The following is a 56996-nucleotide window of genomic DNA, read 5'->3' as shown; positions in this document are numbered from 1 at the left end:
GATCTCGAGTAAGTATAGGGCTTGCATCTCCAGTTATAGGTTTTAACAGCACAGAAACAACTTTACTTTCTAAGAAAAAGGCTATCAATCTTGCCATTGGAAAAGGTACATTGATCAGTAGACACTTTCTGTTAGTCACATTCAGAATAAACTTTAATAAGCTTTTAAAAGAGTAAACTTTTGATCCACCTATATTATAAATTTTTTTATCTTGCTTATTAAAGCTGATAATACGGTATACCACTTCAGCTAAGTTTGTTACACATATCGGCTGAAACTTCGTTATTCCACTACCGATCAACGGCAAAAAAGGAAGAATTGTTGCTAATCTTGCAAATTTATTAAAGAAATTATCTTCTTTACCAAATACAAGACTGGGCTTAATTATCATTGCTCCTTGAAACGCCGAAGCTACAGCTTTCTCACCTTTCAATTTACTTTGGGCATATTTTGATAACTTATCATTTTCTATTCCCATGGCAGAAAAATGTATCATCATGGATACATTTTTTATTTGCGCAGCTTTTGCTATTCTTTCAGCTATTCCAACATGAACTGTATAGAAATCGTATTTTCTTTTTTCATATAATATTCCTACTAAGTTTATAACAACATCACACCCCTCCATACTTTCTAAAATTGATTTTTCATTAAAAAAATCTCCTTCAAGTATTGATATTTGCCCTAAGTTGCCACATAACTTTAGACAAGCAGCTTTTTCCTGATCACGAGTAAATATTCTTATTAAATACCCCGCCGCTGCCAAGCGTCTTACGATGTGTTTTCCTATAAATCCCGTTCCACCAAAAATAACTATACGTTTTATCACAGTTAAAACTTCCAATAACTTAACTTTAAATTAATACAATAGTTTTATTTAATATTCTATTGTGAATTCCTGCACTATAAGGTCCATTCTCATTCCATGAGAACCTTTAACTAAAATTACATCATTACCTTGAACAATATTAGCTAAATTACTTTTCAATTGGTTAGAATCATCGAAATGCATGCCTTTTATATTCTCCGGTAAAAGTTTATTCAATTCTAACATAAATTTACCAACTGTATGAACTTTATTCACATTTTGTTCTACTATAGAGTCAAGCAATTCTGTATGAAATACTATGCTTTCATTACCAAGTTCTAACATATCGCCGAGTAGTGCCACTTTTCTTAAATTAGAATATGTACCTAAAGTTCTTATTGCAGCCTTCATTGAAGTAGGGTTAGCATTATAGGAGTCGTTAATCAAATGTACTAATTTTCCATTGTATTTAGCTTGATGAACATTACCTCTACCTTCTGTTACAGTAAAATTCTCAAGTGCTAGTGGTAATTTCGATAAATCAAGTCCTAGACTTTGCACAACTGCTGTCACAACTAATGCAGAGTATGTAAAATGCTCACCCCGCAAACGTAAATTACAGTTTATAATTTGACCGTTGTGCGGTTTAATTTTTAAATTTATACCGCTATCGTTTCTTATTAGGTCTAACAAACGAACAGTAGCACTTTCATTCTTACCAAAGCTCACTACATTTCTGTCAGCATTTGATAAAAGATAATCATAATGTTTATTATCCTTGTTCAAAATCAAAGTACCATTATTTTTCATACCACATAGGACTTCTAACTTCGCTTGCGCAATATCAAGTAGAGATGAAAAATTTTCAACATGCGCAGGTTCGATGTTGGTAATAACTGCAATATCCGGATTGCTAATCTTCGATAGCTCTTTTATCTCACCAGCTCTATTCATTCCCATTTCAAGGATTAAGTACTGGCAGTTTTTTGGGACTTTTAGAATAGTAAAAGGTAATCCTATATTATTATTCAAGTTATCTTTGTTTGCATAAGACGCTCCATATTGCGATAGAACAGTGTGCAGCATGTCCTTTGTAGTCGTTTTCCCGACACTACCTGTAATTGTAATAACTTTAGCATTAACAAGAACATTTCTAATGTAATATGATGCCATATTATGCAAAGCTTTTAGAGTATCTTGCACAATAATTAGAGGAAAATTTCTATATTTATCTTCGCTTACTACCGCAGCAACAGCTCCTTTTAAAAATGCTTCATGTAGAAAATCATGCCCATCAAATTTCTTTCCCTTGAGAGCAATAAATAAATCGCCTTTTTTTATGCTTCTTGTATCCGTTGAAATATTTGAGCTATATACCGAATTACAAACACCCTCCCCTCTTCCGCCAGTAGCATCGATAATATTATTTGCGTTCCATTTTAACATAATTTATCTTTAAAGGTAATTTGAACAAGAAAAGCAGCAAAAATACTACATACTTTGGTAATGTACAAATAATGATTGCTATCTCTATAATTTCATCTTATAATAGATATACAAGCTTAAATATTTTCGTCTATAATTGGGTGTATTTTACTATCTGATTGTAGAAAGTGACTTGGAGGTATGTATGGCAAAAGATGAGTCAAATAAAAAGTCTATTTTGGCTAAGATAAAAGGCGTGTTTTTTCTTGTGCCTAAAGCACTTATTTATCCTATAAAGAAACCGTTTGCTTCAATTGATGAAATGAAGCATGATGCTAAAGTTTCATTAAAAAAGGCTGTGAGTGATGTACCTAAAGAAGAAGAGAAATATGACCCACCTATAAAAACCACAGAAGCTAGTAAGTACCTTGGCATACAAATAACAAAACAAGAAAAAGGTAAGGTAAGTTTTTTAGCGTCAAGAACTTTAACGGAGGATATACCTTACTTGAGTCCAGAGAAATTAGATAAAATAAGGAAAGATCTGCCAAATATAACTATTTTTAGAGAAGAAAACAAAATTGTAATTGAAGTTGATGTTGAGAAGATTATCCAAGAAATAAAAGATAAAAATCCAGGTATAGATGAAAAAGTAATGAAAAAGTACGCTCTTGAAGAAATTTATAATAAAATTGATTATGATCTCAAAAATTTGGCAAAAATTACTGGTGGAGAGTTTAAAGTTCACACAGACCGAAAGTTGCTGTATGATATTGCAGAAAAGTTGTATAGTGGATACGATAGTAAAAAGCAACAGTCACAAGAAGTTATAAGGTCTATAGGTAAAGAAAAGTCATCAGAGAAAATTTTAAATAATTGGCAAAAAGCTATTAAACAAGATTTTGAAAGTTGCGAAAGCATAAGAGGTAGGGGGAAATAAATTATGGAGAGTGTTATGAAAGAAGTTAAAATAGAGGAAAGGTATCATAGCCTAACTGTTCCTGGAGATATGTATCATTTACAACCAGAAGTTATTGCTGCAAGAAGGGCAAAAAGAATAGAAACGTTTTCAAAAAGACACCAAATGGACTATGGGTCAGTTTTGCGTGGACAAGATATACAACTAAAAGATGTTTCAAGTCTTGAAGATGCTTCTAGCGAAGCAGCAATAAGCCCACCTTCTACACCAAATCATAAGCAAAATAGAAGAGGACCAGGAATTTAATAAAGTATGGGTAGTACAGCTTATGATGACACTAATATTTTTGCTAAGATATTAAGAGGTGAGTTGTCTTATGAGGAAATACATAAAAATGAAAATGTGCTAGCTTTTCGTGATAAGTATCCTGATGCACCAGTTCATATTCTAGTTATACCAAAAGCTCAATACGTTTCATACGATGATTTTGTTCTGAAAGCTTCCGAAGAGGAAATAGTAAGTTTTTTTAAAACTGTTAGAGAAATAGCACATAAATATAACTTAGAAAAAACAGGATATAGATTAGTTACTAATCACGGTAAAGATGGAGAGCAAGTTATACCGCACTTTCACATACATATTTTAGGTGGTAAAAGATTAGGAAAGCATGTAAATTCATAGTGTTATATGTTTTTTAAATGAGTGAATATTTAACCATATTAATTTTTATCTGTGTATCAATTGTAGTATCCTTTACTTTAGGTGTATTACCTATGTTTCTTGCAGTCAGTAACCCAGATGGTGAAAAGCTTTCTACATATGAGTGTGGCTTTAATCCTTTATCAAGAGCCAGAAAAAGTTTCGACATAAAATTTTACTTAGTTGCAATATTGTTCATAATATTCGATTTAGAAATTGCTTTTCTTTTCCCTTGGGCCGTTTCTTTATCTAAAATAAGCTATTGCGGATTTTGGTCTATGATGATATTCCTTGCAATACTTACTATAGGCTTTATTTATGAGTGGTGTAAAGGTGCGTTGGAATGGGAATAAATTTATCTAATGGCGACTGGAATCGTTACAAAAAAGAAGGTTTTCTTATCACTAAATTTGGCGGTTTAATAGATTATATAATGAACTGGGCAAGGTCTGGTTCATTGTGGCCAATGACATTTGGTCTTGCATGTTGCGCAGTAGAGATGATGCACACTGCATCCAGTCGTTATGATCTTGATAGATATGGCATAATCTTTCGTGCAAGCCCAAGGCAAGCAGATGTTATGATTGTTGCTGGCACGTTAACTAATAAAATGGCAGCAGCATTGCGTAAAGTTTATGATCAAATGGCAGATCCCAAATACGTCGTCTCTATGGGAAGTTGTGCAAATGGCGGTGGCTATTATCATTATTCTTACTCAGTAGTCCGTGGTTGCGATAGAATTGTGCCAGTTGATGTGTATGTTCCTGGATGCCCTCCAACTGCTGAGGCGTTGCTATATGGAATGCTATGTCTACAAAATAAAATAAAACGAACTAAAAATATATAGCATGGATAAAACTGCAAAATACATACAAAAAAAGACTAAATGTGAATGTATTCAGAAAAATGATGGCACTATTGTAATATATTCAGCTTTGAATGACATTGAAAATCACTTACTCTTTCTACGTGATGATGAAAAGTGTAGGCTTGAATTATTAGTTGACGTTTTTGGAGTTGATTACCCAGATAGAGAAAAACGTTTCGAGCTAATATACAATTTGCTCAGCGTTGTACACAATATCAGAGTGCACATAAAGCTTCAGTTATGTGAAGGTGATATACCTCTAAGTGTAGCAAAGATATTTAACGCAGCTTCGTGGTTTGAGCGTGAAGTATTTGATATGTATGGAATAGAGTTTTCTGATCACCCAGATTTACGTAGGATTTTAACGGATTATGGATTCAAAGGTCATCCAATGTTAAAAGATTTTCCTCTCACTGGCTACGAGGAAGTAAGATACGATATAGAGGCAAAAAAGGTTGTATATAATCCTATAGACTTACCACAAGATTTTCGTATGTTTGACAGCTTATCCCCTTGGGAAGGTAGTAAAGCCACAAAAGTAAATATAAAGGAGTAGAAAATGACAGCACAAAGAAAAAAAATATCTTTGATTGGTGCAGGAAATATCGGTGGGACTCTTGCCCATATGATTGCACTAAGAGAGCTAGGAGATGTTATTTTGCTTGATGTAAGCGATGGAATACCACAAGGTAAAGCGCTTGACATTACAGAATCATCTCCTATTGATCGATCTAATGTCAATATTACTGGTACAAATAGGTATGAAGATATAAAAAACTCTGACGCAATTATAATAACTGCTGGCATTGCCAGAAAACCTGGAATGAGCAGAGATGACCTTCTGCAAACTAATGCTGCAGTAATGAAAGAGGTTGGGGAAAATATTAAAAAACATTCTCCAAACGCATTTGTAATAGTGGTTACCAATCCTTTAGATGCTATGGTTTCAGTAGTATACAAATCTTCAAGTCTGCCAACTAATATGATTGTTGGTATGGCAGGAGTGCTTGACTCTGCTCGTTTTCGTTATTTTCTTGCAAGTGAGTTAAATATTTCTGTCGAAGATGTATCTGCTTTTGTGCTTGGAGGACATGGTGACACTATGGTACCACTAATCAATTATGCTTCAATTGCTGGCATTCCACTTACCCAAATCATTGAGATGGGTTTGATTACGCGAGGAAAAGTTGATGAAATAGTTGAGCGCACTCGTAATGGTGGAAAAGAAATAGTTGATCTACTTAAATCTGGATCTGCATACTATGCTCCTGCATCTTCAGCCATAAGTATGCTAGAATCATACTTAAAAGATAAAAGGCGTATATTACCATGCGCTGCTTATCTTAATGGTGAATATGGTGTGAAAGACTTATTCATTGGTGTTCCTACTATTATTGGCAAAAATGGAGTTGAGAAAGTTCTAGAAGTTAAAATGAACGATAGTGAACAAGAGATGTTTTATAAATCTGTAAGTGCAGTAAAAGAGCTCTGTCAGCTAAATTAATTGCCCTATAGAATTTCTTTGAGCTCAAGCTTCGAAAACAGTCTAAAAAAATTATTTGTAGTTATTTTTGCTACTTGTTCCGGCGATTCATTCCATAATTCTGCTAAACAATTCACAACATATTTCACCATTGCCGGTTCATTTTTTCTTCCTCTGTAAGGCTCAGGAGATAGATAAGGTGCATCAGTTTCAACTAAAACACGCTCAAGTGGCACATTTTGTGCAATTTCTCTTAGTAAGTTCGCATTTTTAAAAGTAATAATTCCAGAAAATGAAATGTATAATCCCAAGTCCATAGCCTTATAAGCAAGCTCTTTAGAAGAAGCAAAGCAATGCATTACTCCACTAAAAGCGTCCTTCTTCATTTCTGAATTTAAAATATCAATCATCTCACTATCAGCATTTCTAGTGTGAATAACTAAAGGTAATCCTGTTACTTTTGCCGCTTCTATATGTGATGCAAAACTTTTTTTTTGATTGCTTTTATTATCAGATTTATAAAAATCTAATCCGGTTTCACCGATACTAATTACCTTTTTGCCCTTAGTAAATTCAATCAATTCATCAGCATTTATACATTCACCTTTTTCCACATTAGTATCAAGCGGATGTATACCAACGGAGCAGTAGACTTGATCATAGGATGAAGAGATTTTTAATAATTTAGGGATATCATTAATGCTTATACATATGTTATGCAAAATTCTCACACCATTTTGCTCTGCTCTTGAAATTACCTTTGGTATTTCATCATAAGAAAAATAAATTAGATGACAATGAGAATCAACTATCATAAATAGATCCTTTTATGATAGAAGAAAACTCTTCTATCACTTTTTTATAAACTTCTTTTTTGAACGGTATGGCACTGGCTACCAAATCATCCACATTTTGCCAACGCCACTCTTTGAACTCTGGATGATCAGTATGGTTAATATTAATATCCTTATCCTTCCCACAAAATTTCATTAAGAACCACCTTTGCTTTTGGCCAGAATATCTCCCATTCCAGCATGTTGGTATAACTTCCTCAGGTAAGTTATAGTGTATCCACTCTTTATTTTTAGCCACAATTTCTGCTTTATCAGTACCAACTTCTTCCAATAGCTCACGTAGCGCTGCCTGCTCTAGCTCTTCACCTTCATCAACTCCTCCTTGTGGCATCTGCCAATAAGAGTCACTATCAAAACGTTTTCCAATAAAAATATTTCCCTGTTTGTTAAATAACATTATGCCAACACAAGGGCGATACTCTTTCTCCTCACTAATCACAAATACTCTCTGTTGCTAAATTATCTATCATAGAAGTTCCAACTACTTTTTTACTATTCATTTTTTCAACAATTTTTTTTGCAACTTCTTTTGCGCTTAAGTTTGAGTTATCAATTTCAAGTGAACCTTGAGGCACAAATAGTTTCTTTCCTTTAATTCTTCTCATAGCAAAATCTGAATCAGTAATTTTTCTCTCCTGCTCTCTTTCCTTTAATTGAACGCGCTTTACTAGTTCTCCACTATTACAATATAACACCACAGGGAGAATCTCCACGTTCATTTTTTTACTTAAATTCACCACTGAGTTATATACTTTTTGATCATAGGAATCACCTTTTATCAATTCGTTTGTAAATATATAATGCTTTGATTCTATATGGTATTTTTCCAATATTGCTAACATATTCTCTCTAATCACAAAAATTTTTTCCCATATTTCACTTGTAACCTCAGCGTTTCTGAAATCAATCATATCAAATATAATATTATTAAACAGGTTATTGTCTACTATCACCCCATCAATAATATTACACAGCTCTTTTGCAATCGTAAGTTTGCCACTACCCGGAAATCCGATTAAGTAAATGACCATACCATCAGAAAACTATCATATATTACAAATATATGTATTATAAACGTTACACTAGAAACATATCAAAAATAGTTCATATTCAGAAATTTTGAGTGTATCATTACAGATAAATTATATAATTTAGAATAATGAATGGTGATACAGAATCAATAAAAAGTAAGATTGTAGATATAATAGATCAAAACAAAGGTCAAGATATAGTTACTTTTGATGTGCAGAATAAAACTGTCATTGCAAAATATATGATCATTGCATCCGGTGATTCGAGCCGCCATGTAAAAGCATTAGCTGAGCACGTGATGAAAAATCTCAAGCAATATGATAAAATAGATGTAGAAGGTATGGATGAAGGTAACTGGGTGATTGTGAATTTTCAAGGTATAATGGTTCACCTATTCAGGCCAGAAGTAAGAGAATATTATAAGATAGAAGAGTTATGGAATTGATTATCCAGGTAGCTGGTATACACTTGCTCAAATGTTGTAATTTTGAAGGCAACCCTTATGAAGTTGGTGGTGTCATTCCAGTGCTTGACACTGGAATCTAGAAAACTTAATCATAAACGAGCACACTATACAACATTTTTGATGAAATTTCATAATAAACTGGATTCCAGCGTCAAGCACTGGAATGACGCCATCGTTAACAACACCGTTTACACACAAAATAACATATTATGAAACATAAATCCGAGTTTTTAAACTTCATTCAAGAAAGAGGATACCTATATCAATGTACAAACATTGATAGGTTAGACCAGCTATTATCACAAGATAATTATATAATTGCATACATTGGGTTTGATTGTACGGCACCAAGTTTGCATATTGGCAGTCTCATTCAAATCATGATGCTCCGTCACCTACAAAAATTCGGTTATAAGCCAATAATTCTACTTGGAGGTGGCACAACAAAAATTGGTGACCCATCTGGTAAAGACAAAGCAAGAAGCGTCTTGCCGATAGAAGATATCAATCAAAATATACTTGGTATAAAGAAAACCCTCGAGAAGATGATATCTTTCGATTATGGAAAAACTGGTGCAATCATAGTAAACAACGCAGATTGGTTAGATAACATAAAATATATAGATTTTTTGCGTGATATAGGGACACATTTTTCTGTAAATCGCATGTTAGGCTTTGATAGTGTGAAAATTAGGCTAGATAGGGAGCAAAATCTAAGCTTTCTCGAGTTTAATTACATGTTGTTACAAGCCTATGATTTTGTCGAGTTGAATAAAAAGTATGGCTGTCGTCTCCAGATTGGAGGGTCAGACCAATGGGGAAATATAGTAAACGGAATTGAACTTGGCAAAAAGTTAAATTTACCTGAGCTGTTTGGTCTTACCACACCTCTTTTATTAAACGCGCAAGGAAAAAAGATGGGCAAAACTGAAAGTGGAGCTATATGGCTCGATGGCAGCATGCTCAAGCCTTATGACTACTGGCAATATTTTCGCAATGTTGATGATCAAGATGTTGGTCGTTTTTTGAGGCTTTTCACCGATTTATCAATTGATGAAATTAAAAAACTAGAATCCTTGAAGGATCAAGAAATAAATGAAGCAAAAAAGGTCTTGGCAACAGAAGCGACAAAAATATGTCATGGTTGCAAAGAAGCGAAACTTGCACGATCTGCTGCAATCTCTGCTTTTGAAAATGAAGACAGTTCATTGCTTTCTGGTTACACTATCACAAGAGAACAAGTTGCAAATGGCATACTCCTGATAGACTTGCTTCATGACACCGGTTTTGAACCTTCAAAAGGTGCGGCAAAGCGTTTAATACAGGGAAATGGATGTAAAGTTAATGATAATACTATAAACGATGTTAACTATACAATAAACTCTGAAAACTTTGAAGGTCAGCCATTTATCAAATTATCTGCAGGAAAGAAACGCCATATTAAAATTTTAGTGAGTGAAGTAAGAAAGTGAATTTGTATCTGTTCAGCAGAGTGGTAAAATAAGGTAGCCAAGAAAAGATAATTATAGGAACAAATGGATATCATTGAAGCAGCTGACACTGTGGCAGAATCGCTAGGCAATCCTACTATCGCTAGCAGTTTCTTGCTGTCGATTTGCTAAGATTGGTTTATCAACTTGAGTATCAGGCTTTGACAATTTATATATAGCATTGCCAACTATTAGTGCTGTTGCTGTAATTGCAACTACTGCTATAACTATAGGTATTAACTCAGCTGTAATTGCTCCGGCTGTAAAAAGTGCTATAGATATAGCAGTACCTAATAATGCAGTTACTCCAACGGGGCTTTGTTGCATCACTATCTATGAAAGGCTAACTATACAAGCAGCTTATTGAAAATCTTATTTTTTGCAATCAATCTGATCAAATTTAAGAATAGTAATTTATTGTTTGTACTAGTAAATTTAATTCTACTTAAAATAGCTAAAGCATTGAAATGCTTGAATTCTAGCTAGATTAGTGAATGATAGTAAAACTTCTTTTACTTAAATTTAGATATTTACTGACTGTCCTTACTATAAATGCTAGAATAATAAGCTATTGATATTCTACATTTTATCTTTTATTCATCGTAGATAGCGATGCAACAAAACCCAATAGCGTCAACTTAAGGAAAGATGTTAAGGAGTAAAATACTGTGAAAAATAGGACCTTTGGTTTCTATTTTATTTCAATAAAGAAGATATCAGTAAAGCTTATCTATTAAGGTGTCACATAGAGGAGTGCTATAAACGACTCAAAGTAGAAGGAGAATTAGAGAATTTTTCTGGGATAAATTTAGAAACAAGAATTTTGTGCAAACTTGGTCATGTGCAATACTTCATATGTGTGATGCACAAGAGCCTTGGAACCCAGATCAAATTGCTGAGTATCGTTTAAATTTTTCAGTTTTATTTGGTGTAATGAGACAGAAACTTTATCAGGTGCTTATTAGCACCAAAAAACTTTCAAGCCCTTTTTAAAATACGCACTAAAGTTAACGTGAAGATTGTATAGCCGCAATAAAGTAGATAAGCCTAAACGCCATAATGTCTTTAGGAGAGCTTGCTAATTTATTCTCTTAAGTTAACGTCATTGCCTGAACAGATACATAAAAAAGTAGTACTTGCAAGAAAGAGTTACTTAAGAAATTAATTAACTTTGCTATTTTCTCTAACATACCTAGAAGAAATAGATACATTATCTAATGCACTACTAATCCTAGTATTCCTTTCATTAATCGCTGCAGTTGGTTGAAAAGTGGCATAGATATATTGTGGTATGTCATTAATTCGTACTATAATAGAATTAATACATTCAATATTACCTTTATGTATAGCAAAGGCAAATGGTTTAATGACATACGTCACGCCTGGAAGCTGCACAATATCTTTAGAAGTAAGGATATTTAGTAGTGTATCACTATTTTGAACTCGTATAAAAATAGAATTGATACACTTGTTATTGCCTTTATATATAGCAAAGTTAAGTGGCGTTAAAGTATACGCTATAATATTTAAATACTGTACAATATTTCTAGAAGCAAGGATATCTTGTAATATACCATTTTCCTGGGCTTTTGTTAAAATAACATCAACATATCTTTCCTTGTTGTAATGTATGGCAAAGCTAAGCGATGTTAAGTTGTACATCAAACCATCTTGATAATTTATAATATTTGGAGCAGTAAGAATATCTTGTAGTATACCATTGTTTTGAGCTTGTTCTAAATAGAATTAACACATTCATTATTGTCTCTATGTATAGCTAGGCTAAGCAGTATTAAAGTGCGTCCTCCATCTGTTGGAAATCGTGTAGTATATCCTATTGTAAGAACTTTTAGTAAATCATTCTCTGAGGCTACTTTCAAGATATTACTAATTCCCTCACCATTTGATATTACCTTTTTCAACTTAAAATGCAAATTTCGTTGTGCTTGTGTTAAGTTGTTATCATTTAGCATATTCTTGTAACCTCGTTTTAAAGTCAGTGCAGTTTAATTATTCTATGTTAGTATACACCAATAGAAAAAATTTCATCATATGTTCTGGAAAAAATTTACACAGGTTAATGAGGAAACCGTAAGAGAGAGCCTAAAAAAGGTTATAGAGAAGAAAAGTGGTAAGAATGTTGGTGTAGTATCCTCAATTATTATTAAAGGTAAAGATGTTGCTTTTGCTCTTGAAGTTACTGAGCCAAATGAAGAATTAAGAAAAAATTGTGAGCAAGCTGTTAAGGCGATACCGGGAGTAGGAAAGGTTACTGTAGTTGCTACTGGTCAAAAACAAGCTAGGCAACAAAAAGCTAAACTTCATATCGAAGGAGTGAAAAATATAATTGTCGTTGCTTCTGGTAAAGGAGGTGTGGGTAAGTCGACAGTTGCACTAAATCTAGCTCTTTCGTTAGCAGAATTAAAACATAAAGTTGCGCTAGTTGATGCAGATATATATGGTCCTTCGATTCCTAAAATGTTGGGCACTGAGAAATTAAAACCAGAAATACAGAGTGGTAAAGCAATGCCTATAGAGAAACATGGTCTCTATACTATTTCAATTGGCTATTTTATTGATAAGGACCGCGCAGTAATATGGCGTGGACCTATGATCACAAAAGCACTTTACAATTTGCTAATGGGAACAAGGTGGTCTGATATAGAATATTTAATCATTGATACACCGCCTGGCACTGGCGATGTACATTTAAGTCTGATGGAGAATTTTAGTTTAACTGGAGCAATAATAGTTTCAACTCCACAGGAGCTTGCTTTAATCGATGCACAAAAAATTTATGATATGTTCACAAAGCTCAGCGTGCCAATTATCGGCATTGTGGAAAATATGAGCTATTTTGTTCAAGATAATTCAAAAATACACATATTTGGAAAAGGTGGTGCAAAAAAAATGTCTGAAGAGCTGGGAGTCAAACTCTTGAGCAGAGTTCCTCTAGATCCGCAAATATGTAGTGCTTCTGATTGTGGAAATCCTTCAATACTAAGTGAGGATTTAGTAAGGATTTATGAAGGCATTGCTAAAGATGTTAGGTCTTTTGTATGCAGTCTATAAAGTTTTTTTAAACTACTTTTAAAATAGGTAGAATGTAATTTTAGGTGAATAAAATATTTCAAATGGCAGCAGCTACCTCGTATCTGAACAGACAATAGACTTCTTGGATAACTTAAGAAACAAGTAGTAGAAGCAATATTAGGGAAGGTATAAATTTTGAGCAGGTAAGTAAACTTGATGAAGAGAAGCTTCGAAGACTAAGAGGAGTAAAAAGAAAAACATTGGAAAAATAATAGAAATTTTAATAGAGGAAGAGGCCAAGAAAAAGGCAAGAGGAGGAAAACCAAATATATTTATTAATAGCACTCGAATATTTGTGTAAATACCGTACATATTTCCATATAGTGCAAAGCTATGGAATAAGTGAAAGTTCTTGCTAACGGCTGAATAGAAGATGCATTGATAAAACATCCAGATTTCAGGAAGATAAAGAGCTATTAAAGTTAAATAGGAGTATGCAAAAGTTTTATAAAAAGGGAATGTTTAACTCCCCCATAGAAGATCAAAAAATATCCTTAGGTTATCCAAGAAGTCTATTGTTGGTAAACATAAAAGGCTATTTGCCTTTTTATCTAGTTTATGCAGGAGGTCTATATTTATTGTTGAGTGTGATTTTAGGCATTTCTGCTAAAACGCAACTTTTAAATCGCCAAAATTTCTCCTTGCCTTTACTAATTCCGATTCTTGGAGTGCACACATAATCTGGTTTGAGGTGATATTCATAGAGACAAAATTCATGACTTATAGTAAGGTCTTGTTTATTATGTTCTTTTGTAATGTTTAATTTTTTGCACAGTATGCCTGGCCCGCCTAAATTTGCTTCAAGCGGTTCAGTGAGCTTTAATCCTCGTATTAACACTGCTGCTGGGAATCCTTCTGCTTCTGTTACAATATTTAGACAATAGTACATTCCATATATAAAATATACGTACGAAAACCCTGGCGTACCAAACATTACTGAGGTTCGATTAGTATAGCCTCTTGCTGCATGACAAGCTGGGTCATCCATTCCTATATACGCTTCAACTTCAGTTATTATTCCACTAAAATTAGAAAATTTCAGAATCTTCCCTAGCAGCTCCCCAGCTACGGTTAAAGTTGGCCGTTCATAGAAATTTCTTGGTAATATTGTGTTATTCATCATAGAAGTACAAGTTACTTACATTTGTAAGCAAGTTATACTATTTTTGCTTTTTCTTATTTATTTAGTCAAGAGCATCTCTGAGAAGTAGAAGTTGGTGTTGTTGTCACATTTGTTACATCTGTTGAAGGCTGCTGTAAAACCTTGACTGATTCAGAGCTCTTTTGTTGCAATTGCGGTACTAACGCTTCATATAAAGATTTTGGTTCACGTCTCTTACCTATTTTGACTTCTTTATTTGCACGCAACTGCTCTGCAGTAACACCGTTGCCTTCAAGGAGAGTTACACCATTATTACCATCAATGTTAACTTTAATTTTGCATTCTCTTCCATCAACATACCACTTTAAAGTCATTTCATATAACCCACTAATTATTTCATAAACTCTTTCCTCATTATCACTATCATTATTAATATAGCAACATGCCCCTCTCTTTTTTTCTTGATTAGGATGACAAAATGTAATTGTTCTTACACCATACTCTTTACATATACTACCGCCTAGAAGTTTAGCTATATCTACTCCTTCTTTATTAGCATGTAGCACAACTCTCACGGTAGGATAAACAATATTCTCTTCCCTTTTGCCTTCTTTTATCATTATGGACTCTATGGTATATACCTTCGATATCTCTGCCTTAATTTGGTCAGCAATCTTGCCTACAATCTCTTTACCATGATAGTGAGATTCTCCTTTCTTCGGAGAAAAAGGTTCTTTGTTTGTAGTATTAGTGTCTGGATCATTCTGTAACTCAAAGAATTTATCCCATTCTTCATCACTGTCTAATTTGATATATTCACGCTTGTTCTTGCCTGATACTGCATTCTGAATACTAGACGATCCTTCTGTTACAGTTGTACCAGAGCTATTGCCTTTACCTTTTAGAAGAACAAGATGCTCTTCTGACCTTTCTTCCTTACTCAACTTTGAAGCTGCATCACCAAAAGAAGGTTTCTCTACTATATGCGTGTAAGAACTTTTAACTCTACTCTCATTATCAGGTACTGTAGTAGCCCACAAAAGCTTTTTAATATAATCTAACATATGCCACCTCTTACCATTAACTAAATATCAGTATGCAAACTTTGCTATAACTAATCAATAACTAAATTTACTCCAAATAAAATGAGCTGATAAAAAGGTATAAATTGAGATTAGGTAAAGCTTTTGGTATAATATCTAGTTAATTTTGAATAGGCAGGTGATCTCAGCTACAAAGACGTTTTTTATCTCATTTATTTTTGGGTTTATTCTCTTTCCCTATTTTATAAAACTTCTAAAAAAGATAAGTAAAGATGGACAACCAATCAGATCATATGGACCAGAAAGTCATTTAATAACAAAAAAGAATATACCACCTATGGGTGGAATAATAATACTAACTTCTGCTTTATTACCAATCCTGCTTTGGACTCAATTAACACCAGAAATTTCATTGCTGGTATTTATAACTCTATTTTTTGCTCTACTTGGATTTATTGATGACTATTTAAAATTGAAGACAAATCACCACCGAGGTTTAAGTGCAAAAACCAAAATACTTATTCAGTTTGTCGTTACTCTGGTCTGTATGTTTATACTTAAGCTACAATCTGCTGAAGGTTTTACAAAAATTTCTCTATTTAGAGAAGTAGCAATCGACCTTGGCTATCTATATCTTCCGTTTGCTGCATTTGTAATTGTCGGCTCTTCTAATGCTGTGAATCTTACAGATGGCCTAGATGGCCTTGCTGCAACTCAAGCCATTACTTCCTTTGCTTTTTTGGGGCTAATTGCATACATCACTCAGACAGATGTAAACATTACTTTATTCTGCATTGCATTTATAGGAGCTATTTTAAGTTTCTTGTGGTTTAACACACATCCAGCAAAAATATTTATGGGTGATGTTGGAAGCCTATCAATCGGTGCAGCTTTAGGACTCACTAGTGTTCTAATTAAAAAAGAAATGCTTTTTGCCGTTATTGGAATAATCTTTGTAATAGAGACTTTATCTGTGATTATTCAGGTATCATATTTTAAATATACAAAATTTAGATATGGAGCAGGAAGAAGAATTTTCCTTATGACACCAATACATCATCACTTTGAAAAGAAAGGGTGGTCAGAAAATACAATAGTTATAAAATTTTGGATAATTTCTATTGCTTGTTCGATTTTTGCTTTAACTTTCTTATTATAGGAACTATGAAATATCCAGATTTCACATTAGAAGATACATTATCAGGAATTATAGCAGGAGTAGATGAAGTTGGAAGAGGTCCGCTTGCCGGTCCAGTGATATCTGCAGCTGTAATATTTACTGATAGAGATACGGTTATTGATGGAATAAACGACTCAAAAAAGCTAACCCCTAAGTGTAGGCAAGTTCTATACGAAAAAATAACGTCTGTTGCAAAATTTGGTATAGGAATGGCAAGCGTAGAAGAAATAAACTCATACAATATTTTGCAAGCAACAAAGCTTTCAATGAAACGTGCGTTGGCAAACTTGAATCTAGAACTAGATTATGTGCTAGTTGATGGTAATCAACCATCTGAAGTAAAATGGCAAGTAAAATCTATAGTGAATGGTGATAGCTTAAGTATATCAATCGCAGCTGCTTCAATCGTTGCAAAAGTTACAAGAGATCGGCTTATGGAAGAATTGCATAATAAACATCCTCAATATAATTGGTATAAAAATAAGGGATATGGAACAAAAGAACACCTCAGCGCTATTGGCCTTCATGGAATTACGAAGCACCATAGAAAGAATTTTGCACCTATAAGAATACTATAGCCTTTAATCACTTACCTTTTTTGAAAGGTATGTTTTCATTAAACAGGCAGACTGTGCTTGATCCGTTTCTTAAGGTAAATACCGAGCTTACTCTTTCAATTATCAGGTAGTCATCAACTGTACGAAAATTTATCAAGGATTCATATCCTGCAGAATCAACCATAAAAACTGCCGGGAAATCAGAGTTTATTTTATTAAATTGTAGATATGTAAATTTTCCGTCATCAAAAACCTTAATTGGTATTATTGATTGACTGCCTTTAACGTGCGAGATGGAATAGTTAAAATTCAAGCCTTTCTTTATAACCTCAATATCACTTATATCAGGGATAGTGGTATGACTAGCTTGCTCTAGAATATCACCGTTACTCGTTGAATAAATTTCATCACTGTTGAACAGTGGATAAAGAAACCTTACTTCATATGCTAACCTTGGATCATCTAGCCCGTTTGCTTCTTCAGCATGAAATTCGAAATAATAAACTCTTTTATTGGTAATTATAGTTGCATTAGTATCGGCAATATCATCTATAGGCTTAATAAATAATCTATTACCTTGAGGAAGGAGTTGCCAACCGGTTGCATCACCCATTGAAAGACTCTCTATTACCTCCCCTGGCTCAAACAATATGCTGGATTGATAACCATAAAAGCCCGTGTACTTATGTATAGCCTGTGGATTATAATTCATTACCTTTATGTGGTTATCACCAGCTATTGGTCTTGGTTCCTGTTTTGCAAGTGCATAACCACCACAAAAAAATAATAGTGCAACAAAGAGTACCCTAATCATAGTATCAAAATAAACTGATCTTTATTTTATCATTGATAGACATGTACTGCAACTATCAAACTATCCCAGTAGTAAGCGACAGAAAATGCAAGCTTCATAATAATTCATTATTGCAGGAAAAAGCAGGAAAAAATTCTTTAAACATTATTTTCATATATGTTAAAATGAGTTGTGAGGTAAATTAGGGAGTGTTAAATAAACCATACGCGTCAAGTTAAGGAAAAGTGGTATAAGGAAGAAAGGAAACGAAAAAAAACTATTTTATATATTAAGTAATAAAGTTATTAATTTATAGATTCTTCTGAAAAAATCATCTTCTTCTAGATAAGAACTCCCTAAAAAAATAAATGTAACAAATAAAATATCCATCTCAAATGTTGCTATATTTCACGATATTTCCTTAACTTGACGCGTATGGTTTATTTAACACTTCCTGCAAATTAACTACAGATTTTATGTCTAGGTTACTCCACAAAATTTTTCCTTTTCTTATCCAAGATTCAAATTTATAGTATCGATTCCTTTTTATGAAATATGAAGCCATCTCAAGTTATAGTTAAGCCTATATTCAGTGAATTACTTTCACAAGTGCAATTGATTTTAGTGTTATACTGTTCTAACAGTAAAGAAGTCATATAGATAATAATGTCTTTTGTATCCAAACGAATATCATTTTTTTTTGTTAATTTGCTCACTAATAATGTACTTATTGATTTATGTTCATTTACTACTTTTATAGTGAGTAGTGTTTTATCTTCTGTTTTAGTCAGTAAAATAGACACTAATTCAATTTGTGCCACTGCACTGATTATAGTTATCACCATATTGGAAATTATCTTATTTATTTTTTCAATTAAGTTTTCTGTAGGACATTCACTTACTCTCCACTGAAGCTTTACTTTTTTTTTAATAAATAATTTTCTATATTGGATTTAGTCTTAACAAAGCTGCAATTATCTGATGAATGAGAATACGCTTGCTTCATAACTTTATATTTATATATTAAATCATCGGAGCTTTCTTTAAGCAATGACAATGCTTCGTTTTGCATATTAGGGTTGTTTTCTTCAAGCTCTTCCAATCCACCCACTATCCCTTGCATAGAACTAGCAAAATCATGAAGAATTCGTCCTGATAGGCACTCTGTTATTAACATTATGTTTTTATTCATTGGATAAAAGTATAAATGATTTAAGTTAACCCTATATTGGTAGGCATGTAGTAGTCAATTTAAGAGAAAGTTTCGTTGCGCTTTTTGTGTCAAAGCATTAATGTAGTATTAATAATTATAAGATTTATGAAGGCGTTATGAATACTTATGCTAAATCTGGAATAGACCTTAAACTATATAATGAACTAATAAAAAAAGTTAAACCTATTATTGAAAAGACTAAAGGAGAAGAAGTAATTAGTGAAGTAGGATCATTTTCTGCATTGTTTGACTTTTCTTCGCTGAGTAAGAAATACGACCATCCAGTACTTGTTTCCTCAACTGATGGAGTGGGCACAAAACTATTAATAGCTCAAGAGGTGAATAAGCATGATACTATAGGTATAGACTTAGTTGCAATGTGTGTAAATGATTTACTTGCACAAGGAGCAACACCTTTATTTTTCCTTGATTACTTTGCAACAGGCGTTTTAAACAAAAACGTTTTATTGTCTGTAATCCAGGGCATTGCAGAAGGGTGCAAGGAATCTAAAATAGCATTAGTTGGTGGAGAAACTGCAGAAATGCCTGGAATGTATGGTAACAATCACTATGACCTTGCAGGGTTTGTGGTTGGTGTTGTTGATCGAAAGCAAATTCTTCCAAATTGTAGTATAATGAAAGCAGATGACTGTGTAGTTGGTTTAGAATCAAATGGAATTCACTCAAATGGATTTTCTTTGGTGCGCCATATTTTTAAAAGCTTAGGTATAAATTATAATGATATATCTCCATGGAATAATAAATCTTGGGGTGAAATATTACTTAAGCCAACAAAGATATATGTTGATTCTTTGTTGCCTATTATGCCAAAGGTAAAAGGCATTGCGCATATAACAGGTGGCGGGTTAATAGACAATATTCCAAGAATTCTCTCAGGAAATTTATTTGTAGACATAAATATTAATTCTTGGAAATGGCCAGATATATTTTTATGGCTGAAAGAAGAAGGCAAAATAGAAAAGAGAGAAATGTTAAAAACATTTAATTGCGGCATAGGTATAGTACTGATTGTAGATCCCGATAATATGAAGGATGTGGAAAGCCATTTCCAAAAGCGTGGAGAAAAAATTGAGATTATTGGAAAACTTGATGAGGCATGTAACCCTCCACTTGATAGAGTAGTATTTAGTTAGTCTAACTTTACTGACAGTCTTTTTGCAACTTCTGAGTATGCTTCCTTTAAGTTTCCTAGATTTAAACGGAAAACATCTTTGTCTAGCTTTTTATGCGTATTTTTATCCCATAGCCTACAATTATCAGGGCTGATTTCATCGGCTAAAATGATTTTAGTGCTGTTGTTTATCAATTTGCCAAATTCTAACTTGAGATCAACTAAATATATATTTGCATTTGAAAATAGGTCGACTAAGATTTTGTTGATCTTTAAAGTTGTAGTTTTAACTTCTTCCATTTCTTTATGGGATAACCAACCAAAATATAATATGTGATTTTCATTCACCATTGGGTCGGCTAGGTCATCATTTTTGTAAAAAAACTCGATTATAGGAGATGTAAGTGTCTCACCTTCTTTGATATTAAAACGTTTGCAAAAGCTGCCAGCTGCAATGTTTCTAACCACTATCTCAAGAGGTATTATCTTGAGTTTTTTGACTAGCTGTTCTCTTTCGTTTAGAGTGTTTATAAAGTGCGTGCTAATTCCTGCTTCTTCAAGCTTTTCCATGATAAAAGCACTAACATGATTATTAATTATTCCTTTGCCCTCAATAATTTCATATTTTTTCTTGTTGAACGCTGTAACATCATCTTTAAAGTACTGTATAACAGTTGATGAGTCTTCAGTTTCAATAATGACTTTGGCTTTACCTTCGTATATCGTTTTATTCAGTGACATATTTAATTTAACTATGTATCATATCAATTTACTGTTCTTAGAGTATAGCCCCAAATAACTTAAAATAAACCTTAATGGCGTTCAATGTTACAATATTAACCATATTTCCAGAAATGTTCCCCGGATTTTTGAACTATTCTCTTGCTGGAAGAGCGTTGGAAAAAAAAATATGGAATCTTGAAATAGTAAATATTCGTTCTTTTGCTAAAGATAAACATTCAACTATAGATGATGTTCCATATGGAGGTGGAGCAGGGATGGTTATGCGCCCAGATGTGATTGGTAATGCAGTTGATAATGTGCTTTCTGCTCATAAAAATACTAGATTTATTTATATGACTCCATCTGGTACAAAATTTAATCAGAGCATTGCAAAGGAGCTAACAGAAATTCCTCATGTAACAATATTGTGTGGTCGATTTGAAGGTGTTGACCAAAGAGTAATTGATGTGTATACTCCTTATGAGTTAAGTATTGGAGATTATATACTTTCGGGAGGTGAGCCAGCTGCAATGGTGGTTCTTGATGCATGTATTAGGCTTCTTCCAGGTGTAGTAAATAATTTCGATAGCGTTGCTGAAGAAAGTTTTAGTTATAGTGGTGGTATGCTTGAATATCCTCAATATACTAGGCCTGAGCAGTGGAGTAGGTACAAAGTTCCTAAGGTTCTGTTGTCTGGCAATCACAGAAAAATAAGTGATTGGAGAAGGGAACAGTCATATGTTAGAACAAAGGAACGTCGACCTGAATTGTTGAATGGAGATGATAAATGACAAACTTACTTGAAAAATTTAACGAACAACAAATACAAAGGTTAGCCAAAGAGATGCCAGCTTTTTGTCCTGGCGATGATTTGAAGGTCACTTTTAAGGTAGTTGATAGTACGGGTGAGCGTATACAGATATTTGAGGGCGTATGTATATCAAAAAGAAATCGTGGATTACACTCTTCTTTTTCAGTTAGAAAGGTAAGTCATGGAGAAAGTATAGTATCACAATTTTTTGTTTACTCTCCTGCATTAATTTCAGTACAAGTGATGAGAAAGGGAAAGGTCCGTAGAGCAAAATTATATTATCTGTGCAAGCTATTTGGGAAAGCTGCAAGGATCAAAGAACGTACTACTTATGTTAAAAAAAAATCTAAGTAGATACAATAGGGAGTGATGTCAATTGTATCATCTCAAAACTCTCTCTTATTATCCCAGTGTGTAGCGCACAACTGTACTTTGCCTCCTGCTGTGGTGTCATCCCAATGTTTGACACTGGGATCCAGATTCTCCTTTTGGTTTGTGCTTTCATGGAAAATATAAAAATTATTTGCAGGCAAAGCCTGTTAGATCTCAGTGTCAAGCACTGGAAAAAGGGGAAAGTCTTTTCAAATCCTCATGTAAAGAAAAGTAAATGGGTATAATAAAGAAAAACTTCCTTAAGTTACTTCAATCTAAGCGCGTACATGCTCGTGTAAAAAGAAAAAATAAAAAGAACAGCATTTTATGCTTTTGCTCTTTTACAGCACTGATTGTCTCAATTGGGTGTCCTATATGTATATTACTAAGTATATTAGTTAACTCTTACAGTGCTTTAACAGTAACGAAAATTTTATTGCCAGTTGAAATAAATGCTGATCTTATTTTAACTAATAATCCTGGTGATTTACGATATAAGTCCATTAGACTACTCAATAACTCTTTACATAAAGTGTTTGAAGGAATTGACTTTAAAGACAGTGACGAAATTTTAAGTCGTAATTCTTACAAAGAACTAGAGAAATTTTTTCGTAAGAAAGTAAAAGATAGTGGTGAATATGAGATTTGGTTTACCGCATCGAGTGTGATCAATTCACTATATAAAAATAAATGTTTGAATGATCATTATGCTAAATTACTTGATTGGTTAAAAGAGAAGGGAAGAGTAAGAAAATTTTTTAATAAGTCTCTGTTTCTTAAGTCTGATTCTCGTGAGCCTGAGAATGCAGGGATTTTAGGGGCATTTATCGGTTCATTAATGACAATTATAGTATGCTTAGCGTTGGCATTGCCAATAGGAATTATGTCAGGTATCTGTCTTTATGAATTTATGCCTAGAAATAGGCTAATAACCAGTATTGTAGAAATTAGCATGAATAACCTTGCTGCAGTGCCTTCGATAATATTTGGTGTGGTAGGACTGACTCTCTACTTTGGCATATTTGGTTTACCCCGTTCTTCACCGCTTGTTGGCGGGATGACTCTTTCATTTATGATGCTGCCTAATATTATTATTGCAACAAAAAATGCCTTTACAAACGTTCCTATTGCAATAAAAGATGCAGCGTTTGCGCTAGGTGCACCTCACATCAAGGTGATATTGGATCACTCTTTACCGATTGCGTTGCCACGGATAATACATGGTGCAGTGCTTGCAATTGCAAGGATTTTAGGCGAATCTTCCCCTTTACTTATGATAGGCATGGTAGCATTTATTGCTGATACACCTACATCCTTCTTCGATCCGGCAACTGTTTTACCTGTACAAATATACATATGGTCAAGTAGTCCTGAAATTGCATTTATTGAGCTTGCTGCCATTGCAATTATAGCTTTATTGTTAATGCTATTTGCTTTGAATTTAATAGCAAATTTTGTAAAAAGAAAGTTCGAGTTTTTTGATTCATGAAAATTACAATCCTATCTGGTTATGGCTTAAATTGCGAAAAAGAAACTGCATTTGCATTTATGGAATGCAGCAGAAAGCTTGGTATTAATAATATTGAAGTAAAAATCGTTCACATTAATGATATTATAGATAATCCAAGTGAACTGAAATTAAGCAATATACTTGCAATTCCAGGAGGTTTTTCCTATGGTGATGATACTGGTGCTGGTAATGCATTTGCTTTGCGTATAAAAAACAACTTGTTAGACGAATTTCAAAATTTCTTATCTCAGGATAAGCTTATTATAGGGATATGTAATGGTTGCCAGATATTAGTAAAATTAGTTCCAGAATTCTCTAATCTAGCTTTAACCTCTAATGATATAGGTAATTACCAATGTCGTTGGATTAGAGTGAGAGTTAATCCGCAGAGTAGTTCTGTTTGGCTACGGGGCCTGAGTGAGCTATATCTTCCTGTTGCTCATGGAGAAGGCAGGTTTTTTATGGATCAAGATATTTTAAATCAATTGATTGAAAATAATTCCGTTGCACTGCGTTACGTTGATGAAAATGGTGACTATGCAAATTTACAATTTCCTTACAATCCAAACGGATCTATATACGACCTGGCAGCTTTGTCAGACAAAAGTGGTAGAGTTTTAGCTTTAATGCCTCACCCAGAGAGAGGAATATTTTTTACTCAGCAGGACAACTGGCCTCTTGAAAAAGAAAAATGTAAACGTTCAGGAGTGGCTATGCCAAAATATGGTGATGGAATGCTCATATTTGAGAATGCACTAAAATATTTTGCGTAAGTATTACAATACGTTACATACAACAAGTTTTTAAACCATAAAAAGTTACTTGATCAGGTCCTGTTATGACAATAAATCCTTATTTTTGATCTGCAGAGTAGCTTTCTCTAACGTTAGGGATATAATTGTTCCACTTTCCAATTGCTTTTCTCAACAAGAGTATATCTAAATCTAGTGTGTCTCCTATATTCACCTTCTTGCCAAAATTCAATTACCTTTGGGATTACGCAAAATCCCACCCAAAAGTCAGGACGAGAAACTTGTGTATTGTGAAATTCTTTCTCTTTCAATTCTATAGCCTGCTCAAAATCTTGCCAATTTTTCAGAACTCTTGATTGTTTTGAGCACCACGCGCTAATTTGACTATCACGTGCTCGAGAGGAGAAATATTCGTCAGCCTTTTTGCCGCTTAGAAGCCTAACTTCTCCTTCAATTCGTACTTGTCTAGAAAATTCTGTCCAATGAAATACGAGTGCAGCTTTGGGGTTCTCAGTCAATTCTTTTCCTTTTCTACTGTTTACGTTAGTAAAGAACACAAAACCTTCTTTACTATATTCCTTTAGTAATACCACTCTTGCAGATGGAATGCAGTCTTTGCTACACGTTGCTAGCGTCATTGCAGTTGACTCTTTACACGGAAAATTAAGTACTTCTTGATACCACTTTGAGAACAAATCAAAAGGATCTTTTTCAGGTAAGAGTGTCATATGCAAAAATAAAATTTAATTCTGACATGCATTGCAAAAATAAGTGCTACGACCATTTTGTCGTATAAGTGTTATGATATTGTTGCAGATTCTGCAAGGTTTTTGCACTTTACCATATACGTAAAAGTTATTTTGAAAGTATCCAGCAGATCCAGATGGTTGTGCATAATCTTTCAGTGTTGAACCACCAGCAGCAATTGCATCACTCAGAGTATTTTTTATTTCGATAGCAAGTTTTTCGCACTCTATATATGTTAAATCTTGTGCTAGCCTAAGTGGTGATATTCGAGCTCTAAATAAGCTCTCAGAAGCATATATGTTACCTACGCCAACTATTAGCTTATTATTCATTAATACTGATTTGATATTTGCTTTTCTGTTCTTTAGCAACTTCTGTAAATAATGTCCGTCAAATTCATCTGTGAGGGGTTCTATTCCTAGGTTATTAAAAAAATTTAGTTCTTGCTCTCTGTTTAAAACAATCACTAATCCAAACCTTCTTGGGTCATTAAAGATTAGTGAAGTGTTGTCAGAAAATAAGAATATCACATGATCATGTTTGTTCTGTGCTTGATTGTCTTCAGCATATATAAGCTTTCCACTCATGCCAAGATGTATGATGACAGCCATACTACCATCTATATTCGAGATTATATATTTACCTCTACGCTTGATATCATTTATAACTTTGCCCTTTAGCAAATCATCAATATTCTTCGTTATTGGTACACGCAAATTCCAATTATTGACTGTAACATTACTTATTTTCTTATTTTTGATTTTATCAAATAAGAAGTTAGAGATTACTTCCACTTCTGGGAGTTCTGGCATCTTGTCTACTCTGTTGCTGTTTTTTTCTTTTTAGAATATTTTGCTTTAAAGCTTTTGCCAATCTTTTTCTCTCTTCTTCTTTTTCCTTATTTTTTTTCATGTTATTCATTATCATAATACGTGAACTTGCCGTTGTAGCTCAGGTGGTAGAGTACGTCATTGGTAATGACGAGGTCCCAAGTTCGAATCTTGGTAACGGCAGTTTAGAGGACGATATTCATAAAGTCAATCCTCTAGATGCTAATTAGATTATAGAAAAACGTCTAGTAAATACCTTTTATACACTACCATTAAGCTGCTTTTTCAGTATTACTATTCAATAATACCTGCCGTAATTTTTCTTTAGAAAATCCATGCATTAAAAGAAATTGTATAATCCTTTGCCAAAAATCCCTCACAATATACTGAAGGATTATTAAAACTTACGTTGGCAGGGTTAAACCTGTTACCATAACTTCCCCCACCACAAATATTTTCATAACAACACTGCTTACAATCATCAGGCCTATTTTCCATATCACTCAAAAAGTTATTAAAAAATTTATCTGATAAGAACTTAGCCCAACTAGTATTGCTGATGTTATATTCAACAAATTTATGAGGGACACATGTTCTCAAATCATCTAGTGGACCGAGATCACCATTGTTGGAAACACATATTAACGGTAATACAAAAGGACTTCTCTTGCCAAATCCTTCAACTCTTGAATAATTACCGTAAAATAGCTCTAATGAAAAATTATATAGAAATTTCTCTATCCTTTTTGTGATAGTTCTCAGTCAGGTCTTCTTTTATCTTATCTGCCCAGCATATATTACCATGCCCTCCACCATCTCTATCAAACTGACAATGGCTATTGTGATTATTTCTACCATGAAAATTATCTGAAAGCTTTTCTATTCTTTTAAGTATGACACTACTACTAACTTGACCGATATTAGCGCTAAGAAGCTCTAATAATAAATCCACTTGTTTTTCTTTATTGTTTACCATAATTATTTTGCCTTAAAATAGCAAAGTCTAGGTTTACTATAGCTTTTGTCAAGCATTTATCTGAGCTATTTATATATTGGAATGCTACTCGTTATTTTGTTGGCTTTCAAATGTATAACTTTCGGTATCTTGTTTTCAAGGACTTTTAACTTAATATTACCACTATTAAAGTCAATACTATAACACTTTAGTTCTTGACCATCCTTGAGTCCCATATTATGGCAATCACCACCTAATTTAACCCCACGTATCTTTTGTAGCTCTAGACTTCTGGTTAAGTTAAAGCATATATCACTATACTTATCAGTATCTTGGAAAGTTAAATTTTTATTTAGTAATCTGCTGGGTAGTAATTTGAGAAGTATGCTAGAATCTCTTATAGAGGCTATGATGTCTTTTATAAGGTACTCTGGTAAGTAATGTTTTAAATGACTTGCAAATAAGTCAACATTAAAATTAACTTTCTTTGAAGTTATTTCACTTATTATACTATTTATAGTAGTCAATAAGTTATACCTTCCATTACTAACCTCATTTAATTTCTCATCAATTATTGTTGCAAGGATAAAACCTTTGTTATAGCTTAGCATACTTATGCTTTGATCAAGTAAATGTTTTTGATTTATTTTTTCGAAATCAATATTAGGTATTAAAGAATTAAAATACTCTTTTAAAGTAATATTAATTATTTTTAAGTACTCATCTTTATCAATAAGTTTCGTGTCAAGTAAGGTTTTCACTCCATAAAATTCCGTAAATCCTTCAAAAAACCACTTATATTTTATTTCATTTTTCTTATCGTTGTCTTGCTCTATTATATGTCCTATATATCTGTGAATTAATTCATGTGATATCACTCTAGTATAATCTTTGATATTTTTTTTTAAGCTTCCCTCAATAATTACATAGTCCTTTCCTGCAGCACCTGTAGTTCTACTAAGATTGGGATTATCAACAAGTACTATATTATACGGCTTACTTTCTAGTATGAATAAGTTATCTTGAGCTAAGATAATTTTATTAATAATATTTACAAGACTGATACTATTATGAGTATTGGTATAAAGCTTATTTCTTTTATCAAGATCAAAACTTCTAAAATCGTCAGTTCTAATAATTTTTTCTATATTATCAAAAGGTTTTCTAAAAGGTAAAAAATCAGGTAAGTTTTTTAAATGTGATGAAGAGTTATCTAAAGCAATAGCAGAATGCATATACTGAATGTATATAAGGAAAAAACAAATAATATAATTTAATAGACTGTGTACATTTTTAAGCTTAATGTTTGCCATAAATAAAACAGGACATTGAAGAAGTGTAAGTAATTACGATTAAGCAAATATAATTTATTGCTAAGTAGGTGATAAGGATAATTTTAATTATCTCTTTAAAACTTTACTCTTCCCATATTATTGAACACCTTATAATAAAGGCTGAGAAAAAAGTTATAAAGGATCCATATTCTTATCATCATATATAAGCATTGCTACTATAGTAATAACACTAAGAATAACTATAAGTTTCTTTGAATGATAGTTGAAGCTTGATTGAAATTTTGAGGCTATAAAAACCGCAGGTACCAGTTGGTTTTTATTAGCTAAAGTAAAGGTCAAGTATCTGGAATTCTGAACATAAAATCCCCCTGTGAAAAAAAGATTAGAAAAAAATGCAGTGCACATACGACAGAAATTAAGTATGTGTGTATGCACCCACATACGCTGAAGAGGATACGCTACATTTTTTTATGAGTTTGATTGTTTAATAAAAAAAAGTCTGCAGACAAAGATAAATTTTTGAGCTCTAAAAGTATCTCTAATTGTCATTATAATCAGATTTAGAATATGCGGAAGTAATTTTTTAGCTATAAGAATATATTATAGAAAAAAGGAACCCAAAAGTTAGCGTTATTGGTAATCCAACTTGGTGTAACGGCACTGTAGACCTTACAATAAAGACTGAGAGGAAAGTTACAAAGGAAGATTATCATGCTTCTTCCATATTCTTTCTACTTTCTTGTTTTTAAGTAGCTCTAATGCTTTGTGAAAGTGATGCCTTGTTTTACTTGGCACTATAATGTCATCAATGTATCCATGTGATGCAGCAAAAAATGGATTAGCAAATTTCTCTTTATATTCTTTGATTAACGTTTGCTGTTCTTTTTCATGCCTAAATATAATTTCAACTGCACTTTCAGGGCCCATTACAGCTATCTCAGCGGTTGGCCAAGCATAATTTATATCACCTTTTAAATGCTTTGAGTTCATAACAATATATGCACCACCATACGCTTTTCTAGTGATAAGGCTAATTTTCGGCACGGTCGCTTCAGCGTAAGCGTAAAGCAGTTTCGCTCCGTGTTGTATTATATTATTGTATTCTTGATTCGTGCCAGGTAAAAACCCTGGAACATCAATAAGTGTGATGATGGGAATGTTAAATGTGTCACAAAATCTTACAAACCTTGCAGCTTTTCTTGAAGAGTCAATATCCAAGCATCCTGCAAGGTGCATAGGTTGATTTGCAACAACACCAATAGTATTTCCTCCAATTCTGCCAAAGCCAATTATGATGTTACGAGCAAAATCGGGTTTTAGTTCAAAAAATTTCCTTTCATCACACACCTTTTCAATGAGTTCATACATATCATAAGGAGTATTAGGATTACTAGGAACTAGAGTGTTCAAAGATTCATCAACATCATCAATTAAGTCGCAGATTGGTACAGTTTTTGGCAACTCTTGATTATTTGCTGGCAAAAAGGTGAAGAATTTTCGCATTTCTAGTAGCATTTCAACTTCATTATTGAATGCAAAATCTGCTACTCCTGTTTTGCTCGTATGAATTTTTGCTCCACCGAGATCTTCGTGGCTTACGTTCTCGTATGTAACTTTTTTCACTACATCTGGTCCGGTTATAAACATGTATGAGCTATTTTTTACCATGAAAATAAAATCGGTTAGCGCTGGAGAGTAAACTGCACCGCCAGCACATGGGCCCATGATTAGAGAGATTTGTGGTATAACGCCTGATGCATTTACATTCCTTTGAAAAATTTCTCCGTAACCAGCAAGGGAATTTACTCCTTCTTGGATTCTGGCTCCACCAGAATCGTTTAGTCCGATAATTGGAATTCTGGCATTAATTGCCATATCCATAATTTTGCATATTTTTTTTGCATGTGATGCACCAAGTGATCCACCAAAGACAGTGAAATCCTGAGAATAAACAAAAACTTTTCTGCCATAAATAGTACCATGGCCAATTACAACTCCATCACCTAAAAAATCAGCATTTTGCATGCCAAAATCAGTTGCGTGATGCTTCACAAACTTATCATACTCTTGAAATGAATTTTCATCGAGCAATATACCCAGCCTTTCTCTAGCGGTTAGCTTTCCTTTTTCATGTTGCTTGTTAACTCTATCAGGACCTCCTCCTTTTTCGGCTTCTAATGTTTTGATCTTTAGAGTTTCTAGTATTTCAGAGTCTTGCATGTAGTAAAATAACTTTCAAATTGGTTGTAAACTTTATTGAGCTTACAAATCCTATTGATTATACACATACACCGTTGCTGCATGCAACGGTGTATGTGTACGATAATTAATGCGCTAGCAATTTCTATTTAATATTTTGAGAATGCTGAGACTCACTAACATTCTGTGCACTTGCACTTGTTACACCTGTTGATGGATTAATTGTTATAACTTCTCTTTCAATTCCTTGTAAGTTTGAAGCCAATGAGACCAATTTTGCTAGAGTCATGTCATTATATTTATCCATCTTCTTATTCTCATAATAGCCAATTTTTATTTTTACAGCTTTGTTTTCCTCGAAGTCCTCAGGACTTATATTATCACTTAAATCAGTACAAAATACGTTACCATTTCCACTAATATTTAAAGCAATACTGCAATCTCTATCATCCACTTTCCAGTTAAATTTAATTATACAAGACTCATTTAGTATTTGATAAAGCCTTACACCATCATCACTTTGTGAAACACTCACCAACCTTTTATCTTCTGGAGATACCAATGTAAAAGCTCCAATTTTTGGATTACTATCCTTTAAGACTTTACCAGGAAATGAGTTATCAAATTTTAACTCACCTCTGCCTTCTTTTAACGATACCCATACAGTAAATGATTTATCTTCTTTTCCTCTCAACCTCACATCTACAGAATCATTACCTGTATATTCAGCAATTCCTTTTCGAATTACACTCAGAAATTTCTTAGTTTCTTCATCATTGTCACTCAAAAAAAGCTCCTTATTTGCATGTGACCGGGATGGATCATTGAGATTCTCCAATGCTTTAGCTAAAGTTATATAGTTATATATACGTGTCCTGTTGTTATAAGGTGTCCCTAATTTATAAATTTTAGGAGTTAATTGAGCAACTTGATCGAAATTCATTATTAAAGTTTCATTTGCATTATGCATAGCGCCTCCAATTTTACATAATAAACTTAAGATAAAATATCCTAATTTTAGGATGGGTATATAATCTATCAAGTCAATAGTTAAACTAAAAAATTTTGATTATAATTTACTATGTATAAAATACGCTCTTAAACTATGCTGAAAATAGTCATAATAGGTCTTCCAAATGCAGGCAAGTCAACTCTATTTAATAGGCTAGTAAGAAGAAAAGCAGCGGTAGTTAGTGACATTCCAGGAGTAACGAGAGATAGGCGTGAAGGAATTGGAAGAATTAGTGATTTAGAGTTTAAAGTTATAGATACAGGAGGATGGAATGACCAAACCAGTTTTTCACTACAAGTTATTGAACAAATAGAGTTTTCTTTATTAAGCGCAGATGTAATTTTTTTTCTTGTTGATGCAAAAGTGCAAAACGAGCAGAACAAAGAGTTTGCAAAGTGGCTGAAGAGAAAAACGAACAAACCTGTAATACTAATAGCAAACAAATGCGAAAGTCATAAATCGGAAAATGTTGATTATTTGCAGTTCTTCAACTTCATAGGTCCGGTGTATATCTCAGCCGAACATAATCTTGGTATGATTGATCTTTATGATGTATTAGCTGGTGTTATTGAAGATTTTAACAAAAAAACTGAGCTGCCTGAAAGTGAGTCCATTAGACTGAGGATTGCAATCATCGGTCGCCCAAACGTTGGAAAATCAACTTTTTTAAACAGTTTACTTGCAGAAAATAGACTAATAGTAAGCTCAAAACCTGGTACCACGCGTGACTCTGTGGATATTTCATACGACCATAATGGGAAATTAATCACTCTCATCGATACTGCGGGAATCCGCAGAAAGGCAAATGTTGTTGATAACTTAGAATCAAGATTTGTTGAAAAAAGTATAGAGTCAATAAAGCGCTCTCATGTAGTGATTTTAATGCTAGATTCCTTGCTTGGCGTTGAGCAGCAGGATTTATCAATTGCTGAAGCTGCAATTAAAGGGGGGAAGGGAATTATCATTGTTTTAAATAAGTGGGATTTAATAGGTAAGGATGACAGAAGTAAGTTAATAAAATTTGTCAAACAACAGGAAGTGACTCGGTTATTTTTGGAAGTGCCAACTGTAACAATTTCTGCATTGAAAGGCATGCGCTGTGGTGATGTGATAGATAAGTGTCTTGAAGTGAGTGAATCCTTAAACAAGAAGATCAGCACTGCAAAACTGAATAATTGGCTAATAGATGCTGTGGAAAAACATTCTCACCCACTTATAAAAGGTAGAGAGATTAAAATGAAGTATATTGCTCAAATTGGCACCAAACCTCCAGCTTTTTCTTTGGTATGCAACGTCCCGGAAAGTGTTGATGAGAGTTATAAACGTTATTTGACTAATGGTCTTAGAAAAAACTTCTTTGTTGAAGGCGTACCAGTCAGATTGCTTTTGAAAAAGAATAAGAATCCCTATGTAAAGTAGGTAATCTTGTTTTATTAATAATATAGTTTTTTATCTTATTAATATTCTTAATAAGTAAATAATATTACTTAAATAAGTAGTTGATAAATTAATATTATATAGTAAAGTATTAACTTGTTTAGTACTTTTGCTATGAATTATAAAGGACAAGATTTAAGGCCTGGATCTCCACATACTTTCACGGTTGATACACCTTTAGTATTTCAGTGGCTTCCAAGGCGATATGGATATCCGATCCCAGAAAAATATTTGGAGAGATTGAGCGAATGGGCAAAAAGAGAAGATACGCGTGTAGTGAAGTTAGTAATAAATGGATCTGGTTTTACTCCTACGCAACGTAAAGAGTTGGAGAATAAAATATCAAACAGAGAGTTTAACCCAAACAAAAACATAGAGCTTATAGACTTTAATGAGCTGGATTTAGGAGAGTATGAATTTAGCTTTCACTTACAAACAGATAAGAAAACAGAACTATCTAAATGTCCTTTATACACTGTATCTCAATATTTCAAAGATCTATACTCTATTACAGAAAGTAAAAGATTATCTTTTGGTGTTGAGATAGACAGTATGCGTATATTTATGTTGTTGGTATTGAAATCTCCTATGATCTATTTTGATTTTGATATCTTACCTAAAGAAGATAAGAAAGTTGGTGAGATTCAGGCTGTGCATGGCTTTTTGGCTGCTGAAAATGACAGAAAAGGTTATGACTATGATGGTATAGCAAGTATTGAAAATGCTATCATTGCTCTAAGCGATGCTGGTAGAGTAAAAATTATGGAAATTTACAATGAAGTAAAGAATAAGTTTCAAAAAGATTATCCTTTGTTTAAGTTATCAGAACATGAGATTTACAAAATTATGGAAGAGATAGTATATTTCACTCTTTCTAATGACGTTCTTCTTCTTATATCTAGCTATCAAGATTCTAACAAACGTTACAATAGACGTTTGGAAGAAGCAAGATTGCTTATGCAAGAAACATTTGGGTTTAAAACCAATGGAGGAGAAGTTGATATTCAATATGACAATAGCTGGACGAAAAACAAGGATGAATTGTATACCAAAGAAGAAATTGCAAAAATAGATAGTGATACTAGAGTTGCAACTGATATGAAAGGGCTGATTACTGAACCAATATACAACGGCGAGCATATGTATAGAGGTGTAAAAGTAGTAACATAGTACTTAGTGTTCTATCGTTACATGAAACGTTGTCAAACAAGAGTTGACTCTTCACAGATATTGTAGTAATTCATTAACTATGTCAGATGTAAATAACAGTTCTACAATCTTTTTGCTGTCAAGTGCCGCTGCTCTGATTTTTGCATATGTGCTAGAGTATTTCTTCAATATGCTACCATGCAAGTTATGCATATACGAGCGAGTAGTTTACTATGTTACAGGGCTACTTGCAGTTGCGTACATGTTCAAAGACAACAAAATCCTAATCTATGCGATGTTTTGCAGCTATCTCATTGGTGCAATAATATCTTTTTATCATGTAGGTCTTGAACTCCACTTATTTCATGATGTTTTAGGCTGTACAGAGCAAGCAAGTGGTAACGTTAGCATAGAAGAGCTAAGAAATAATCTATTAAACCCTAACTACTCTCCGTCTTGCGACAGACCTCATTATATTTTTGGTGTTTCGTTAGCAACATGGAATCTTATTTATCTTATAGTAGCTCTATTCTTATCAGGTAAAATGTATTGTGGAGAAAGAAATAAGGTACAACAGTAACTGGTATAGACGCTGTACTTGTGCGTTACTTGGTGCTGTCCGTAATTTAAAAATTTGGCAAGTCACACCCACTGATTCTTGCACAGCTGTACGAACATTATGGTTCAGCATGCCAGTGCCCTCTTTCTTGTCATCCGAGTAGCTGAAACTGGAAGTGCAGCTATCATCCAAATAACCTTTCATTGTTATGAAAGCAGCCTATTTCTTGTCATCCCAGTGCCCAGATACTGGGATTCAGTTTGTCCATAGTCTCACCAAAAACGTTGTATTTTAGCATAATTTTGTGCTCAATATGCTTATTTGTAGTAAAGATTTCAGCATCAAGTGCTGGCCTGAAGCTTTAGCTATAAATATTAATAAATTTACTAAGTAAAAAAAGGCAAAAGAATCCCTATATAGCGAGTTTTAATAATGTAAATTGATAATGTGCTAACAAGCGTGTTTTGGCTGAAGTAGAAAAAATTTAAAAAACATGTAGCCGCTATAATTTTTATGTAATCTGCCAATAAATATCTGAGTTTTGTTGTTAAACCCGCGGAGATTAAAAATAAGGATAAATACTCTTATTGATATAAGAAGAAAAGTGGGAAGGTTTGTCAAGCCGCTTCTATGCACCTGAGCATTGATCATACGGGTTCCATCTGTTATATATAGTCTTTTGCATACGAAGAAAACTGATGAATGAGTATGATATTACAGTTATAGGCAGCGGTCCTGGTGGTTATATAGCAACAATTAGAGCGGCGCAGCTTGGACTTAAAACTGCAATTGTTGAAAAGGAGGAAAATTTGGGTGGTATATGCTTAAATTGGGGATGTATACCAACAAAATCGCTACTTAGAGCGTCTGAAGTTTATAGATTAATAAGAAGATCAGAAGAATTTGGCATAAAAGTAAAGGATACAAGTTTTGATATACAATCAATAGTGAAATATTCAAGGAACGTTGTTGATAAGCTATCAAGTGGTGTTGAGTATTTGATGAAAAAAAATAACATCAAAGTTCATCAAGGCTTTGGTAAACTTGCAGGTAACTATGTTGTAAAAATTCTTAATGATAAGAAGGAGGAGGAAATTTCTTCTAAGCATATCATTTTAGCAACAGGTGTTAGAGCGCGAAATCTACCTGAAATAGAGGCGGATGGAGATTTAATATGGAATGCGCAGCACGCTATGACTCCAAAGAAGTTACCAAAATCGCTACTAATCATAGGTTCTGGTGCGATAGGAATAGAATTTGCAAGTTTTTATAGTACTTTGGGAGTTGATGTAACAATTATAGAAGTAAAAGACACTATTTTGCCGCTGGAAGATAAAGACATTTCAAATTTAGTACAAGAGATATTTACAAAACAAGGAATAAAAATATATACGAGCAATAGTGTAAAAACTTTCACTAAAAATAAAGACTCTGTTCAAGTGCAGCTAAGTAGTGGTGATAATAAAGAATTCGATAGAGTAATTGTTGCAGTTGGCGTTCAAGCAAACACTGAAAATATAGGTTTAGAAAATACAAAAATTAAGTTGAGTCCTTCTGGTTTCATTGAAACGAATGAGTGGTATGAAACAAGTGAATCAAGTGTGTATGCAATAGGTGATGTAGCTGGTCCCCCATGTTTAGCGCATAAAGCAAGTCATGAAGCTGTAATCTGTGTTGAGAAAATTGCTGGTAAAAATGCTCATAAGTTAAAAAAAGAGTGCATACCAAATTGCACTTACTCTCATCCGCAAGTAGCAAGCGTTGGCCTTACTGAGGAACAGGCAATAAAAAGTGGATACGATATAAAAGTAGGAAAATTTCACTCCAACTTTAATGGTAAATCTATTGCACTAAGTGAAACTGAAGGTTTAGTGAAAACAATTATAGACAAAAAAACAGGCGAACTTCTTGGAGCTCACATGATAGGAGCGGAAGTAACAGAGTTAATTAGCAATTTCGCTCTTGCAAAGCAACTAGAGGGAACAGACTGCGACATAAAATCTACGATTTTTCCTCATCCAACTATTTCGGAAATTATACACGAATCAGTACTTGCTGCAGACGATGAATCGTTAAATAGTTAAGCTAACGATTCATTGTTTTAGAGCTACAATTATCCTGATTAGGCGATTCAATTCTAATAGATTGATTACCAATATCAGATTTTTCTAACTTTTCTTTTAACCCTTCAGCTGCTTCTTTCACTTCAAGCTTTTTTTCCTGATTAAGATCCTCTGGGCTTTTTCTTTTACTGTCTAAACCTTGTTGTCTATCAATATTTTTATTGAGTTGTTCTTGCTGAGGTAGATCAACAACTGAGTTAAAAAGAGCTTTTATTATGTTTTTTAATAAACCTCCGCTTCTGCTTTGCTCTTGAGGCTTGTTTTTCACGTTTTTACTGTTGCTGCTTTCAGGCATTTTTAACTCAACTATCATAAAGCTTAATAAAATTTTACATGTAGATTATTAAAAAATGATTAATAATCTATTATCAAATTGCTATTTACAGATGGATATTATTCTAGCAACAGGCGGTACAGGTGGGCATGTTTTTCCAGCTATAACCTTAGCAAAAGCACTAAAGGTACAAGGGCACAATTGTATATTATTCACTGATCAAAAAACCATCAATATAGAAAGTTATATTTTACCATTGTGCAAGCCAAGTGGCAACAAATTGAAGTTTCTCTTTTTGTTAATGTATAGTTGTGTATTAGCACTGTATCAAACGAGAAAATTAAAACCAAAGCTAATCATTGGTTTTGGTAGCTACGCTTCTTTTCCAACTCTTCTTGCAGCAAAGATTCTTTCTATACCTATAGTTTTACATGAACAAAACACAGTTTTAGGGAGAGTAAATAGATTCTTTTTCAAGAGTGCAAAATTAATTGCAACTAGCTTTCCAGAGACTAAGTATGCAGAAGGTAGTAAATGCGTTTTTACAGGAAATTTTGTCGATATAGAAGCACAAGGCTATTCTAGAGCTGAAACAGTTTTAAACGTGTTAATAATAGCAGGCAGTCAGGGTGCAAATTTTTTTGATGATGTAGTGAGCAGCGTAATTTGTGATCTACCTGTTGAAGTAAAAGAGAGGATTAGAGTAACGCAGCAATGTACGAAGAAAAATATAAACAAGGTCAAGAGTCTATACAAAAGTGAAGGAATTGATTGTGAGTTAAGTGAGTTTTTCGATGATATGGAAAATAAACTGGCCAATGCTCATTTGGTAATTAGCAGAGCGGGGGCAACTTCAATAGCAGAGATTACTCTTGCTGAGCGTCCTGCTGTATATATTCCTTATCCTCACTCAAAAGATAACCATCAATTTTATAATGCAAAACATATTGAAGATTCGGGAGCAGCTGTAATGGTTGAGCAAAATAGTAACGCGAAAAAGAATCTAGGAGAGTTGCTAGTTGATTTATTGCAAAATTGTCAAAAATTGCGTGATATGGCTAATAATACTAAGAAAACAAGAATAAGGAATGGAGTTACTGAATTTATTAAGGCAATAGCTCAAGAACTTAGTTGACGAATTGCTTTTTCTTCAAATGCATCCCATAGTTCTTTTTCTAGTGATTTACTATACAACTTATTGATATAAACTACTCCCGTAGGCGAAGTTGTGTTAATTTCAAGAAGGAAGTCATCTATAATATCAATACCAACAAATATTAGCCCTCTTTTCTTTAGCTCAGGACCGATTTTATTACATATTTCAGTGTCTCTATCATTCATTTCAATAGATTCAAAACTTGCTCCAAGCCTCATATTTGTTCTGATTTCTCCGCTAGACTTTGGAACTCGCTTCATTACTCCTATTGGCTTTCCATCCAGTAGCAGTATTCTTTTATCTGTATTTATCTTTTTACAAAATGCTTGTGCAATTACAGGACATTCATATTTTGCAATCATGAGATCGACTACCACTTGAATGCTATTTTGGTCTTGTATTCTTATTACGTCATTTCCTCCATAGCTATATAGTGGTTTCAAGATGATATCCTGATAGTCGTGACAAAAATTTCTAATCATCGATATATTTTCAGTGATCAAAGTTGGAGGAATTAGCTCTGGAAATAGTGAAGTAATTAATTTTTCAGGACAGTTTCTTATTTCTGTTGGATTATTTATTACTAACGCAGTAGTCTTTTCTAAGATATAGGTTGTTGTAATGTACCGCATATCAAAAGGTGGGTCCTGCCTGATAAGTATGATATCCATTTCATTCAAATCTATAGTTACATCTTCTTTAGAAGTAAAACCAAAATCATCAACGCTGACTTTCTGAGCAAGAGCAATTGACTGATTTAACTTGAGTGCTAGATTATTAGGAACATAGACAAAAATTTCGTGCTTTCTCCTCTGCGCTTCTTTTATTAATGCAAATGTAGTATCAGTTTCAAAATTTATATTTTCATCCATTTGAAAAGCTACTTTCATTTATCCTCCCTTCCTATTACAATATACTATAGTACCATAAAAGTGTTAATAATGGAGCAAAGTATGGAATTAACAGTAGGAAATAATGCACCTGATTTTAGTTTGCCAACAGATTCTGGCGAAATTTTATCGCTGAGTGAATTTTTTGATAAAAAAAATGTAGTCCTTTATTTTTATCCTAAAGACAATACTCCGGGCTGTACAATGGAGGCAAAAGGCTTTAGAGACAAAATAGAAAATTTCTCTTCTCTTGACACAGTGATAATTGGTGTATCAAAAGATAGCGTTAAGTGCCACGCTAACTTCAAAGCAAAATATTCTTTGCCATTTTCTTTAGTTTCTGATGAAAATGCTGAAATGTTGGAAAAATATGGTGTTTGGGTAGAAAAAAGCATGTTTGGCAAAAAGTATATGGGAATAGAGCGCACTACTTTTTTAATAGATAAAAAAGGTAAAGTAGTGAAGATCTGGAAAAACGTAAAAGTTAGTGGACATGTTGATGAGGTTCTAGAAGAAGTAAGGAGAATATAAATTAAAGAATGACTACCCATTGCTATATAAAAAAACTGAAATTATATAACTTTCGTAGTCATTCAAACTTTGAACTGGATTTAGATGATAGACCAGTTGTAGTAACTGGCAAAAATGGTATTGGAAAAACTAATATACTTGAAGCAATCTCATTGCTTGCTAAAAGCAACGGAATGAAAAAAGCAAAAATCAATGAGATGCAAAATAGGCGCAGTAATGAAAGTTGGGTAGTGTATTATGATTTTTTCAATGGAGCAGAGCTTAACTCAATTGGTATAGGAAAGAATCTTAATAAGAAATTAATACAAATTGATGGGAAAACGCAGTCAAGCTACTCATCTTTGTATAGAATATCTAATGTAATATGGCTAATTCCACAAATGGACTATATTCTTCTTAATTCTCCAAGCGACAGGTTAAAATTTTTAGACCGTATAGTTTCACTATTTGAAGAAAATTACACCTATTGCTACATGAAATATAGAAAAGCTAAGCATGAGCGAAGTAAATTGCTTAGAGAGAATATTTTGGACGAAAGTTGGCTCTCTAGTCTTGAAAACGTCATGGCTACCAATGCAATTGATATTTTACGTATGCGATCATCTGTTTTAAAGATATTACAAGACACAATTGATAACCATTCTTGTGAGTTTTTTCCAAAGGCAAGTTTGAAATTTAGCAGTCAGCTAACTTTGAACGATACTGCAGAATATTTTCAGAATCGTCTAAAGGAAAACAGAGAAAAAGACTCATTAACTGGTAGAGTAACCTTTTCTGTACATAATGATAATTTTTGGGTTTTTTGCCAAAAAGGGGACATGCCAATAAATCTTTGTTCTACTGGAGAGCAAAAGCTATTACTGCTTTCTATCATCTTATCTAGTGTAAAAGCAAGGTGTATTCATTACAATAAAGCACCTCTTCTTCTGCTTGACGATATAATGTCGCATCTGGATAAAGATTACAGAAAGGTGTTAATGGAGGAGGTGTTAAGCATTCAATGTCAAACTTGGATAACCGATGTAAATCAAGATAATTTCAATAACTATCTTTGCTCTTTCAAGTTTTTTGAATTATCAAGTAAATAAATTTCAAGCGTGCTGTCATACATCAAGCTCATATTCGGTATGTAAATCTCTAATTAAAGCCTCAGCGTGTTTTTTTTGAACAACTATACTGATCTTGATTTCGGACATTGTGACAGCAAGTATTTCTATCTTTTTTTCGCTTAAAACCTTGAGTGTGCGGTACATCACTTCAGTGTTAGACATAACACCAATACCAATTATTGAAATTTTAGCTATATTATTGTTTACGACATAATTTTCATTTTTGTTCAATAACTTTTTCATTAAATCAACATCAAATTTAGAAATCAAAAAGCTTGACCCATGTATCATGTCAACTTTAACGTTTGCTCCTGCTATATCTCTTAAAGTATCCAGAGTATTTGCAAAGTTAGTAAAAGTTACAAGAGCTTCGTGAGTGCTATAAGTTATTCCAGTAATTAAGTATCTTTCCAGTACATCTTTTTCGTGTAGTACTGTAGTGCCTTCTACTTCCTCAAAAGTGGATAACACCTGCACCTTAATATTATGCTTCATTGCAAGTTGTACTGAACGATTATGCAATATTTTAGCACCAGATGACGACATCTCCAATATTTCATTGTAAGAGATAGATTTAAGCTTGCGTGCCCTTGGAACAATTTTTGGGTCTGCTGTATATATTCCGTCAATATCAGTAAAAATTTCACAAGTCCTAATACCAAAGACTACAGCAAAGGCAATTGCTGAGATATCAGATCCTCCTCTACCAAAAGTAGTGATTCTATCATCGTGTATACCCTGAAAACCAGCAATGATTGCAGCAGTATAACCCTCAGCAAAAGATCTTTTTACATGGTCAATTTTTATCTTTTTTATTTTAGACTCAGAATAAAAATTATCCGTTACAATTGGTAACTGCCAGGCGAGCCATGATTTAGCATTAACTCCGATAGATTGAAGAGTGATAGCTAATAATGCGCAAGAGATCTGTTCTCCTGCTGAAAGGAGAACATCATACTCTGATAACTCTTGTCTACAATTTAAATTTGAAATTTGCCTAGCTTGAAAAGCCATTTGGTCAGTGAATCCTGCAGCAGCAGATACAACAGCGATTACATTACAACCTTTCTCAATATCATTTTTTATCAGGTTTGCAACTCGATTTAAGTCAGTTAGTGAAGTCCCACCAAATTTTTTTATGATTATTTTGTTCATAGTTACAATAAGGTCAATTTTTCACCTTTCTAGAGAGTACAGTTGTTTAATTAAATGTGTTTTTTCTGGTCACTAATTAAAGTGATATAGGGCTATTCATCTTTATCATTACCAAGTTCTTTTAACATACTGTAGTTGCCTTTTCTAAATTTACCTTTTAAAGATGTAACTCCACTTTCGCTAATTCCACTTAAACTTAATGCTGCTCCACCTAGCTGCAATCCAATTTCAGATGTTTCGGGAATAATTTTACTAGCCCCTAGATCTTTATAAACCTCCACATTATTCAAATCTGGCAAACGTATTATAATATTTACATGCGGAAAATTTGCTGCAACTAGAGAAACTATTTTCTTTATAGTAACTTCGTTCTTTATCGAAACCACAAGAGCTTGAGCTCTTTCTATTCCTACTGATTTTAAAATTTCATATCTTGTAGCATCTCCAAGATATATAGGAAAACTGTCATTTTTTCCTTCTTTTACTATTTTTGATTGAATATCTACAATAACATAACTTAAATGCTCTGCAGTAAGCATTTTTGTTACCATATATCCCACTCTACCAAACCCAGCAACTATTACGTGATTATAAAGGTCTTGTGTGTCTGTTTCGATTGCTTCATCGTCTAGTATTATTTTTTCAGTGCTAAATGAATTTGCTATCCAGTCTCCAATTCCCGATAAAAGAGGAGTAAAAGCCATAGTTACTGTAGTTACCATCATAAGCACTTGAGCGATTTCACTTGATAGTACATCTAATTCATCTGCTAAACGGAATAAAATAAATGCAAATTCACCGCCTTGTGCAAGCAGTAATCCAGCTTGTATTGCAGGTGCACTTCTAAATCCAAAAAATCTACACAATGTATATATAATGGACGTCTTTAAAACGATAAGGATAATTGATAATAAAGTAACGAGTGGTAACTTATTGAGTAAAAGGTCAATATCAATAGACATGCCAACAGTCATAAAGAATAAACCAAGAAATAAGTCTTTAAATGGCAATACTGCATGTTCTACCGAATTCCTGTGTTCTGTTTCTGCAACTAGTAACCCAGCAACAAATGCGCCTAATGCCATTGATAAATGAAATTGTTCAGTAATAAATGCTGATCCTAATATTATCAGAAGTGTTGTTGATATAAAGATTTCATTACTCTCCATTTTGGCAATAACCGAAAACAATGGCCTCAGTAATAACCTACCAGTTACAAATATCAACACCAATGCAATAGCTGCTTGCACTAATGAGCCTGCCAACGAGCTTATTAAGCTGTGTTCAGAATTGCCAGTAAGCAGGGGCACTAGTACTATTAGAGGTACCACTGCAAAGTCCTGCATTAGTAGCACTGCTATTGACAATCTACCAACTTGGCTTGCTTGAGAACCCTTTTCTTGCAGAACCTGCAACACTATTGCTGTTGAGGATAGTGCAAGTCCACCACCAATAACTGCTGCCATGTTTGTATTTACTCCAAAGGCAAGAGCAATGCACCATATTGCTATCATGGTAACTATAACTTGAAGGGAACCAAACCCAAACACATGCCTACGCATAGCGATAAGGCGTTCAAATGTCAATTCAAGACCTATAATGAACAATAGGAAAACTACGCCAAACTCTGCAAAGTTATCCATTACTTCAACTGAATGTATCAGATTAAATCCATGAGAACCAATCAATGCACCTGCAACAAAGTAACCAAGTACTGGGCTAATATTCATTTTCCAAAACGCTATGACTATAAACACAGCAGCAGAGAGTAAAATTATAATATCAAACAAATGCTGAGAGCCGCTGTGCATAATATTTAACCTGTAGAATTAGACCATTTTATTGAACAACCAATGCTTGATTTTTGGTCAACTGGAGGATTGCTAGTTTCTGCAATAAATTTCATGGCTTGAAATAAATCACTACTTCCTACTTCGTAATTTTGAACTTTCTCTTTTTTTGTGTTGTTAAAACGCCCGCGATAGCAGAGGGCTAGTTTGGAATTAAAGCCAAAAAAATCAGGGGTACAAACAGCACCATACTCTTTAGCTACTTCTTGGTTATTGTCAATCAAATATGGAAATGTAAACTGATTTTCCTTGGCAAAATTAATCATGTTTTCAAAGGAGTCTTCTGGGTACTCATTTACATCATTTGGCATGATTGCAACGGTGTTTACCTGATAATCTTTTTTCAACAAATTAACATCGCTTACTAGATTGCTAATAATTGATTGAACGTAAGGACAGTGATTGCATATAAACATTACAATGAGACCATTTTCCCCATAGCAGTCACTTAATGTATAATATTTGTTATCCACTCCCAGGAGATTGAAATTCTTTGCAGTAAAGTCTAAATCTATCTTAGGAGTGTCTAGCGTAACCATAGCTCATAGAGAATTGTATACCATAATTTATGATCTTATTGCTTAAATGTCAAATGGTTTCTATGTACACTGCTTGCATTTAGCATTGTAATTATAAAATTTATGTTCATAACCTTCGAAGGAATAGATGGTTCTGGTAAAACAACACAGTCTGAGTTACTTGCAAATTATTTCAAGCAAATTCACGGTGAAAATAATGTCGTATTGACTAGAGAACCAGGTGGTACTGATTTTGCAGAAAAAATAAGAGGATTACTACTTAAGGATAATATTGATCCTATTTCTGAACTCTTGCTGCTTATCTCGATGAGGCACGAACATATGAAAAAATTAATATTGCCAGCTCTTAAAGAGGGAAAGACAGTTATTTGTGATCGATTTATCGATTCAACTATTGCGTATCAAGGGTATGGACTAGGTGTTGACTTGAGTCTAATAAGAGACTTACACAAATTAGTGGAAATTAAATATCCAGATATCACATTTATTTTAGATATTGATGTTCAAGTTGGACTCAGCAGAGCAAAGGATAAAAATAAGTATGAAGAAATGAGCATTGATTTCTATCATAAAATTCGAAAAGGATTTCAAGAAATAGCTATAAAAGAATCTAATAGATGTAATGTTATTACTGGAATTGAAAAAAAAAGTGATAATCATGTACACAATGAAATTATTGATATTGCAAAGACTTAGCTATACGTATTGAACTTTTGCTAACCTAAACAGTTACTGCATTAACCTGTGGTAAAAAATTATCAATTTTAGGTGACGTTATTTCATACGAAAGACTCTCTTTTTGATTAGCTAAAAAACTTTGTATTTCATTTTTAGGTTTTTCACTTATTGTTCTATATATTCTTGCGCGATTAATTAGCTCATTTCTACTATTCTTATTGCTTACTTCAGTTATGGTAAAAAATTGATCAAAGTGATTTAACAGATCCTCGTCTTTTATCGAGGATGCAACGCTATCAATTTCTCTTACATATAAAGCAAGTTTGTGCGCTTTGATACGATCCTCAAAACAAAGATTAATCAGTATGTTACAAAACTTATTTTTTGTGATATCTCTTGTTTTTGCTAGCAAAGATTCGATCTCGTCTTGGCAACGCACTCTCTTAACTGACTCAGCAGATACCTAGAACATTTTCTACTACAGATTTTTTCTCACAACCAAAAAGAAACGTATAATATCCCATAGACAGAGTCAAGAGAAGGAATATAGCTGGAAGCAAGAATGGAGCAAGTACATTTTGCGATCCAGGAAAGATAAACCAGATAGCAGTTGCTGCTGATACAGCTAAAAATAACCCTGACATAACGAGTTTTATTTTTCTTCTGTATCCGTTATCAATAACCGTATTTACGCCAATAAAAGCCACATCAACCATTGCTCATACCTCACTAAAAGTAATATTAGCTTAATAATAGCATTGTTGTGATAAGAAATCAATATTATGAATATTTTAATTAATTTATAAAATCATCCAACCAAATAGAAAAAAGGCAAAAGAAGTCCCGAATAGCGAGTTTTAATAATTTAAATTGATAATGTACTAACAAGCGTGATTTGGCTAAATGTAGAAAAAATAAAAAAGACATGCAGCCACTATAATTTAATGTAATTCACCAATAAATACCTTAAGTTTTTTACTGAATGTTGCGATTGAGCCTACAGGTCAAAAACAAGCTTTGAGTCAGAAATACCATTGCTATTATAATAAGAGAAATCGCGATGTTTGTACAATTGAAAGATGGTTGCGGGAGTAGGATTTGAACCTACGACCTTCAGGTTATGAGCCTGACGAGCTACCGAGCTGCTCCATCCCGCGTCGTTGCTTATTTATTATTATATGCGTAATAATAATAAATAAAAGAATAAAATCACACTATTACATATATTTATATATCTATTAACCTTTCTTAACATGATAGTAAATTATATACATAACAATCTGTGCAATGAAAAATATAACTTGATATTGTGGTTCCCTGTTTTTCAGTGTGCAGGAATTTTAACCTATTTCTCATTAAATTTTGAACCAAGCTGTGCTTTCACTATATCTATTTTTCTCTTGCTTTCACCTATACTAATTCTGATTGCAATATTATACAGGAAATACGCAATATTATGCATTTCTTTAATTGCAGTGCTCATAGGATTTACAGCCAGCAAATTCAGAACAGATTCAGTTAATACTCACATTCTTGATAAGGAAAGGTATGTGAAAGATATTGTTGCTACAGTGAAGGATATTAACGATAGGGGCTCATATAAACAATTTTTGCTTTATGAAATAAAAAACACGAAGTTCAAGCTGGATAACATCAGAATATCAGTTAAAACCAAAGCGGAAGAAGGCATTAAAATAGGGGATCAAGTAAAATTATCAGCAAAACTCTTTCCTCCAAAAATTGCGCCTTCGGAATATGCATATGATTTTGCAAGAATAGCATATTATCAGAAAATAAGTGCAACAGGCTTTGCAACAAGCAAAATAGTCCTGTACAAAAAGGCTGAAGCAAGAAAATTTCAAGAGTATATAGAATCTTTCCGTCAATATATCTATGAAAACCTACAGCAAAATACCAAAAAGCCACACGCGGACATAATCTCTGCATTATTAATTGGCAAAAAAGACGGGATAGATCAAAAAACTATGAATGCGATACGAGATTCAGGTATAGCACATTTATTCGCTATATCTGGTTTACATTTATCGTTTGTTGCTGGTCTATTTTTTATAGTATTCCGTAATTTATTTGCAATATCTGAAACTTTGACTCTTAAATATAACACTAAAAAAATATCTGCATTCTTTACTATCTTGCCAACTACCTTTTATTTGTTGATTACCGGTATGCAAATTTCTGCTCAGCGTGCCTACATCATGGTGATCTTGGTACTTGTTGCAATAATCATAGAAAGGAAATATCGAGGATTAATAGCAATTGCGTTTGCTGCTTCGGTGATACTCATAGTGGAGCCAGAAGCAATCTTAAAGCCAGGTTTTCAAATGTCATTTTCTGCTGTTTTGGCACTAGTTGCCAGCTATCAGATCAATGCTAATAAGTTATTCAAAATAAAAATAATAAAATATTTTGTGTCGATAATGATCAGCTCAATAATAGCAAGTTTAGCAACTGTTCCGTATACAATATACAATTTTAACTATTTTTCAATCAGTGGCATTATCACAAATTTGATTGCTATACCAATAGTTACACTCATTATTATTCCACTTGGAATAATATATGTTTTATTGATTCCTTTAGGTACTCAGTGGATTATAACGCCTCTCATGGAACGCCCAATTGACAGCGTTTTATATATAACAAACGCAATTGCCAGTCTTCAGTATTTGGTTATTCCTATTCGCACTTTTCCTGCCTCATTAATTATTATAATAACGCTTGGGCTATTATGGTTATGCTTGTGGGAAAGGAATTGGCGTTTCTTTGGAATTTTCTTTATTGTGCTAGGTATTTTCTCTAGCGCTATGTATACAACTCCTGACATTCTAGTCAGTGCTGATAATCTTGCTGTAAAAGAAGATGACAATTTACTATATTCCCTTACTAGAAAAAACAGAAATTTTGTTGTCAAAACGTGGGCAAAGCAAAACGGGCAGAATCAAATTGTGAATCATACTAAATTCAGTAATTCAAACAAAAGGCTAAAATGTAATGATTATGACTGTACATATAATAAAGGAAATAATAAGTCAGTGTTGCTAGCTCATAAAAGAGAAGATATTTTAGAAAATTGTAACAATGTCGATCTAGTAATTCAGTTAAGCAAGTTTAACTATCCAGCTTGCAATACTAAAATCATCAAATACTCTGACTTAGAGGCATATGGCACACACTCTGTTTGGCTAGCAAATAGTGGCATAAAGGTTAGCAAAGTCCGTTCTAATCGTCCTTGGCATAAGCCAAAAACTTGTTTTTAAAGTATCATTTATATATAATTACTTAATTAGGATGCAAGGAAATTTATGCCTTTAGATACAACAAATCCTTTCAATGTTAAAGTAGATCATAATTTTGCCAAAATAGATGATGCTATTGGTTTTTTTCCTAGGTTATGGCGTGCAACAAAGAAATATTCTGTAAGTAACACTCTACCCATAGCGATTGTAAATATTTGGCTTCAATTTTCTTTGGCTTATGTAGCTGCAATAATAATAACCCATAATGATCTAAGGTTTATTACAGATATTTTTAACCCAACATTCATGCCAATTTACACTTTGGTTTCTATTATTCTTTTAACAACTTTTGTAGCCTCTTCTGCTATGAGATATATGCATAAGCAGGAGATAAAAGAAGGAGAAAAGTTGATAGAGGAATTAATAAATAATAAAATTAGAGGTGGCAAAGACAACGAGATGAGTGAAATTGCTGAAAATGCTCTGAAAATAGAGATAAAACCAAATTTAAGTCTTATAGATTCCAAAAAAGCAAACTTTTCAATAGTTTTGCCAATTTCTGAAAATCAGAAAAAAATATTAGATAATCAAATACAAGAGAATAAAAATAAGGCCATTTTTCTTACCATACCATATGTAATTAGTGCTGTAATTATAGTTGGTGCGTTAATACAAAATAGATTGAGCTTTGCCAATATTCAGGCTTTGGAATGGGTTCCAGTTGTACTGGCTAGTATCATTGCTATCGTTGGAATATGTATAACATTCAGCAAGCTAAAAACCAATGAGATAAACAATAATCATAATATTGTTAAAAAATTTAATAATTTAGATATTCTCTTTCCATGCAGAAGAGGTGGTTTTGTATCGGTAATGGAAAAAAAGACAAAAGATGAGGAAGAAAATGATCCAATATCTCGATTAATAAAATTACTAGATAAGCACTTGACTAATTTTACAGATAAAATTGTTGACTCATTTGATAAGCGTTTAGATGAAGCTAAAGATCTACTTGATAGCAAACTTCTAAAACCTGCAAATGATGAAATTCAAGAAACACTTGTTCATCTACAAGGAATTAGAGGAGACATCAAAAAAGATTTAGATAAGTTGCGTAAGGAAATGATGGTCATTTTAAGCGAAGCTAAAGAGCTGGCAAAAAGAACAAATTCACTAAAAATTGAAAGCATTTTTTCTAGTTTAGAGAATACTATTAAAATCGCTGAAGATAAGGTTGAGCGATTTGAACCAAGCAGATTAGTTGGCTTTTTTCAATCTGGAGAAAGAACAATTAGCGATGATCGTGAGTTCATAGATACATTGGAAAAACAAAAAGAAGAAGCGGAAAAGATAAAGAACGAATTAGAAGAAGAACTAAAAAAAGTAAAAGATGAGCTAGCAGAATTAAAGAATAAACAGACTCAATCAAATGAACCTAATAGCAGTGAAGGCAGTATTACTGCTACTTCTCTTGAAAAACAGCGAGATGAAGAGAAAAAAGCAATAGAAAAACATAGATTATTAAAATCAAAAAAAAGGATGAAAGAGCTGGAGCAAGAAAATGCAAAATTGGAAAAAGAATTATCTGAACAAGAAAAAATGGATGAATGGAGAAAAAAAGTTAACGGCAAAGCAAGTGACTTTCTATATTATTTATTAGAGTCTATTAAGCTAGAAGAAAAAGATAAAAAAGAAGAAAAGAGGGAGTTAACGCTACGGGATTTTGATAATAAAATAATAATTTACTGGAAAGATGGCTCTCAAACAATTTGCCATATTAAAAAACAAGACGGCCTTCAAATTCAACCTAGTACAAAAGTTGATTTTGTGAATCCAGATGTTCATGCAGCATTCAAAGTAGCTTGCGCAGGGTAGTGACCATAGATATAACCTTAAATGTTAATAGTGACGAAAAAAAATTAAGGCTAGATACTTACATAGCTAAAAAGTGTAACATATCACGCAGTAAAGCACAAAGATTGATACAAGATGAGCGGGTAACATTACTTGGCACGCCGATAATTAATAATGACCACATAGTAAAACCAGGTGAAGAGTATATAGTACATCTCGTTCAACCTGACATATCCACATCAATTGAACCTAACTATAATATAAAGCTTGATATCATCTACGAAGATGGGGACATTATAGTTCTGAGTAAACAAAGTAGATTAACAGTACACCCAGGTGCTGGAACAAACAATGATACACTCCTGAATGCAGTGATCGCTCACCTTGGCAAAATTCCATATATAAATACAAGACCAGGAATTGTTCACAGGCTTGATAAAGATACTAGTGGACTCATGGTAATTGCAAAAAATGAACAATCCCACAGCTTCTTGTCTGAACTGCTATCAAATCGTAAAATAAAACGGGAATACTTAGCAGTAATTTGGGGAGCATTACCTAATCTGCAAGGAACAGTAAAAACCCATATTGCTCCAAAACGCAGTAATAAAGAAATGATGTGTGTCACAAAAACAGCAGGTAAATTAGCAATCACTCATTATTCAGTGAAGAAAATTATAGGGCAAGCAAGCCTGGTTAAATGTACTTTAGAGACAGGCAGAACACACCAAATTCGAGTACACATGAGCCACATAGGACATTCTGTAGTTGGTGATCAAGTTTACGGAAAAAATAGTAGTAAAAGTGAAAAACATGCTAAAAACTCTGACTTTATCCGTAATTTCAATAGACAGGCACTACATGCTCACACGCTAGGCTTATATCATCCAAAAAGTAAAGAATATATAGAATTTGTTTCTGATTTACCACAAGACATGCAAGTCTTAATCGGTGAATTTGAAAATATATCTTAACAACATTCATATCAATATTATCATCCATGTTATCAAGAAGTTAATTAATGAGAGAAAAACTGCTGCACTACCTAGATCTTTCACTTTTTTTGAAAGTATATGTTGTTCACTGGAAATACGCTCAATTATTGTTTCAAAAGCAGTGTTAATAATTTCTACAATTAACACCAAAAATAGGCTACTTACCATTACTGCACGTTCTAAATTACTTACATCTAAAACAAACAAAGTTGAAACACATATTATAAAAAGCAGTAACTCCTGTCTGAACGCAACTTCTGATACAAAAGCTGATTTTATTCCTTCACAGGAGTATTGAATTGCTTTTATTAGACGAGTAATGCTTTTCTTCATTATCAATTTTGGAAACTCAATGAATTACACTTATTGCACTCAGGTAAAAAATGCATGAAAACACCTTTCAGTCGTGATCACTTACAAAGATTTTTAAGTTAAAGTCTAGCATATTGTTTGAATCAAGAAAATTAGTACAAAGCCTTTCAACAAACGCTCAAGGCAGTTATATATTGATACTGACACAAAAATCCTTTAATTAAATTTCTCTCTCCTTAGCTTACACGATCCTCATTTTGAAATAAGTAATAATTTATTATAGTCTTGATATTTAAATATTTTGTATCTGCTGTAATGATTTCACTTCCAATTTGCTATTCTTTACATATTGAATTGCAAGCGCTAACGCTTTACTCCCAGAAGCTGTGGTGCTATAAGCTATATTTTGCAAAATAGCAGTTCTCCTGATATCTTTGCTATCTGAGACTGATTTCACACCTTTTGAAGTATTGATTACTAGATTTATTTTTCCATCTTTGAGCATATCAACTATGTGGGGTCTGCCTTCTCTCACTTTATTTACAGCTTTTGCAGCAATGCCGTTATTGTTCAGATGCAAAGCTGTGCCTTTGGTGGCATATATTTCAAAACTCAGTTCTTTCAACATTCGTACAACAGGCAATATATACTCTTTATCATCATCTTTTACTGAAACCAGAGCTGTTCCTTCTGTTGGTAACTTGTATCCTGCAGCCATGTGCACTTTTGCAAGTGCAGCTCCGAAAGATAAGTCAATTCCCATCACTTCTCCTGTTGATTTCATTTCAGGACCAAGTAAAGTGTCAATTCCCGAAAAACGCGTAAATGGAAAAACAGCAGCTTTAACTGCAAAATGATTGAAAGGCTTGTTTTCCTGATTCAATTTTTTACCCAAAATAACCTGAGTGGCAAGCTTTGCAATAGGAATATTGATTACTTTGGAAATAAAAGGAACTGTACGGCTAGCCCTTAAATTCACTTCAAGTATGTATACATCACTCTCTTGAACAGCAAACTGAATGTTTATCAGACCTTTCACTTTTAATGCTAATGCTATTCTCTCAGTTTGGAGCTCGATCTCTTTTATTACTTCGTCACTCAATGTATTTGTCGGTATTGAACATGTTGAATCGCCAGAGTGGATACCAGCTTCTTCAATATGCTCCATAACCGCTGCAATGAAAACTCTTTCCCCATCACATACAGCATCAACGTCAACCTCAACTGCATTGACTAAAAATTTATCAAGAAGCAGCGAACCATGCTCAAAGATTTTAGTGTGATTCAGGACGTACTCTTTGAAGCTATCAATATCATGCAAAATTGACATAGACTGACCACCAAGGACATAGGATGGCCTCACTACTAATGGAAACCCCACCTTTTCTGCGTTGATTAACGCTTCTTCCACTGAATGACAGATAGAATTTTCAGGTTGTTTTAAATTAAGTTGCAAAGCAAGATTTTTAAATCTCATGCGATCTTCTGCAAGGTCAATAGAATCAAAAGATGTACCCAAGATATTAAAACCTCTTTCGTTCAGCACTTTGGCTAATTTTAAAGGCGTTTGACCACCTATTTGAACTATTACACCAACTAGTGTGCCATTTTCTTGCTCTTTACTTAGTATTTCAAGCACATCCTCTGCAATGAGTGGTGCAAAATATAAACGATCAGCGGTATCATAATCAGTTGAAACGGTTTCGGGATTGCAGTTAATCATTATTGTTTCGTATCCCATTTCTTTGGTGGCAGAAACTGCATGAACGCATGCATAATCAAACTCAATACCTTGACCAATGCGATTTGGACCACTTCCTAAAATGACAACCTTTTCTCGGTCAGAAATGTCCGCTTCGCATTCTGTCCTGTTTGTAATGTCTCCCTCATAACATCCATACATATAAGCAGTGCTCGATTCAAATTCAGCTGCACAGGTATCTACACGTTTATAAACTGGATTAACACCAAATTTTTTCCTCATTGCTTCAATTTGCTCTGATGTCATTCCAGTGCGTGACACTGGAATCCACCTATTTTTTTCTTGGATCCCAGCTGGGATGACAGAGGTAGGTCTATTACTTAACTTTGCGAGCCTTGCATCTGAGAAGCCCATTTTTTTCAGCTCTAATATTTCATATGCAGTTTCAGGAAGGCCGTTTTCCTTGATTTTTTGTTCAGCTAATATAATTTGCTGTATATTTTGCAAAAACCATAAATCATAACCTGTAATCGAATTTATTTCTTCTATGCTAATTCCGTGGCGCATTGCGTCAGCAGCAATCAGTAATCTGTTTGGCAGCAATTTTGCTAACTGAGATTTAATATCTGTGTCTTCAGAAAACACTTCATCAAGTCCCGTGAGCCCTGTTTCAAGTGAGCGAAAAGCTTTCTGCAGTGACTCATTAAAAGTACGGCCGATTGACATCACTTCTCCCACTGATTTCATGGAGGTTGATAATTCACAATTTGTCCCCTTAAATTTCTCAAACTCAAATCGAGGAATTTTAGTGACGATATAATCAATCACTGGTTCGAATGCTGCTGGTATTATTGGAGCACAGTCGTTACGTATTTCATCGAGCGAATAGCCAATAGCAAGTTTAGTGACAACTTTTGCAATAGGATAGCCTGTTGCTTTTGAGGCAAGTGCAGAAGAGCGAGAAACCCTTGGATTCATTTCAATTACAACGAGGCTTCCATCTTCTTTAGGATTCACTGCAAACTGAACATTTGCACCACCGGCACTAACATCAATTTCCCTCAGCACTGCTATAGATGCATTTCTCATTTGTTGATATTCAGCATCACGCAGAGTCAAAGCAGGAGCAACTGTGATACTATCTCCGGTGTGCACTCCCATTGGATCAACATTTTCTATTGAACACACTATTATACAGTTATCCTTGCAGTCACGGATAACTTCCATTTCATATTCCTTCCAGCCGATAATTGATTCATCTATCTGAACTTCATTTATTGGTGAAATTTTTAGAGCACTTTCTGTGATATTGAAAAACTCCTCTTTATTGTATGCTATGCCACTACCTGCGCCACCAAGAGTGAATGATGAACGGATGATTGCTGGTAATCCAATGTAATCCAAAGCCTTTTTTATTTGTTCTTGATTTTTTATAATGATACTTTTGGGGTATTTTAGCCCTATTTTATCCATGGATTGGCGAAATAATTCTCTATCTTCCGCTTTTTTTATTGCTTCTCTATTTACCCCTATTAATTCTACGTTGTATTTGTCTAACACTCCATCATCTGCAAGTTTTATTGCACAATTAAGTGCTGTTTGCCCTCCCATTGTTGGTAATATTGCGTCTGGCCTCTCCTTAATTATAATTTTTTCTATGATTTCAGGTAGTACCGGCTCAATATAAGTTGCATCAGAGAATTCAGGATCTGTCATTATAGTTGCGGGGTTGGAGTTAACCAAAATGACTTTATAACCTTCACTTTTTAATACTTTACAGCTTTGCGTTCCAGAATAATCAAACTCGCATGCCTGACCTATAACTATTGGGCCTGCTCCTATTACTAATATAGATTCTATATCTGTGCGTTTTGGCATAATTACAATAACGATCTCTATTCAAGTAATGTTACCAATCTTTCCTGTATATGTGAATTTTTATTAAACCTATTAGCTAACTACTTTTAGGCTTGACGCATAACTGTACGAACATTGCAATTTGCGTGGCAGATTCCAGTGCTTGACACACAGCTGTACAAACATTCATTTTTGAAGGTAAATTGCACAGCAAATGATGTCATTCAAGTAGCTGACACTGGTTCCTTTATGACGGCAGTGCCCAGAGGTGTCATCCCAGTATGGGATCCAGAAAACTTAACTTTAAATAAGTGGCCGCACAATAAAGACTAGATTCCAGTGTCAAACACTGGAATGACACCATAGAGGCACTGGGATGACATCCTTCCTAGTGGACTCAAATCACAATGTTCATACAGTTGTGGGCTTAACGGTATCTTTGCAGATACTATGGTAATTTACTCGGGAGATTTGCTAAGTGGTAAGATTTGTCCTGATATGCTACAATCTTCAGAAGCAAGTTCCACAAATTTGTCTGTCAGTTTATCAGGTGGCACCAATTCAGATATATCTTTTCCCGGAAATGCTTGCTTATACATTTCACTATCGATAGGCTCTTCCGAATACACGGCATTTATGCACAAATTCGTATGTTTTGTCTCAGATGCATATATCTTCACCATTGCTTCTAGTGCAACTTTACTTGCAGCATATGGCATCCAATATGGATAAGAGGAAGGAGAAAGTGTTATCTTTGAGGTCATGAATATCGCTCTTCCAGCATTAGACTTTTTTAGTATCGGACCCAAATTTTTTAGCAAGTACCAACTGGCAGTAAAATTTGTATTCATTACCTTCTGTAGATCTTCAAGCTCACAATCGTGAACAGGGCTCAACTTACATAAAATTTCAGTGCATGTAATCAGTATATCAAGTGTGCCAGATTCTGATAATTTTGGGCTTTCTATCATATTTGCCAGTTTTTCTACGTTTTCAAAGTCTAAAAGATCAAGCTGAATTAGTTTCACATAGCCTTCTTTAAGCTCTTCAATTTCATTATACAGTGGCTTGAGGTGATCGATAAACCTTGAAATCAGAATCACACATGCACCTTCTCTTACAAACCTTTTTGCAACAGCAGAGCCTATTCCACCTGAAGCCCCGGTAATTAAAGCTACTTTACCTTCTAACTTACCCATTTCTTTCTCCTTAGCAAGATCCATTGAAATATTTTAGCTGAAAATTAAATTTTGCTCCATATATAAAAATCAAACTTAGCACATAAAAAAATAGTAACGATACTACCACACCACCTAAACTTCCATATATCAAATTCAGTTGATCAAAGGAAGCTTTTAAATATTGCTTGAAAGCTGAAGCAGAGATCGTCCAAAGAATAACAGCCACACAAGATCCGGGAAATACGTCTGATAAGTTTTGCTTTATGTTTGGCAATGTAAAATATAGCCAAGATACTATAGTAAAAAGCACAAACTCAATAAGTAAATATCTAGTATAACTTAGCCCTTGGTAAGAAAAATCAATTAACATTGGCACTAATGTAAAAAATACTATAGTCAGAGTTGTAACAAGCGTAATTACTAAAAATTGTAATATACTGAGCACCCTTCTCCATATATAAGGCGATGAAACCGGAACTTTATAGGCCTTATTCAATATCGTTCTAAATCCTTCAATTGTCGATGAGGCAGTCCAAACAGCGCCTACAATTGCCAAGGTTAATAAGCTTTGCGGAGGGCCTGATATTATCTCCCTAATACGTGGCATCAAAGATGATAAAATATCCTGTGGCATGTTATCAATAATAAATGCCCAGCCGACATTGTATTGATCTAAGAAATTTGCGAACGTTGATGCCATGGCTATTAAAACAATAAGAAAAGGAAATATTGATAACAGGATTAAAAATGATAGATACCCTGCATGCTCCACTCCATCATTATAAATTGTGTCAATTAAAGCACGATAAAGGCAATAAACGATACTATAAAATTTCTGTAGCACTTGTAATATAAATAAACTAAGAAAAGTATTCTAAATGAAATAAAGCATACTTTTAAGCAAAAAATCCTCACCGTTTACTTAAATTTAATCAAAATGATAGATAATCCAGCCTTAAATACGGAGGCATAATGAAAAATTTTCTTCTACTTGTAGCTTTAATTCTTTCCTTTGCATTTGATAA

The 56996-nt window shown here is 33.6% G+C and carries 61 protein-coding genes, 2 tRNA genes and 3 pseudogenes (2 of these 66 only partly in view); 32 read left to right on the top strand and 34 right to left on the bottom strand.

Features of this window, described 5'->3' with window-relative positions; all coding sequences use genetic code 11:
- Positions 1–829, bottom strand: the 5' portion of a protein-coding gene (locus OOL01_RS00960) for a complex I NDUFA9 subunit family protein (RefSeq protein WP_179945645.1). It extends 122 nt beyond the left edge of the window; only the first 829 of its 951 coding nucleotides appear in the window; its start codon is at positions 827–829; the stop codon falls past the left edge of the window.
- A gap of 48 nt (positions 830–877) precedes the next feature.
- Entirely contained in the window at positions 878–2254 is a 1377-nt protein-coding gene (locus OOL01_RS00955) for a UDP-N-acetylmuramoyl-tripeptide--D-alanyl-D-alanine ligase (RefSeq protein ID WP_264336529.1), read from the bottom strand.
- A gap of 184 nt (positions 2255–2438) precedes the next feature.
- On the opposite strand from OOL01_RS00955, the gene OOL01_RS00950 reads away from it, so the two are divergent.
- Genes OOL01_RS00950 through mdh form a run of 7 tightly spaced genes read left to right on the top strand, consistent with a single transcriptional unit; the run spans position 2439 to position 6223 of the window.
- Complete coding sequence (locus OOL01_RS00950; RefSeq protein ID WP_264686906.1) at positions 2439–3173, top strand: hypothetical protein; 735 nt, start codon at positions 2439–2441, stop codon at positions 3171–3173.
- A 3-nt stretch (positions 3174–3176) separates the two neighbouring features.
- Positions 3177–3458, top strand: a complete 282-nt coding sequence (locus OOL01_RS00945; RefSeq protein WP_010403548.1) for a hypothetical protein — start codon at positions 3177–3179, stop codon at positions 3456–3458.
- Positions 3459–3464: 6 nt separating this feature from the next.
- Positions 3465–3833 carry an HIT domain-containing protein gene (locus OOL01_RS00940; protein ID WP_006014413.1) on the top strand — a complete coding sequence of 123 codons (369 nt, stop codon included), beginning with the start codon at positions 3465–3467 and terminating at the stop codon, positions 3831–3833.
- 17 nt (positions 3834–3850) lie between these two features.
- Positions 3851–4204 (top strand): NADH-quinone oxidoreductase subunit A, encoded by a 354-nt coding sequence (locus OOL01_RS00935; RefSeq protein ID WP_064085468.1) that lies wholly within the window; start codon positions 3851–3853, stop codon positions 4202–4204.
- Positions 4195–4698, top strand: a complete 504-nt coding sequence (locus OOL01_RS00930; protein ID WP_264686905.1) for a NuoB/complex I 20 kDa subunit family protein — start codon at positions 4195–4197, stop codon at positions 4696–4698. Before OOL01_RS00935 ends, OOL01_RS00930 begins: the two co-directional genes overlap by 10 nt.
- A 1-nt stretch (position 4699) precedes the next feature.
- Complete coding sequence (locus OOL01_RS00925) at positions 4700–5275, top strand: NADH-quinone oxidoreductase subunit C (RefSeq protein WP_017532371.1); 576 nt, start codon at positions 4700–4702, stop codon at positions 5273–5275.
- Between the two features lie 3 nt (positions 5276–5278).
- Positions 5279–6223 (top strand): malate dehydrogenase, encoded by a 945-nt coding sequence (mdh, locus tag OOL01_RS00920; RefSeq protein ID WP_211907691.1) that lies wholly within the window; start codon positions 5279–5281, stop codon positions 6221–6223.
- A gap of 5 nt (positions 6224–6228) precedes the next feature.
- On the opposite strand, the gene OOL01_RS00915 is transcribed toward mdh, so the two are convergent.
- From OOL01_RS00915 to OOL01_RS00905, 3 genes are read right to left on the bottom strand one after another with little or no spacing between them, the layout of a single operon-like run.
- A complete protein-coding gene (locus OOL01_RS00915) occupies positions 6229–7017 on the bottom strand; it encodes a TatD family hydrolase (protein ID WP_264686904.1) in 789 nt (262 codons plus the stop codon).
- A complete protein-coding gene (locus OOL01_RS00910; protein ID WP_264686903.1) occupies positions 7007–7495 on the bottom strand; it encodes an RNA pyrophosphohydrolase in 489 nt (162 codons plus the stop codon). The genes OOL01_RS00915 and OOL01_RS00910 overlap by 11 nt, the downstream gene beginning before the upstream one ends.
- Positions 7488–8087 (bottom strand): AAA family ATPase, encoded by a 600-nt coding sequence (locus OOL01_RS00905; RefSeq protein ID WP_264686902.1) that lies wholly within the window; start codon positions 8085–8087, stop codon positions 7488–7490. The genes OOL01_RS00910 and OOL01_RS00905 overlap by 8 nt, the downstream gene beginning before the upstream one ends.
- Positions 8088–8215: 128 nt before the next feature.
- Here OOL01_RS00905 and rsfS point away from each other — a divergent pair, with 128 nt between their 5' ends.
- Both rsfS and tyrS read left to right on the top strand, forming a co-directional pair.
- Entirely contained in the window at positions 8216–8533 is a 318-nt protein-coding gene (rsfS, locus tag OOL01_RS00900; protein ID WP_264375992.1) for a ribosome silencing factor, read from the top strand.
- Positions 8534–8763: 230 nt separating this feature from the next.
- Complete coding sequence (gene tyrS, locus OOL01_RS00895) at positions 8764–10026, top strand: tyrosine--tRNA ligase (RefSeq protein WP_264686901.1); 1263 nt, start codon at positions 8764–8766, stop codon at positions 10024–10026.
- Positions 10027–10128: 102 nt separating this feature from the next.
- Here tyrS and OOL01_RS00890 read toward each other — a convergent pair.
- Positions 10129–10353 (bottom strand): annotated as a pseudogene (locus tag OOL01_RS00890) (ankyrin repeat domain-containing protein); the annotation flags it as partial.
- A 391-nt stretch (positions 10354–10744) separates the two neighbouring features.
- Between OOL01_RS00890 and OOL01_RS00885 the strand changes: the two are divergent.
- Positions 10745–11126: pseudogene (locus OOL01_RS00885) on the top strand (IS4-like element ISWosp8 family transposase); the annotation flags it as partial.
- Between the two features lie 79 nt (positions 11127–11205).
- Here OOL01_RS00885 and OOL01_RS00880 read toward each other — a convergent pair.
- Positions 11206–11706, bottom strand: a complete 501-nt coding sequence (locus OOL01_RS00880; protein ID WP_264686900.1) for a WD_0033/WD_0034 family tandem repeat-containing protein — start codon at positions 11704–11706, stop codon at positions 11206–11208.
- A gap of 74 nt (positions 11707–11780) precedes the next feature.
- Entirely contained in the window at positions 11781–12017 is a 237-nt protein-coding gene (locus OOL01_RS00875) for a hypothetical protein (protein ID WP_264686899.1), read from the bottom strand.
- Positions 12018–12096: 79 nt separating this feature from the next.
- Between OOL01_RS00875 and OOL01_RS00870 the strand changes: the two genes are divergently transcribed.
- Together OOL01_RS00870 and OOL01_RS00865 are read left to right on the top strand one after the other, a co-directional pair.
- Positions 12097–13116 carry an Mrp/NBP35 family ATP-binding protein gene (locus OOL01_RS00870; protein WP_264686898.1) on the top strand — a complete coding sequence of 340 codons (1020 nt, stop codon included), beginning with the start codon at positions 12097–12099 and terminating at the stop codon, positions 13114–13116.
- A 149-nt stretch (positions 13117–13265) separates the two neighbouring features.
- Positions 13266–13493: pseudogene (locus OOL01_RS00865) on the top strand (helix-turn-helix domain-containing protein); the annotation flags it as partial.
- 200 nt (positions 13494–13693) lie between these two features.
- Here the strand turns inward: OOL01_RS00865 and OOL01_RS00860 are convergent.
- Together OOL01_RS00860 and OOL01_RS00855 are read right to left on the bottom strand one after the other, a co-directional pair.
- Complete coding sequence (locus OOL01_RS00860) at positions 13694–14257, bottom strand: DNA-3-methyladenine glycosylase (protein WP_010403621.1); 564 nt, start codon at positions 14255–14257, stop codon at positions 13694–13696.
- A gap of 68 nt (positions 14258–14325) precedes the next feature.
- A complete protein-coding gene (locus OOL01_RS00855; protein ID WP_264686897.1) occupies positions 14326–15303 on the bottom strand; it encodes a hypothetical protein in 978 nt (325 codons plus the stop codon).
- 157 nt (positions 15304–15460) lie between these two features.
- On the opposite strand from OOL01_RS00855, the gene mraY reads away from it, so the two are divergent.
- Both mraY and OOL01_RS00845 read left to right on the top strand, forming a co-directional pair.
- Complete coding sequence (gene mraY, locus OOL01_RS00850; RefSeq protein WP_007302271.1) at positions 15461–16441, top strand: phospho-N-acetylmuramoyl-pentapeptide-transferase; 981 nt, start codon at positions 15461–15463, stop codon at positions 16439–16441.
- A 5-nt stretch (positions 16442–16446) separates the two neighbouring features.
- Positions 16447–17040 carry a ribonuclease HII gene (locus OOL01_RS00845; protein ID WP_264686896.1) on the top strand — a complete coding sequence of 198 codons (594 nt, stop codon included), beginning with the start codon at positions 16447–16449 and terminating at the stop codon, positions 17038–17040.
- A 7-nt stretch (positions 17041–17047) separates the two neighbouring features.
- Here the strand turns inward: OOL01_RS00845 and virB9 are convergent, their stop codons facing one another.
- From virB9 to OOL01_RS00830, 3 genes are all read right to left on the bottom strand, one after another.
- Positions 17048–17833 (bottom strand): P-type conjugative transfer protein VirB9, encoded by a 786-nt coding sequence (virB9, locus tag OOL01_RS00840; RefSeq protein ID WP_007302273.1) that lies wholly within the window; start codon positions 17831–17833, stop codon positions 17048–17050.
- Between the two features lie 545 nt (positions 17834–18378).
- Complete coding sequence (locus OOL01_RS00835) at positions 18379–18744, bottom strand: histidine phosphotransferase family protein (protein WP_125855783.1); 366 nt, start codon at positions 18742–18744, stop codon at positions 18379–18381.
- Complete coding sequence (locus OOL01_RS00830; protein WP_012481935.1) at positions 18729–19004, bottom strand: hypothetical protein; 276 nt, start codon at positions 19002–19004, stop codon at positions 18729–18731. Before OOL01_RS00830 ends, OOL01_RS00835 begins: the two co-directional genes overlap by 16 nt.
- 137 nt (positions 19005–19141) lie before the next feature.
- Between OOL01_RS00830 and purM the strand changes: the two genes are divergently transcribed.
- Entirely contained in the window at positions 19142–20179 is a 1038-nt protein-coding gene (purM, locus tag OOL01_RS00825; RefSeq protein ID WP_264686895.1) for a phosphoribosylformylglycinamidine cyclo-ligase, read from the top strand.
- Here purM and purC read toward each other — a convergent pair.
- Positions 20176–20898 carry a phosphoribosylaminoimidazolesuccinocarboxamide synthase gene (purC, locus tag OOL01_RS00820; protein WP_010403657.1) on the bottom strand — a complete coding sequence of 241 codons (723 nt, stop codon included), beginning with the start codon at positions 20896–20898 and terminating at the stop codon, positions 20176–20178. The two genes, purM and purC, sit on opposite strands and share 4 nt — an antisense overlap.
- A gap of 74 nt (positions 20899–20972) precedes the next feature.
- On the opposite strand from purC, the gene trmD reads away from it, so the two are divergent.
- The 4 genes from trmD to OOL01_RS00800 all read left to right on the top strand — a co-directional run bounded on the left by trmD (position 20973) and on the right by OOL01_RS00800 (position 24346).
- The gene (gene trmD, locus OOL01_RS00815) at positions 20973–21671 is read left to right on the top strand and encodes a tRNA (guanosine(37)-N1)-methyltransferase TrmD (RefSeq protein WP_010403659.1); all 699 of its coding nucleotides are present in this window, start codon (positions 20973–20975) and stop codon (positions 21669–21671) included.
- Positions 21668–22045: a 50S ribosomal protein L19 gene (rplS, locus tag OOL01_RS00810; protein ID WP_007302278.1), complete on the top strand. Its 378-nt coding sequence runs from the start codon at positions 21668–21670 to the stop codon at positions 22043–22045. Before trmD ends, rplS begins: the two co-directional genes overlap by 4 nt.
- Positions 22046–22298: 253 nt before the next feature.
- On the top strand, positions 22299–23552 hold the full coding sequence (locus tag OOL01_RS00805; RefSeq protein WP_264686894.1) for a PstA family ABC transporter permease: 1254 nt from the start codon (positions 22299–22301) through the stop codon (positions 23550–23552).
- Entirely contained in the window at positions 23549–24346 is a 798-nt protein-coding gene (locus tag OOL01_RS00800) for a phosphoribosylformylglycinamidine synthase subunit PurQ (RefSeq protein ID WP_064085770.1), read from the top strand. The genes OOL01_RS00805 and OOL01_RS00800 overlap by 4 nt, the downstream gene beginning before the upstream one ends.
- A gap of 113 nt (positions 24347–24459) precedes the next feature.
- On the opposite strand, the gene pdxH is transcribed toward OOL01_RS00800, so the two are convergent.
- Genes pdxH through OOL01_RS00785 form a run of 3 tightly spaced genes read right to left on the bottom strand, consistent with a single transcriptional unit; the run spans position 24460 to position 25993 of the window.
- On the bottom strand, positions 24460–25053 hold the full coding sequence (gene pdxH / locus OOL01_RS00795) for a pyridoxamine 5'-phosphate oxidase (protein ID WP_006014087.1): 594 nt from the start codon (positions 25051–25053) through the stop codon (positions 24460–24462).
- A gap of 15 nt (positions 25054–25068) precedes the next feature.
- Complete coding sequence (mutM, locus tag OOL01_RS00790; protein ID WP_264377530.1) at positions 25069–25884, bottom strand: bifunctional DNA-formamidopyrimidine glycosylase/DNA-(apurinic or apyrimidinic site) lyase; 816 nt, start codon at positions 25882–25884, stop codon at positions 25069–25071.
- Entirely contained in the window at positions 25850–25993 is a 144-nt protein-coding gene (locus OOL01_RS00785) for a hypothetical protein (protein WP_164819321.1), read from the bottom strand. The genes mutM and OOL01_RS00785 overlap by 35 nt, the downstream gene beginning before the upstream one ends.
- A gap of 19 nt (positions 25994–26012) precedes the next feature.
- On the opposite strand from OOL01_RS00785, the gene OOL01_RS00780 reads away from it, so the two are divergent.
- Positions 26013–26085: transfer RNA gene (locus OOL01_RS00780), tRNA-Thr, on the top strand.
- Between the two features lie 141 nt (positions 26086–26226).
- On the opposite strand, the gene OOL01_RS00775 is transcribed toward OOL01_RS00780, so the two are convergent.
- The 5 genes from OOL01_RS00775 to OOL01_RS00755 form a co-directional block, all read right to left on the bottom strand.
- Positions 26227–26400, bottom strand: coding sequence for a hypothetical protein (locus OOL01_RS00775; protein WP_179943622.1), 174 nt, complete (start codon positions 26398–26400; stop codon positions 26227–26229).
- A 223-nt stretch (positions 26401–26623) separates the two neighbouring features.
- A complete protein-coding gene (locus OOL01_RS00770; RefSeq protein ID WP_019236861.1) occupies positions 26624–26878 on the bottom strand; it encodes a hypothetical protein in 255 nt (84 codons plus the stop codon).
- A 65-nt stretch (positions 26879–26943) separates the two neighbouring features.
- Positions 26944–28092, bottom strand: coding sequence for a M61 family metallopeptidase (locus OOL01_RS00765; protein ID WP_264686893.1), 1149 nt, complete (start codon positions 28090–28092; stop codon positions 26944–26946).
- Positions 28093–28845: 753 nt separating this feature from the next.
- Positions 28846–30372, bottom strand: coding sequence for an acyl-CoA carboxylase subunit beta (locus OOL01_RS00760; RefSeq protein WP_264686892.1), 1527 nt, complete (start codon positions 30370–30372; stop codon positions 28846–28848).
- Positions 30373–30496: 124 nt separating this feature from the next.
- Positions 30497–31321: a hypothetical protein gene (locus tag OOL01_RS00755; protein WP_264686891.1), complete on the bottom strand. Its 825-nt coding sequence runs from the start codon at positions 31319–31321 to the stop codon at positions 30497–30499.
- Between the two features lie 135 nt (positions 31322–31456).
- On the opposite strand from OOL01_RS00755, the gene der reads away from it, so the two are divergent.
- From der to lpdA, 4 genes are all read left to right on the top strand, one after another.
- Complete coding sequence (der, locus tag OOL01_RS00750) at positions 31457–32782, top strand: ribosome biogenesis GTPase Der (RefSeq protein ID WP_264376004.1); 1326 nt, start codon at positions 31457–31459, stop codon at positions 32780–32782.
- A gap of 132 nt (positions 32783–32914) precedes the next feature.
- On the top strand, positions 32915–33970 hold the full coding sequence (locus tag OOL01_RS00745; RefSeq protein WP_264686890.1) for a hypothetical protein: 1056 nt from the start codon (positions 32915–32917) through the stop codon (positions 33968–33970).
- Between the two features lie 79 nt (positions 33971–34049).
- Positions 34050–34529 carry a disulfide bond formation protein B gene (locus tag OOL01_RS00740; protein ID WP_264686889.1) on the top strand — a complete coding sequence of 160 codons (480 nt, stop codon included), beginning with the start codon at positions 34050–34052 and terminating at the stop codon, positions 34527–34529.
- A gap of 677 nt (positions 34530–35206) precedes the next feature.
- Positions 35207–36592, top strand: coding sequence for a dihydrolipoyl dehydrogenase (lpdA, locus tag OOL01_RS00735; RefSeq protein ID WP_264686888.1), 1386 nt, complete (start codon positions 35207–35209; stop codon positions 36590–36592).
- Position 36593: 1 nt separating this feature from the next.
- Here the strand turns inward: lpdA and OOL01_RS00730 are convergent, their stop codons facing one another.
- A complete protein-coding gene (locus OOL01_RS00730) occupies positions 36594–36944 on the bottom strand; it encodes a hypothetical protein (RefSeq protein WP_264686887.1) in 351 nt (116 codons plus the stop codon).
- A 73-nt stretch (positions 36945–37017) separates the two neighbouring features.
- On the opposite strand from OOL01_RS00730, the gene OOL01_RS00725 reads away from it, so the two are divergent.
- Positions 37018–38040, top strand: coding sequence for a UDP-N-acetylglucosamine--N-acetylmuramyl-(pentapeptide) pyrophosphoryl-undecaprenol N-acetylglucosamine transferase (locus tag OOL01_RS00725; protein WP_264687273.1), 1023 nt, complete (start codon positions 37018–37020; stop codon positions 38038–38040).
- Here the strand turns inward: OOL01_RS00725 and gshB are convergent.
- Complete coding sequence (gene gshB / locus OOL01_RS00720) at positions 38025–38951, bottom strand: glutathione synthase (protein ID WP_264686172.1); 927 nt, start codon at positions 38949–38951, stop codon at positions 38025–38027. The two genes, OOL01_RS00725 and gshB, sit on opposite strands and share 16 nt — an antisense overlap.
- Positions 38952–39014: 63 nt before the next feature.
- Between gshB and bcp the strand changes: the two genes are divergently transcribed.
- Together bcp and recF are read left to right on the top strand one after the other, a co-directional pair.
- Positions 39015–39482 carry a thioredoxin-dependent thiol peroxidase gene (gene bcp, locus OOL01_RS00715; protein ID WP_264686886.1) on the top strand — a complete coding sequence of 156 codons (468 nt, stop codon included), beginning with the start codon at positions 39015–39017 and terminating at the stop codon, positions 39480–39482.
- An 8-nt stretch (positions 39483–39490) separates the two neighbouring features.
- Complete coding sequence (gene recF / locus OOL01_RS00710; protein ID WP_007302298.1) at positions 39491–40570, top strand: DNA replication/repair protein RecF; 1080 nt, start codon at positions 39491–39493, stop codon at positions 40568–40570.
- A gap of 15 nt (positions 40571–40585) precedes the next feature.
- On the opposite strand, the gene OOL01_RS00705 is transcribed toward recF, so the two are convergent.
- The 3 genes from OOL01_RS00705 to OOL01_RS00695 all read right to left on the bottom strand — a co-directional run bounded on the left by OOL01_RS00705 (position 40586) and on the right by OOL01_RS00695 (position 44135).
- Positions 40586–41746, bottom strand: a complete 1161-nt coding sequence (locus OOL01_RS00705) for an aspartate kinase (protein ID WP_264686885.1) — start codon at positions 41744–41746, stop codon at positions 40586–40588.
- Positions 41747–41838: 92 nt separating this feature from the next.
- The gene (locus OOL01_RS00700) at positions 41839–43557 is read right to left on the bottom strand and encodes a monovalent cation:proton antiporter-2 (CPA2) family protein (RefSeq protein WP_264336465.1); all 1719 of its coding nucleotides are present in this window, start codon (positions 43555–43557) and stop codon (positions 41839–41841) included.
- A 5-nt stretch (positions 43558–43562) separates the two neighbouring features.
- Entirely contained in the window at positions 43563–44135 is a 573-nt protein-coding gene (locus tag OOL01_RS00695) for a thioredoxin family protein (protein WP_064085908.1), read from the bottom strand.
- Positions 44136–44237: 102 nt separating this feature from the next.
- On the opposite strand from OOL01_RS00695, the gene tmk reads away from it, so the two are divergent.
- Positions 44238–44831: a dTMP kinase gene (gene tmk, locus OOL01_RS00690; RefSeq protein ID WP_010403811.1), complete on the top strand. Its 594-nt coding sequence runs from the start codon at positions 44238–44240 to the stop codon at positions 44829–44831.
- A gap of 25 nt (positions 44832–44856) precedes the next feature.
- Here tmk and OOL01_RS00685 read toward each other — a convergent pair whose 3' ends face one another.
- The 3 genes from OOL01_RS00685 to OOL01_RS00675 all read right to left on the bottom strand — a co-directional run bounded on the left by OOL01_RS00685 (position 44857) and on the right by OOL01_RS00675 (position 45970).
- Positions 44857–45252 (bottom strand): hypothetical protein, encoded by a 396-nt coding sequence (locus tag OOL01_RS00685; RefSeq protein WP_264686884.1) that lies wholly within the window; start codon positions 45250–45252, stop codon positions 44857–44859.
- 13 nt (positions 45253–45265) lie between these two features.
- Positions 45266–45529, bottom strand: coding sequence for a hypothetical protein (locus OOL01_RS00680; RefSeq protein ID WP_264375198.1), 264 nt, complete (start codon positions 45527–45529; stop codon positions 45266–45268).
- 364 nt (positions 45530–45893) lie between these two features.
- Positions 45894–45970: transfer RNA gene (locus OOL01_RS00675), tRNA-Met, on the bottom strand.
- Between the two features lie 96 nt (positions 45971–46066).
- Between OOL01_RS00675 and OOL01_RS00670 the strand changes: the two genes are divergently transcribed.
- The 3 genes from OOL01_RS00670 to OOL01_RS00660 are packed head-to-tail and all read left to right on the top strand — an operon-like array spanning position 46067 to position 50898.
- Positions 46067–48091, top strand: coding sequence for a ComEC/Rec2 family competence protein (locus OOL01_RS00670; protein WP_064085515.1), 2025 nt, complete (start codon positions 46067–46069; stop codon positions 48089–48091).
- 45 nt (positions 48092–48136) lie between these two features.
- On the top strand, positions 48137–49945 hold the full coding sequence (locus OOL01_RS00665; protein WP_264682486.1) for a coiled-coil domain-containing protein: 1809 nt from the start codon (positions 48137–48139) through the stop codon (positions 49943–49945).
- Positions 49945–50898 (top strand): RluA family pseudouridine synthase, encoded by a 954-nt coding sequence (locus OOL01_RS00660; protein WP_395460862.1) that lies wholly within the window; start codon positions 49945–49947, stop codon positions 50896–50898. The genes OOL01_RS00665 and OOL01_RS00660 overlap by 1 nt, the downstream gene beginning before the upstream one ends.
- 6 nt (positions 50899–50904) lie before the next feature.
- Here OOL01_RS00660 and OOL01_RS00655 read toward each other — a convergent pair whose 3' ends face one another.
- From OOL01_RS00655 to OOL01_RS00640, 4 genes are all read right to left on the bottom strand, one after another.
- Positions 50905–51252, bottom strand: a complete 348-nt coding sequence (locus tag OOL01_RS00655; protein WP_064085518.1) for a diacylglycerol kinase — start codon at positions 51250–51252, stop codon at positions 50905–50907.
- A gap of 271 nt (positions 51253–51523) precedes the next feature.
- Positions 51524–54811, bottom strand: coding sequence for a carbamoyl-phosphate synthase large subunit (carB, locus tag OOL01_RS00650; protein WP_264686883.1), 3288 nt, complete (start codon positions 54809–54811; stop codon positions 51524–51526).
- Positions 54812–55248: 437 nt separating this feature from the next.
- Entirely contained in the window at positions 55249–56013 is a 765-nt protein-coding gene (locus OOL01_RS00645) for an SDR family oxidoreductase (protein WP_007302308.1), read from the bottom strand.
- Positions 56000–56815, bottom strand: a complete 816-nt coding sequence (locus tag OOL01_RS00640) for a YihY/virulence factor BrkB family protein (RefSeq protein WP_007302309.1) — start codon at positions 56813–56815, stop codon at positions 56000–56002. Before OOL01_RS00640 ends, OOL01_RS00645 begins: the two co-directional genes overlap by 14 nt.
- 128 nt (positions 56816–56943) lie before the next feature.
- Here OOL01_RS00640 and OOL01_RS00635 point away from each other — a divergent pair, with 128 nt between their 5' ends.
- Positions 56944–56996, top strand: partial view of a TrbC/VirB2 family protein gene (locus tag OOL01_RS00635; protein ID WP_264686882.1) — the 5' portion only. Its footprint extends 301 nt past the window's final position; 53 of the gene's 354 nt are visible here — the first part of the coding sequence; the start codon lies at positions 56944–56946; the stop codon falls past the right edge of the window.

The sequence above is a fragment of the Wolbachia endosymbiont (group B) of Rhopobota naevana genome, from assembly GCF_947250615.1.
GTDB lineage: Bacteria > Pseudomonadota > Alphaproteobacteria > Rickettsiales > Anaplasmataceae > Wolbachia.
This window is presented reverse-complemented; position numbering and strand designations above follow the sequence as displayed.

Bases quoted from the DNA above. Each gene is read 5' to 3' on its own strand.
- OOL01_RS00955 (WP_264336529.1), bottom strand. From the start codon at position 2,254: ATGTTAAAATGGAACGCAAATAATATTATCGATGCTACTGGCGGAAGA.
- OOL01_RS00950 (WP_264686906.1), top strand. From the start codon at position 2,439: ATGGCAAAAGATGAGTCAAATAAAAAGTCTATTTTGGCTAAGATAAAA.
- OOL01_RS00945 (WP_010403548.1), top strand. From the start codon at position 3,177: ATGGAGAGTGTTATGAAAGAAGTTAAAATAGAGGAAAGGTATCATAGC.
- OOL01_RS00940 (WP_006014413.1), top strand. From the start codon at position 3,465: ATGGGTAGTACAGCTTATGATGACACTAATATTTTTGCTAAGATATTA.
- OOL01_RS00935 (WP_064085468.1), top strand. From the start codon at position 3,851: ATGAGTGAATATTTAACCATATTAATTTTTATCTGTGTATCAATTGTA.
- OOL01_RS00930 (WP_264686905.1), top strand. From the start codon at position 4,195: ATGGGAATAAATTTATCTAATGGCGACTGGAATCGTTACAAAAAAGAA.
- OOL01_RS00925 (WP_017532371.1), top strand. From the start codon at position 4,700: ATGGATAAAACTGCAAAATACATACAAAAAAAGACTAAATGTGAATGT.
- mdh (WP_211907691.1), top strand. From the start codon at position 5,279: ATGACAGCACAAAGAAAAAAAATATCTTTGATTGGTGCAGGAAATATC.
- OOL01_RS00915 (WP_264686904.1), bottom strand. From the start codon at position 7,017: ATGATAGTTGATTCTCATTGTCATCTAATTTATTTTTCTTATGATGAA.
- OOL01_RS00905 (WP_264686902.1), bottom strand. From the start codon at position 8,087: ATGGTCATTTACTTAATCGGATTTCCGGGTAGTGGCAAACTTACGATT.
- rsfS (WP_264375992.1), top strand. From the start codon at position 8,216: ATGAATGGTGATACAGAATCAATAAAAAGTAAGATTGTAGATATAATA.
- tyrS (WP_264686901.1), top strand. From the start codon at position 8,764: ATGAAACATAAATCCGAGTTTTTAAACTTCATTCAAGAAAGAGGATAC.
- OOL01_RS00880 (WP_264686900.1), bottom strand. From the start codon at position 11,706: ATGTACAACTTAACATCGCTTAGCTTTGCCATACATTACAACAAGGAA.
- OOL01_RS00875 (WP_264686899.1), bottom strand. From the start codon at position 12,017: ATGCTAAATGATAACAACTTAACACAAGCACAACGAAATTTGCATTTT.
- OOL01_RS00870 (WP_264686898.1), top strand. From the start codon at position 12,097: ATGTTCTGGAAAAAATTTACACAGGTTAATGAGGAAACCGTAAGAGAG.
- OOL01_RS00860 (WP_010403621.1), bottom strand. From the start codon at position 14,257: ATGAATAACACAATATTACCAAGAAATTTCTATGAACGGCCAACTTTA.
- OOL01_RS00855 (WP_264686897.1), bottom strand. From the start codon at position 15,303: ATGTTAGATTATATTAAAAAGCTTTTGTGGGCTACTACAGTACCTGAT.
- OOL01_RS00845 (WP_264686896.1), top strand. From the start codon at position 16,447: ATGAAATATCCAGATTTCACATTAGAAGATACATTATCAGGAATTATA.
- virB9 (WP_007302273.1), bottom strand. From the start codon at position 17,833: ATGATTAGGGTACTCTTTGTTGCACTATTATTTTTTTGTGGTGGTTAT.
- OOL01_RS00830 (WP_012481935.1), bottom strand. From the start codon at position 19,004: ATGAATAAAAACATAATGTTAATAACAGAGTGCCTATCAGGACGAATT.
- purM (WP_264686895.1), top strand. From the start codon at position 19,142: ATGAATACTTATGCTAAATCTGGAATAGACCTTAAACTATATAATGAA.
- purC (WP_010403657.1), bottom strand. From the start codon at position 20,898: ATGTCACTGAATAAAACGATATACGAAGGTAAAGCCAAAGTCATTATT.
- trmD (WP_010403659.1), top strand. From the start codon at position 20,973: ATGGCGTTCAATGTTACAATATTAACCATATTTCCAGAAATGTTCCCC.
- rplS (WP_007302278.1), top strand. From the start codon at position 21,668: ATGACAAACTTACTTGAAAAATTTAACGAACAACAAATACAAAGGTTA.
- OOL01_RS00805 (WP_264686894.1), top strand. From the start codon at position 22,299: ATGGGTATAATAAAGAAAAACTTCCTTAAGTTACTTCAATCTAAGCGC.
- OOL01_RS00800 (WP_064085770.1), top strand. From the start codon at position 23,549: ATGAAAATTACAATCCTATCTGGTTATGGCTTAAATTGCGAAAAAGAA.
- pdxH (WP_006014087.1), bottom strand. From the start codon at position 25,053: ATGACACTCTTACCTGAAAAAGATCCTTTTGATTTGTTCTCAAAGTGG.
- mutM (WP_264377530.1), bottom strand. From the start codon at position 25,884: ATGCCAGAACTCCCAGAAGTGGAAGTAATCTCTAACTTCTTATTTGAT.
- OOL01_RS00785 (WP_164819321.1), bottom strand. From the start codon at position 25,993: ATGAATAACATGAAAAAAAATAAGGAAAAAGAAGAAGAGAGAAAAAGA.
- OOL01_RS00775 (WP_179943622.1), bottom strand. From the start codon at position 26,400: ATGGAAAATAGGCCTGATGATTGTAAGCAGTGTTGTTATGAAAATATT.
- OOL01_RS00770 (WP_019236861.1), bottom strand. From the start codon at position 26,878: ATGGTAAACAATAAAGAAAAACAAGTGGATTTATTATTAGAGCTTCTT.
- OOL01_RS00765 (WP_264686893.1), bottom strand. From the start codon at position 28,092: ATGCATTCTGCTATTGCTTTAGATAACTCTTCATCACATTTAAAAAAC.
- OOL01_RS00760 (WP_264686892.1), bottom strand. From the start codon at position 30,372: ATGCAAGACTCTGAAATACTAGAAACTCTAAAGATCAAAACATTAGAA.
- OOL01_RS00755 (WP_264686891.1), bottom strand. From the start codon at position 31,321: ATGCATAATGCAAATGAAACTTTAATAATGAATTTCGATCAAGTTGCT.
- der (WP_264376004.1), top strand. From the start codon at position 31,457: ATGCTGAAAATAGTCATAATAGGTCTTCCAAATGCAGGCAAGTCAACT.
- OOL01_RS00745 (WP_264686890.1), top strand. From the start codon at position 32,915: ATGAATTATAAAGGACAAGATTTAAGGCCTGGATCTCCACATACTTTC.
- OOL01_RS00740 (WP_264686889.1), top strand. From the start codon at position 34,050: ATGTCAGATGTAAATAACAGTTCTACAATCTTTTTGCTGTCAAGTGCC.
- lpdA (WP_264686888.1), top strand. From the start codon at position 35,207: ATGAATGAGTATGATATTACAGTTATAGGCAGCGGTCCTGGTGGTTAT.
- OOL01_RS00730 (WP_264686887.1), bottom strand. From the start codon at position 36,944: ATGATAGTTGAGTTAAAAATGCCTGAAAGCAGCAACAGTAAAAACGTG.
- OOL01_RS00725 (WP_264687273.1), top strand. From the start codon at position 37,018: ATGGATATTATTCTAGCAACAGGCGGTACAGGTGGGCATGTTTTTCCA.
- gshB (WP_264686172.1), bottom strand. From the start codon at position 38,951: ATGAAAGTAGCTTTTCAAATGGATGAAAATATAAATTTTGAAACTGAT.
- bcp (WP_264686886.1), top strand. From the start codon at position 39,015: ATGGAATTAACAGTAGGAAATAATGCACCTGATTTTAGTTTGCCAACA.
- recF (WP_007302298.1), top strand. From the start codon at position 39,491: ATGACTACCCATTGCTATATAAAAAAACTGAAATTATATAACTTTCGT.
- OOL01_RS00705 (WP_264686885.1), bottom strand. From the start codon at position 41,746: ATGAACAAAATAATCATAAAAAAATTTGGTGGGACTTCACTAACTGAC.
- OOL01_RS00700 (WP_264336465.1), bottom strand. From the start codon at position 43,557: ATGCACAGCGGCTCTCAGCATTTGTTTGATATTATAATTTTACTCTCT.
- OOL01_RS00695 (WP_064085908.1), bottom strand. From the start codon at position 44,135: ATGGTTACGCTAGACACTCCTAAGATAGATTTAGACTTTACTGCAAAG.
- tmk (WP_010403811.1), top strand. From the start codon at position 44,238: ATGTTCATAACCTTCGAAGGAATAGATGGTTCTGGTAAAACAACACAG.
- OOL01_RS00680 (WP_264375198.1), bottom strand. From the start codon at position 45,529: ATGGTTGATGTGGCTTTTATTGGCGTAAATACGGTTATTGATAACGGA.
- OOL01_RS00670 (WP_064085515.1), top strand. From the start codon at position 46,067: ATGATAGTAAATTATATACATAACAATCTGTGCAATGAAAAATATAAC.
- OOL01_RS00665 (WP_264682486.1), top strand. From the start codon at position 48,137: ATGCCTTTAGATACAACAAATCCTTTCAATGTTAAAGTAGATCATAAT.
- OOL01_RS00655 (WP_064085518.1), bottom strand. From the start codon at position 51,252: ATGAAGAAAAGCATTACTCGTCTAATAAAAGCAATTCAATACTCCTGT.
- carB (WP_264686883.1), bottom strand. From the start codon at position 54,811: ATGCCAAAACGCACAGATATAGAATCTATATTAGTAATAGGAGCAGGC.
- OOL01_RS00645 (WP_007302308.1), bottom strand. From the start codon at position 56,013: ATGGATCTTGCTAAGGAGAAAGAAATGGGTAAGTTAGAAGGTAAAGTA.